Raw genomic sequence first — 56,481 nt, forward strand, 5'->3', positions numbered from 1 at the left:
GTCCCGCACGACGGCCCTCTTCGCCTCGGGCAGCTCGGCCAGCGCGTAGCGGCCGTTCTCGGGGAGGTCGGCGGTGAACTGCCCCAGGTCGTCCCGGTAGACGGCGGCGTAGACCGCGGCCAGGCGCTGCTCACCCTCGTCGAGCGTGAGCCGCCCCTCGCCCATCGCGGTCCCCAGGATGTGCGCCACCTGCTCCCGCTCACCATCCGAGGCGCGGATCCGCTGCCCGTCGGACCCGGGTGTGTGCTGCGGTGCCATGCTCCCAGCATGACACCGAGCCGCCGGTCGCCGAACGGTCAGCCGACCTGGCTTCGTAGCGAATGGTCATACCGAGCCTATGTCCGCGGTATCAGATATTTTCTGATCGGTTTCCTGCTCGCCGTGACCTTCGGGTTGCTGGGTAGGTCAGGCGCCGTCGCGCACTGGATTCCGGTGTCGGGCGTCCTTCTAGGATTCGCGCTGGCTTTCGGGTCGGTGATAGCCGGGGCGGTCGGATGGCTGCTGGTTCCCGACAAGAACCGGGCGACCCTGCACCAGTTCGCCTTCCTCCGGATGGTCGCTCACGACATCTTTCGAGGGCTGCCCGCCGGCCGCGCCCAGCCCAACTCGCCCGGCCGGATCTGAGCGGCCGTTTGTTCGGTGGCGCCATGGGAGAGGATCCGGCTGGCATATGGACTGCGGTTTCGACCATCCGACCTGGCCGGTGCCGGCGGTCAAACTGTTCGCGTTCGCCGGTGAGGCCGGCCCGCGCGGGGGCGGAACGATGGTGCTGGCGGGCACGCACCGCCTGGTCGACCGCTACCGCGAGGCCTTGCCGGAGCCGGTCGGCGCCGGCAAGGAGAACTGGCGCGGCGTACGGCCTGAGCGGGCCGGTCAGGTGGCCAGCTGGCGGCTCTCGCGGGCCACCTCGGCGTGGGCCTCCTGCACCAGCTCGTTGAAGTGGCGCAGCTCGTCCTCGGTCGGCCGGCGCTGGAACTCCACGTCGATCGTGAAGCCGTTGCCGGCCATGCGCGCGTCGAAGCGGGACAGCAGGCCGGCGGGCATGCGGGACACCACGTGGTACGTGTACGCCTGCTCGAGCGTCGAGCGGAGGGTGGTGCAGCCGCATTCCTGGCCGTCGAGCAGTGCGGTCAGGTGGGCGCGGGCGGCGAGCGCGGCGTCGGCTCGCGGGTCCATGACGGACAGGCCCTCGTCGAGCGCCTCGCGGGCCTCCTCCGAGCGGCCCAGATGCTGCAGGCAGATTCCGTACGCGGCCGCGGTGTGCCCGAGCAGTTCGGGATCGTCGCCGCGGCGGGCGGCGGCCACCGCCTCGCCCAGGCGCGCCGCGGCGGGGGACGGCCGACCGGCCTCCTGCAGGGCGATTCCCCAGTCGAAGAGCACCTGGCCGACCCGGTCGGCGCGGCCGATCCGCCTGGCCCGCGCGGCGGCGTCCTCGTACGTGAGCAGGCATTTTTCGGTGTCCCCGCCGTCTCTCAGCGCTTCGGCGAGATCGAGCACGGTCGACAGTGCGTCCTCCGCGCGATCCTGGCGGTCGTACGCGGCCAGCACCCGCCGCAGCGCCGCGCTCCGTGCGACCTGGTCACCGCGGTCGCGGGCCTGGTCGGCCAGGGCGCTGAACGCGGCGACCGTGGCCGGATGGTCCGGGCCGAGGCGGTCGCGCAGCGCGTTGGCCAGGTGGGCCACGAACAGGTGCGCGGCGGACGGATCGACGCCCTGCCGCACCCGGACCGTGGCGATCGTGGCGACCCGCTCGACGATGTGGTCGGGCAGATCGGCCAGCCCCGGGAAGAGCGGCCCGGTGTGCCCGCCGGCCTGCAGGATCAGGCCGCGCAGGGCGACCGCGCTCGCGACCCGCTCGTGCCCGGCCCGCTGGAGGATCGGCAGCGCCTCCTCGATCGCCTCGAGCGCGCCGGCCAGGTCGCCGAGGCGCAGCTGCACGTCGGCGAGCGGTTCCAGCCCGTACGCGTAGCCGAGGTGCTCGCGGCCGTAGAAGGCGAGCCGCCCGGCGCGCGACTCCCGCAGCGCCTCCGCGCCCTCGTCGAGCCGGTCGCTGAGCGCCAGCGCGATGCCCAGGTTGAGCTGGTAGCCGAGCAGGCGCTGCGGGTCCTCGCCCGGCGGCACGGGCACCGCGGCCGCCGCCCGGAAGCACTCGGCCGCCCAGGCCGGCTGCGCGGCGCGCAGGAGCACATTGCCCATGTCGGACTGTGCGGAGGCCCAGGCGGCACTGTCCTCGCCGTGTTCCTCGGCGACCTCGCCGACCGTGCGCTTCATCAGCTGCTCGGCGTCCATCACCCGGCCGTCCCTCAGCAGCGTCAATGCCTCGTCGAGCGGGCCGGTTGATGTTGATGAAGCGCTCATGGCGGCGGAGTGTAGCTGCATTCACGGACGTGGAAGAAGAGTTCGGCGGGGACCGAACCGGTTCCGGAATAACGTCGAGATCATGACCGATGACCGCATCGCGCGGCGCTGGGCGCTGGTCGCCACGAGCCTCGGGTTCGGGGTCGTTCAGCTCGACGTCAGCGTGGTCAACGTAGCCGTCCAGCCGATCCGCGCCGACCTGCACGCCTCCGTGAGTGGAGCGCAGTGGGTCGTCAGCGCGTACACCATGACGTTCGCGGCGTTCATCCTCAGCGCCGGGGCGCTCGGCGATCGGATCGGCGCCAAACGAGTGTTCGTGGCCGGTTTCGCGCTGTTCAGCCTGGCCTCGATCGGATGTGGCCTGGCCCCCGGGATCGGATCGCTGATCGGGTTCCGGGCCGTCCAGGGCATCGGGGCGGCGGTGCTGGTGCCCTGCTCGCTGAGCCTGCTCAGCCACGCGTTCCCCGATCCGGGCGAGCGGGCCCGGGCCGTTGGCCTGTGGGCGGCCGGCGCCAGCGTCGGCCTCTCCGGCGGGCCCCTGGTCGGTGGCGTCCTGACGGACGCCTTCGGCTGGCGATGGATCTTTCTGATCAACGTGCCGCTCGGCCTGGCCGGGATCGCCCTCACCATCCGGTACGCGTCGGAGACGTCCCGATCGAGGGACCGGGCCGTCGACCTGCCGGGTCAGATCCTGGCCGTGCTCGCGCTGGGCCTGCTCGCCGCGGCCGGCATCGAGGGCGGGCGGCTCGGCTTCGGCGATCCGTTCGTGCTGGGCGGACTGGTGGCCGCCTCGGCGGCGCTGGCCGGGTTCGTGGCGGTCGAGCGGCGCCGGACCGCCCCAATGCTGCCGCTGGACATGTTCCGGCAGCCGACGTTCGCCGCCGCGTCGGCGATCGGGCTCGTCGTGAACATCGCCTTCTACGGGCTCATCTTCGTGCTCAGCCTGTACTTCCAGACCGTCCGGCACTACTCGGTGCTGGCGACGGGACTGGCCTTCGCCCCCGCCACCGCCGTCGTCCTGCTGGCCAACCTCTCGTCGGGCGCGCTCGCCGCCCGGTTCGGCACGCGCCGGGTCATCGCGGGGTCGGGCCTGGTGATGGCGGCCTCGCTCGCGGCACTGCTGCCGGCGGGGCGCGAAACCCCGTACGCCGGCCTGGTTGTGCAGTTGATGGTGCTCTGCCTGGCGTTGGGGGTCCTGGTGCCCGCGATGACCTCGGCGTTGCTGGGCAGCGCCGATCGGAGCAGGTCCGGTGTCGCGGCGGGCACGCTCAACACCGCCCGGCAGACCGGCAGCGTGCTCGGGGTGGCGGTGTTCGGCTCGCTCGCCGCCGCGAACGTGGTCGGTGGCCTGCGCCGGTCGCTGGTCATCTCGATCGCGCTCGCTCTGATCGCGACGGTTCTGAGCAGACCCATGCGCGAGCGGGCCGCCGATCGCGAGATGGCGGCGGCCCGCTGACCTCGCGTCAGGCTTCCACCAGGCCGTGCTCGACGATGCCGGCGGCGATCAGGGCGTCGATCTCCTCGCCGGGCAGGCCGAGCACGCGGCGCAGGATCGCGCGGGAGTGCTCGCCGGGCAGCGGCGCCGGCTCGAGCGGAGGCTCCGCGACGTGCTGGAACACGGCGGGCGCGCTCTCCGCCGGCATCGGCTCGGCGATCCGCGGGTGGTGCATGGTGCGGAAGAAGCCGCGATCGGCCAGGTGCGGGTCGTCCAGCAGCTCGGGCACCCGCTGCATCATCGCGGCGGGCACGCCGGCCGCCTGCAACTCGGCCATCGCCCGCCGCGGCGAGCGCGCCGACGTCCACGCCGACACCAGGGCATCGATCTGGTCACGCCGAGCGATCCGGTCGCGCGCCGTGGGCAGATCCAACCCCGTTTGCAGTACGCCGTCGAGCCGTCGCCAATCCTCGTCGTCGCGCACGGTGACCACGCACCACTCGTCGTCGCCCGCGCACGGATAGACGCCGCGCGGCGCGTCGCCCGGCTGAGCGTTCCCGATCGGGACCAGCGAACCGGGGCGAATCGACTCCAGCGCCAGCTGATGGGGCAACTGACCGAGAATGACCTCGGCCTGGGCCACGCTCACCGTGCCGCCGCGGCCGGTGCGACGGCGGGCGATCAGCTTGGCCAGGATCGCGACCGCCTCGATCCGGGCGGCGACGTGATCGGGGTAGATCGTGGACGCGTCGCTGTGCCCGGCCTCGTCGTCGAGGTAGCGCCAGAGACCGCTGAGCCCGGTGGTGGCCCGCACCAGCGGCCCGTAACCCATCCGCCGGCTCCACGGCCCGCTCGGGCCGAACGCGCTCGAGTCGGCGACGACGATCCCCGGGTTGATCGCGGCCAGCTCGTCGTGGCCGAGCCCGAGCGACTCCATCGTGCCCGGCTTGAAGTTGGAGACGACCACGTCGGACTCGGCGACCAGCCGCTTGAAGATCTCGATGCCCTCCGGCGCGCGGAGGTTCAGGCCGAGCCCGAGCTTGTTGCGATGCCCGTACGCGAAGGACGGGCTGATCGCGGACCCGTCGAAGGTCTGCCGGCTGCCGTCCGGGAACGCCTTGTTCTCGACCTTGATGACCTCGGCGCCCATGTCCGCGAACAGCCGGCCCAACTCGGCGCCGACCACGATGACGCCGAGGTCGAGCACGCGCAGGCCGGTCAGCGGAAGCGACCGCCCGGCCCGGGGCGCCGCCGGCGGGACGGCGGGCGGTAGCGAGGCGAGCACCTCGGCGGTGTCCCGGCCGGGCGCGGGCGCCGGGGTCCGCACGCCGGCCCGCCGGCCGTCGATCTCCACGACGCCGTTCGGCATGAGCGCGCCCGGCACACCGTCGACCGCGGTGAACGCCGAGCGGGCCGTGAACTGCTCGGCGTGCAGGACCTCGGTCGGGGAGAGCAGGGCCGCCGTGGGAACGCCGTGCCGCTGGCCCTCGGCGACGATCTGCTCGCGGGTGCGGGTGGCGAACAGCCGGCCGATCGCGGGGTAGATCTTCCCGGCCGCGGCGAACCGCTTGCCCAGGTTGGCCAGGGCCGGATCGGCGAACTCCGCCGGCTCGCCGAGCCAGGTGAACATGCCCTGCCACTGGCGCGGGGCGAGGACGCAGATGCGCACCCAGCCGTCGGCGCAGCGGAAGATCGGGTAGAGGTGCCGGGCGTCGGGGCGGCCGCGCGGGCCGTTGGCGGCGGGCACGCCACCGGTGGCACTGCCGCCGATGCCGAAGCCGGGGTCGAGCACGCGGGCGGTGGCCTCGTACACCGAGACGTCCACCAGGTCGCCGGTCCCGGCGTAGTGGGCGAGCAGCGCCGCCCAGGCCGCCTGCGCGGCGGCCGACTCGTACGCCATCGATCCGGGCGGCAGCAGCGGCTCCCGGCCGGGCAGACCCGAGCGGGAGAGCACGCCGCCGAGCGCGAGGTGCGTCCACTCGGTCGCCTGCCAGTCCCGGTACGGCCCGGTGAGCCCGTAGTCGGTGACCGCCACGACGACCAGCCCGGGCCGGCGCTCCCGCAGCGCGCCGAGGTCGGCCGCGGCGTTGGTGACCAGGATGTCGGCGGTGTCGATCAGGCGCAGGAAGTCGTCCCCGTCCACGACGACCGCGCGCTTGTTGGCGTTGTGCGTGGCGTAGTAGAGGCTCACGCCGTCGACCAGTGGCTCCCGCTGTCGCGACGCGGCGCCCGCGGCCGGTTCCACCCGGATCACGTCGGCGCCCAGGTCGGCCAGCAGGCGGGAGGTCGTCTCCCCGAGACCGTCGGTGCGGTCCAGGACGCGGACTCCGGTCAGGGGCAGGTTCTCGTCCACAGCGGCCTCCTCGGGGCGTGCGGTGCGGTAGGTCACACCATCGCCGCCGGGATGGGCTCTCGTAAATCTCTGTTTCGCGCACGTTACGTGCCGCGCGCCGCAACGTGAGCCGCACATCCTTTGCCGGTGATCGTTCAGCAACGTCAGACTGGGTGCCATGGACATCCAGCAGCTGCGCTGCTTCCTCGCGGTCGCCGAGGAGCTGCATTTCGGCCGGGCGGCCGAGCGGCTGCACATGACCGCCTCCCCGGTGAGCCGTACGGTGCGCGACCTGGAGCGCGAGCTCGGCGCCGACCTGTTCGTCCGCGGCTACCACCAGATCGAGCTGACCCCGGCCGGGCGCGAGCTGGCGGTCCGCGTGCCGCCGCTGCTCGTCGCGTTCGACCGGTTGCGCAGCGAGATCCAGCTGGTCGCGGCGGGGGAGGAGCGGGTGGTCCGGCTGGGCGGCTCGCACCTGTCGCCGCCGGGCGTGCTCGACGCCGTCGTGGAGTGCGCCGAGAAGGGCAACCCCGGCCGCCGGGTGGACGTGACCCTCGCACCCTCCGCCGAGCTGCTGCCGCCGCTCGGCCGGGGCGAGCTGGACGCGGCCGTGGTGCACCTGCCGGTCGCCGAGCCCGGGATGATGTCGGTCGGCCTCGCCGAGTACCACTTCATGGTCGCGATGCGCCGCGACGACCCGCTGGCCGGCCGCTCCGAGCTGGCCATCGCCGACCTGGCCGACCGGACCGTCGTGACCTATCCGCTGGCGCTCCAGCCGCTGGCCATGCAGGGCCTGCGCGACGACCTGGTGAGCCGCGGCCTGCGCCACTTCCACCTGCTGGCCGGCGCGGACGCGGCGATGCTGGCCGGGCACGTGCGCCGCACCGGCGACCTGACCTTCACGCTGGCCCCGCACACCGGCGGCTCGGCCCGCATCTTCGACGACCCCGCGTTCGCGCTGGTGCCGGTGATCGACGGGCCGCCGTTCCGGCTGGGCCTGGTCTGGCTGGCCGACCGGGCCACCGACCGGGTCGTCGCGGGCCTGGTCGACGCGGTGCGCGAGCGCTGGTCGCGCGGCGAGTGGGAGATCTGACCCCGGAGCTCAGCGCCGCCAGCGCACGGGAGTGCCGTCGTCCGGGCGTACGGTATCGGTCTCGGCCAGATGATGCAGGTGGGCGAGGGTCTCGCTGAGCGCCATCCGGCGCGGCATGCCGCGTAGTGCGTCCCAGCCACGTGACCAGGTCAGCCCGGCCGCGATCGCCCATGCTGTGGGCGCACCCAGTGCGTCGATCACCCCCAGGATCTCGTGGCCGCGCTCGTCGTGGTGGCGGATCAGCGCGGCCGCCCGGTCGTCGATGCCGCGGAAGCGGTACTCGTGCGCCGGCAGCGCCTCGTCCGCGCCGAACTTGGCGGTCAGCTCCAGCGAGTCCAGGTAGTCGCCGAGCGGGTCGCCGTCGATTCCCTCGTGGACGCCGATGTTCGGACTGATCCGGGGGAGCAGGTGGTCGCCGGTCAGCAGGATGCCGGCCGCCGCGTCGTGCAGGCACAGGTGGCCGGGCGTGTGCCCGGGAGTCCATATCGCCCGTACGCCGTGCCGGGTCAGCGGCAGCAGGTCGCCGTCCTCGATCGGGCGGTCCGGCTCGGCCATGCCGAGGATGTCGTCCATCCGGGACGGGTCGATCGTCATCCCGGGCGCCTCGTCCTCGGGGACGCCGTGCCGCAGCAGCCAGGCCCGGTCGGCCTCGACGTTGTGGTCGCGCCACAGCCGGCCGGGCAGCGAGCGCGCCTCGGCCGGGTGCATGCCGATCCAAGCCCCGCTGTGCTCGCGCAGCCAGCCGCTGAGGCCGTGATGGTCCGGGTGCACGTGGGTGACCACGACGCCGGTAACGTCGCCGGGCCGCGCGCCGGCCGCGCCCAGGCCGGCGGTCACCGCCTCACGGCCGGCCGGGGTGTCCCAGCCCGGGTCGACCAGAAGCACGTCGGCGTCGTCCAGGAACGCGTAGCTCAGCGTGTACCGCAGCGGGTTGTGCGGGATCGGGACCGGGATCGACCACACGCCGGGCCGGACCTGCTCGACGGGCGGGAGGACGCGCTGCTGCCAGGCCTCGTGCTGGCCGGTGCCGGTGACGATCACGCGTCCACCGCCGTGACGGCGCTCAGCAGGAAGTCGACCAGGAGCCGGGCGTGCGCCGCCGTGTCGCCGGCCAGGGCGGCCCGCCGGTCGGCCGGCGTGGTCAGCGCGTGCATCATCGCGCCGCCGATCAGCGTGTCGAGCAGCAGCGTGACCGAGATCGTGCCGGGCAGCTCGGCCCGGTCGATGCCGCGCCGCACGATCGCCCGCGCGGCCACCACCTGGGCCTTGCGCATCGACAGGTAGTGCTCGGCGACGCCGGGGATCGCTTCGGCCTCGAGGTTGAGGCGGATCGCCGCGCGGCTGGACGAGCCCACGTAGAGGTCGAGCATCTGGGTGGCGAGCTCGACCAGGTCGCCGTGCAGGGTGCCGGTGTCGACGTCGCTCACCCGGGGCAGGCCGGCCGTGATGGCGTGCGTGAGCAACGCCTCCTTGCTGTTCCAGCGCAGGTAGAGGGAGGCCTTGCCGACGCACGCGCGGCGGGCCACCGCCTCCATCGCGAAGCCGGCCCAGCCGGCGTCGCCGAACACGTCCAGGGCGGCCTGGGCGATCCGCCGGTCCACCTCCGGATCCCGGGGGCGGCCCGGTGCTGCTGCGGGCGAAGCGCTCATCGCCATCTCCATATTGCTGAACGGTTATCGTCAGGATACAGTCGCCGATAAGTGAACGGAAGGCGTTCAGTATTGGAGGCGCTCATGACCCCCGACGAGCTCGACCCGCGTACCCCGATCGTGGTGGGCGTCGGGCAGGCTTCGGAACGCCTCGACGAGCCGGGCTATCGGCGCCGGTCGCCGGTCGACCTGGCCGCCGACGCCGCGCGCGAGGCCCTTGCCGACACCGGCGCCGACGCGGCCGCGGTGGCCGCCGCCATCGACACGGTCGCGGGCACGAGGCAGTTCGAGAACTCGACTCCGATGGCGCGGGCGCCGCTCGGCCGCTCCGACAACTTCCCGCGCTCGGTCGCGTCGCGCGTCGGTGCCGCGCCGCGCCGGGCGGTCCTCGATGTCGCCGGTGGGCAGAGCCCGCAGCACCTGGTCAACGAGTTCGCGGCCACCATCGCCGCCGGCGGGGCTTCGGTGGTGCTGATCTTCGGCTCGGAGGCGATCTCCACAATCGAGAAATATGCGGCCGACTCCGAGAAGCCGGACTTCTCCGAGCACGTGGATGGTGATCTGGAGGATCGCGGGTACGGGCTCCGCGGGCTGGTGAGCATGCACCAGGCCGCGCACGGGCTCACCGACGCGCCGAGCCAGTACGCGCTGTTCGACAACGCGCGGCGGGCGCGGCTCAAGCTGTCCCGCCAGGAGTACGCGGCGGCGATCGGCGCGCTGTTCGCCCCGTTCACGCGGGTCGCGGCGGCCAACCCGCACGCGGCCGCGCCGGTCGAGCGCGACGCGGGCGAGCTGGTCACGCCGACCGCGGCCAACCGGCCGATCGCCGACCCCTACACCCGGTACGTCGTCGCCCGGGAGAAGGTCAACCAGGGCGCGGCGGTGCTGCTGACCTCGGTCGGGGCCGCGCGCCGCCTGGGCATCCCGGCCGGGAAGTGGGTGTTCCTGCCGGGGCACGCCGACCTGCGCGAGCGCGACCTGATGGAGCGGGCCGACCTGTCCGCCGGCCCGGCCTCGGCCATGGCGGCGCGGCACGCGCTGGAGGTGGCCGGGATCGGGGTCGACGACCTCGCGACGATCGACCTGTACAGCTGCTTCCCGGCGCCGGTCTTCACCATCGCGGACGCGTTCGGGCTCGCGGCCGACGATCCGCGCGGGCTGACGCTCACCGGCGGGCTGCCGTTCTTCGGCGGGGCCGGCAACAACTACTCGATGCACGCCATCGCCGAGACCGTCCAGCGTGCCCGGTCGGCACCCGGCAGCTACGGGTTCGTCGGCGCCAACGGCGGGGCGATGAGCAAGTACTCCGTGGGCGTCTACACGACCACTCCGTCGGCGTGGCGGCCCGACCGCAGCGGCGCGTTGCAGGCCGAGATCGACGGGTGGGCGGCGCCCGGGGAGGCGCGTCAGGCCGACGGCTGGGCGACTGTCGAGACGTACACGGTCAAGCACGAGCGCGACGGAAAGCGGACCGGAATCGTGATCGGCCGGCTGGAGGACGACGGCCTTCGTTTTGTCGCGCGAGGCGACGACCGTGATTCCTCGCTGCTGGAGCTGCTCGGAAGCGACGAGCCGATCGGCAAGCGGGTCTATGTGCGCTCGTTCGGCTTCGGCAACCGGGCCACCGCCTCTCCGGAAGCGATGGACTCACTCTTTCCCGTTTCGCCCGCGGTGCTGCGTGACAATTACGAGCACATTCTCGTACGCCGGGAGGGGCACCTCCTCGAAGTCACGATCAACCGGCCTTCGGCGCGCAACAGCCTGCATCCGATGGCGAACGACGAGCTGGATCATGCTTTCTCCGCGTTCTTCGCCGACGACGACCTCTGGGTGGCGATCCTCACCGGGGCCGGGGACAAAGCGTTCAGCGCCGGGAACGACCTCATCTACTCGGCCAGCGGCAAACCGATGTGGGTGCCGAAGAACGGCTTCGCGGGCCTGACCAGCCGCCGGAGCATGCCCAAGCCGGTGATCGCCGCGGTCAACGGCTTCGCGATGGGCGGCGGCTGCGAGATCGCGCTGGCCTGTCATCTGGTGGTGGCCGACGAGACGGCGAAGTTCGCGCTGAGCGAGGTCAAGGTGGGCCTGATCGCCGGCGCCGGGGGATTGGTGCGGCTGCCGCGCACGGTTCCGGTCAAGCTGGCCCACGAGATGATCCTGACCGGCCGCCGCCTGACCGCCGCCGAGGGGCTCGCGTACGGCCTGGTCAACCGGGTCGCGCCGGCCGGTGAGGCGCTGTCGGTGGCCCGTGAGCTGGCGGCCGGGATCCTCGACTCGTCGCCGACCTCGGTGCGGATCTCGCTGCAGGTGATGGAGGAGACCCGCGGCATGCCGGACGTCGTCGACGCGGTCAACCACCACAGCCCCGCCCTCGACGAGCTGATGGTCAGCGAGGACGCCCGGGAGGGGCTGACCGCGTTCGCCCAGAAGCGCAAGCCGCGGTGGCGCAACCGTTAGCGGGTCTGTTTGGCGATCAGATCGCCCGGGACCGGCAGGCCGGCCGCACCGAAGACCTCTTCCTCCTCGACCTCGGCGGTGCTCAGGTGGGCGGGGCGGCTGCGCGGCAGGGCCATGGCGACGAGGACGCCCGCGGCCAGCGCGACCGCGGCGCCGACGATGAAGATCCAGACGTACTGGGCCTCGCGGGGCAGGGGCGCGCCCGGGATCAGGTTGCGGGTGACCATGGTGACCACGAACGCGGTGCCCAGCGACATGCCGACCGAGCGGGAGATCGAGTTGACGCTGTTCGCGATGCCGGTCTCGGCCGGCGCGACGTTGGCGATGAGCAGGGCGGGCAGGGCCGCGTAGCCGAACATGACCGCCGTGTTGACCAGGGCGGCGCCGGCGATGATCTCCCAGGTGTCGGCGTGCAGGACGGCCAGCATCGCGAAGCCGCCGGCGGCCAGCAGCGCGGCGATGACCAGCGTGGCTTTGGCGCCGAACCGGGAGACCAGGCGGCCGCCGAGCGGCGCGGTGACCACGCCGCCGAGGGTGCCCGGCAGCAAATAGACGACGCTGGCTGCGAGCACGGTCGAGCCGAAGCCGTAGCCCGTCAGCCCCGGCGGCGTCTGGACCAGGGCGGAGACGGCGAGGAACACCGCGAACATGGAGAACCCGAGGAACAGCCCGGCCGCGTTGGCGATCACGATCGGCCGGTGCGTGAGCATGCGGGTGGTGACCAGCGGCTGGCTCATCCGGCGCTCGATCAGCACGAAGACGGTCAGCACCACGGCCGCCGCGACCAGCGAGCCGATCACGCGCGTGGACCCCCACCCCCATTCGTTGCCCTCCTCGAGCGGCAAGATCAAAAGCACCAGACCCAGCCCGAGTACGGCGGCACCGACCCCGTCCAGCCGTCCGGTGGCAACGGCCTCCCGGCGCGGGAGAAGCCAGACGCCGATGACGCCGACGACGCTGAGCGCGGTGGCCAGCCAGAACAGCCGGTGGTAGTCCCCGTCGTGGCGCATGAGCAGCCCCGTGACGGTCAGCCCGAGCCCCGCGCCGACCGCCAGCATGCCGCTGACCAGGGCCATCGCGCCGGTCAGCTTGGCCGGCGGGAGCTCCTCGCGCAGCACCCCGATCGACAGCGGGAAGAGCCCGAAGCTGGTGGCCTGCGCGACCCGGGCGAGCAGCAGAAGCGGCAGGCTGGAGGTGGTGGCCGCGAGGATCGACCCGGCCAGCACGACCAGCAGCACCCCGAGCATGACCGGCCGCCGCCCGTGCAGGTCGCCGAGGCGGCCCAGCATCGGCGTGAACACGGCCGCCGCGAGCAGGTTGGCCGTGACCACCCAGCTGGCGGACGTGGCCGACACCCCGAGGTCGGCCTGGATATTGGCGACCACCGGCACGACCAGAGTCTGGAGCGCGGCGACCAGCAGCACGGCGTAGCAGGCAACCGGCAGAGCCAAACGGGTACGCATTTGCCGACCGTAGATCCGTTGCCGAGGATTCTCAACACAGTGTCGAAAACCCGCGATGTGACGTCGATTGCACCCTGTAAACTCGCCCCCGTGCCCGCCACCCGCAGCCGCCGCGCCCCCACGAAGGGCGACCAGCGTGAACTGGCCCTGCTCGACGCCGCCCGCGTCGTCTTCCGCGACAAGCCGATCAGCGCCGTCACCATCGACGAGCTGGCCGGTGCGGCCGGCATAGCCCGCTCCGGCTTCTACTTCTACTTCGAGTCCAAGCAGGCCCTGCTGGCCGCCCTGGTCGACCAGGTGGTCGGCGAGGTCGACTCGGAGATGGCCGAGTGGCTGGCCTCCGACGGCCTCGATCGCGGCGCGTTGCGGCGGGGCCTGCAGCGCTCCCTGGCCCGCTGGATGGTCGACGGGCGCTGGCTGCGCGAGGCGTTCATCGCCCCCGACCCCGGCCCCGACATGCTGCAGGTGCGCGAACGGCTCTTCACCACCGGTTGCACTCTTTTCCGGGCGCGCATCGAGCGCGACCTGCGCGCCGGCCTTCCGGTGGGTGGTCCGCCCGAGCTGGTGGCCACGATGGTCCTGCACCTGCGAAACATGACCTTCGCCGACGCCTTCGCCAAGCCCGGCCTCCACACGGAGGACGAGCTGCTCGACACCCTCACCGACGCCATCCTCCGCCTCGTCTACGGCGTGACGCCGTAGGACGGCCTGCCCTCAGATATTGAGGCGCCAAAACGAGGTGTGCGGGCGAATCACGAACGCGGAATGAGCGTCATGCCGAAGTTTTCGCGCCTTGCCGTCCTGCCAGGCCGACCAGGCGGAGTTGTCCTCGGGCACCAACCAGATCAAGCGCGGCGGCGGCTCCAGGGCGACGGCGTGAGCGGAAATCCCTTCGGGGCTGTGGCGTGCTGCCTCATAGAGCTTCCGAGTGGTTTTGTGATAGGTCCCCTCGGTCGTTGCTCCGCGAAAGGCCATCAGTGGGGTGGCCAGGCCGCTCGCGGCGGCCCACCAGTACTCGCCGGCCAAACAGGACATCACGGTAATCAGCAGAAAGGCGACCGCCAGCGCGTTGTGCATCGTGAACTCGGCCCGGATCTTCGCCGAAAGGGCTCCCGCTTGGGAAGCGTTCTTCCGAAGCCAGTCGTATCCTTCCCCCGCAGCCTCGTCGCTCAGGACCCACCAGTATTTCGGGCGCCACGTCCGCAGGCCGCTTTCGTACACGGAACGGCTTGGTCGCCCGGGCAACCACCAACCGCGTTCGTTGCCACGCTGCACGGCCTTGGTCAGCGGCGCGATCACGTACCCGACCACGAACGGCACGAACAGCAGAGCCAGCGTGGCGACCGGAAGCGCATTGCCGCTGTCGAGCTTGCCCCCGACAACTGTGCTCAGCAGACTCTGCCAATCATCCTGACCGAGCAAAAGTATCCAGGAACCGAAAAGGACAAGCCCCGGGATGTATCTCGCGAACATGTCGAAGAAGACCTGCGGGATGAGTTCGGCCAGGGCCTTCATCGGGCTCCTCCTCGCGGGCACTTGGGGTGCCGATGCCGAGAGTTGGAATCGTCGCACGGCGAGGCTCAACCACGCACTCGCCGGCGGCCGGCTAGATCCAGGTCGTTGCGAGCCAGGCGGTCGCGGCGGCCAGCAGCAGGGCGCCTATGTTGAGGCCGATCAGGCGGGCCTCGCCGCGGGACAGGTGCAGGGCGGTGGCGCCGATCTGGAGCAGGACGAAGCCGAGCGCGGCGGCCAGGGCGAGGCCGGGGGCGATGCCGGTGAGCGGCGGCAGGATGAGCCCGAGAGCGCCGAGAATCTCGATCGCGCCGATCGCCCGGACCGCGGGCATCGGGATCGTGTCGACCCAGCCCATCATCGGTCGCAACTGATCCTGGGTGCGCGCCACCTTGAGCCCGCCCGAGTACAGGTAGAAAACGGCCAGCAAGCCGCCGGCGATCCAGTACGCGATCTCCATGATGTGCCCCTTCACCAGGATGGTTACCGTTCGGAAGTAGCCCCATCATGGGGCAGTATCGGGACGCGTACAAAAGGCACATTCGTGTGCGTGAGGCACAAGGGGTTGTCATGTCCGACTACGAGCACACCTGCATGATCCGGGGTGACGGCGGAAAGACGATTCGCGCCATCCTCGATCAGATCTGCAACAAGTGGACGCTTCTGATCGTGGCGACGCTCGATCGGAGCCGGGTTCGCTTCACCGACCTCCACCAGCAGGTTCCCGGCATCTCGCAGCGGATGCTGACGCTCACCCTGCGCAATCTCGAGCGGGACGGACTGGTTCTGCGCACCGTGCACGCCGAGGTGCCACCCCGGGTCGAGTATGAGCTGACCGCGATCGGCCGGAGCCTGCTGCCGCCGGCGCTGGCGCTGGCCGGCTGGGCGATGGAGCACGTGCCGCAGATCGAGGCGAGCCGCGCGGCCTACGAGCAGCGATCAAGCCCGGGCCGCTGAATCGATGGGAGTTAGCGGCCTGGGCGAGACGTGCCGCTTCGGAGGAACGTCGGGTCTGTCCGTAATCGGACCGGCCGGGACACTTGTCCGCGGGCCGATGTACTGATCAGATCACCTGACCCCTATGGACGGAGCCCTGTGTGTCCGAAGTGATCGAGGCCGGGCCGAGCCCTTCATCACCGGCGGAAAACATCATCTCGGCAAAGGTGATCATCGCCGGCGGAATGGATTCGTCGAAGGCCGACTTCGTGAACGCCATCTCCGAGCTCGGGTCGCTCACCGCCGAGACGGAGCCGAAGGACGGCGACCTCAGCAGTAACCGGCCGGTCCTCATGGACTTCGGGCGGATCAGCGTCGCCGACGACCTGATTCTCTACCTCTTCGGCACGCCGGGTCAGACGCGACTGTGGTTCATGTGGGACGAGCTGTTCCGGGGAGCGATCGGCACCGTCGTTCTCGTCGACACCCAGCGGCTCGCGGAGTCTCTCGACGCGGTGCGATTTCTCGAGCACCGTGGGCTCGCCTACGTCATCGCGGCCGAGGCACCCGACTTCACCGTCCGCGTCGATCCGCAGGCGGTGCGCGACGCGCTGGCCATCGCCCCGGACGTGCCGGTGCTCAGCGTCAATCCGCGCCGCCGCGAGTCGGTGAAGGCCGCCATCGTCGCCCTCGTCGACTACGCCACGCATCGGCTGCGGCGCGGGGAGCGCCCGGCCTAACCGAGCAGCGCCGCCAGCGGATCGTCCTCGGCCGGCGGGTCGAAATCGATCCCGCCCGCCATCGCGACGACCATCGCCCGGTACTGCGGCCCGTGCTCCGCGAACGGCGTCGACAACTCGATGGCGATCAGTCGCGAGCCATCGGACGAGGGCACGAACGCCTCCAACTGCCACACCGGCACCTCCGCCCCCGCCGCGAGCGTGTGCTGCCCCGGAATCGCCGGGTTCGGCAACAGCAGCGTGTGCTCGAAGAACGCCACCGGCCCGTCCGGCAGGTCGACGATGTCCGCCTGGCCCGCCTCGTGCGCCCGCGCCTTGCCGACCAGCACGTCCCGCAGCACCAGCCGCGGGTTCCGCGAGCCGGGGAAGTCCATCAGCGTCACCACCAGGGACGACGTGATGAGCTGGCCGTTGAGCGCGGACAGGTGCCGCCCGATCCCGCAGTAGAGCGCGTTCCGCTCGGCCAGCGCCGACAGGAACACGTACAGCGAGCTGAACACGAACTCCCCGGCCTGCCGTTGCGCGGGCGTGCCCAGCTCGTCCACCAGCCGCCTCGTCACGTCGACGGTCGACGCGATGTCGTCCAGCGGCAGCTCGGCGTACCCGGACGGGATCGACAGCCGGACCGGGATCTCAGTTGTCTCCGCCACCGGTCACTCCGTCCCAGGCCGTGGTGGCCGTCTTCTTGGTCGCGCCGATGGTCTTGTTGACGAAGTTGAGCATGTCGGCGGTGGCGCCCGGAATCGACGCCGCGCCGGGCTCGAGCAGTCGCACGCCCTCCAGCGCGTTCCCGATCTTGGGGATCTTCGCCACCTGGTTCATGACGATGCCGGGGTCGTGCGCCACGGTGCTCGCGATGTCGACGATCGTCGGGAAACCGCGAGTGCCCTCCGCAAAAAGCGAAGTGCCCGCCTTGATCGATTTGGTGGCCACGCCGACGCCGGGGACCAGCCCGATCACGTCGCCGCCGAGCTGCACCAGCGAGCCCCAGTTGCCAGAGAAGTTCCCGTGCAGGATCTCGCCCAGATCGCCGCGCACCTTCGGGTCGGCGAGCGTCGTCGCCAGCGCCCCCGCCCCGGCCACCAGCGAGACACCGAGCGCGATCGCGTCGATGGGCGGGGGCGTGCAGAGCGCGATCAGCCCGGAGATCGCCGAGACCGTGCTCAGCACCGCGTGGATGTCGTCGAGATGGTCCTTCACCCAGTCGCCGACCGCCGAGACCGCGTGCGCGATGCCGTGCCCGAGCCGGCTGAGCAGCCCGGGCTTGTGCGGCGCGAAATCGGCCGCGTCTCGCAGCTCGCCCGCCGCCCGGTTCGCCACGTCGTCCCACTCGTCCCGCAGGTCACGGGCTTTCCGGCGTACGGAATCAAGCTTGTCTTCCGCGGCACCGAGGTCCGTGTTCGCGTTGCGGAGGGCGAGCGCCGCGTTGTCCAGCCGCCGCTGGGCGTTCTCCAGCGCCGCATCGGTGTCGAAGGTCTGCCCGGCCAGCCCCAGGTCGGGGTTGCCGGCCGCCTGCTGCTGCCGCGAGCGCGCCGCGGAAAGCTCCTGGTCGGCCTGGGCCGCCTGCTGCTCCAGGGCGGCCGCGCGTTCCCGGAAGCCGCCGAGCGACGTGCCCCAGCCCCGCAGCGTGGTCACCGCCTGGTTGAGCGACCGGTTCGCCTTGCCGAGGTCGTCGATCAGCGTCGAGCTCAGGTGCTGCCGGAACTGGTCGCCGGCCGCGCCCTGCCACACCGCCGAGTTGTCGTTGCGCAGCCGGTTCATCAGGTCGTTGGCCTGGCCCATCGAGGACGCGGCCGAGCTGATCCGCTGCTGCAGCGACGACACGCTCTCGACCGACCCCGGACAAGGATCAAAACCCAGATGGGGGTACGCGGTTGGCACCGTCACCTCTCAGAGATCATCGTGACTTGCCGAAGCGCGGCGGTCCGCCCGGCCGGTAGAGCCGGGCCTCGCTCGCCCACGGCGCCTTACCGGCCGGCTTGTCCGGCGAGTCGGCGAACCACACGCGGTACTTGTCGAGCAGATCCCAGTCGACGAACTGGTAGGGCGGCGGCAGCTGACCCGCGCTGCCGTCGCGCAGCGCCGCGATCCCGTCCCGCAGCACCTCGTTGTTCAGGTACGGGTTCCAGCTGAGCCGGATCGTGTCCGCCCCACCGCCCGGCGGCCGGTAGACCCCGATCGTCGCCGGTTCGCCGGCGAACTCGAGCGTCCCGCCCGGCGCCACGATCGCCTCCGGGCGCTCGTACGGCGTGCCGTTGAGCTTGCGCAGCTTGGCCTGCGAGTAGAGCTCGCCCAGCCGCGCGCCGCCGTGCGGGTCGAGCACCTGGAACGAGTCCTCGTTGCGCTGCCACCGGTACGACTCCCAGGCGTCGAACGTGAGCGCCGCCTTCCAGACGTTCGCCTCCGATGCCCAGTGCCCGATCCGGTAGTTCAGCCGCCGCCACGGCAGGGCCGCCAGCAGCGAGTACGTGTCCCGCGCGTTCTCATAGGCTCGCTTCTCCGCCTTGCCGCCGGTCGCGGCGGCCGCCTCCAGCGCGGGCAGCCCGGCGCCGAGCGCGCTCGCCAGCTGGGGCTCCCCGGCAAGCGCCGAGCCCGGCCGGATGGTGTCGGGGGGTGCCATGCTCCTGCTCCCAAAAAGGCGTCAGAAGGCCTGGTCGATCAGGCCGAGAGGCTGTTGAAGCGTGGTCACCGCGTCGGACACGGCCTGGTCGGTGCCGGTGTACGCCTGCTGCACGTCGCGTACCGCGCCGGTGGTCTCGGTGACCAGCTCGCCGAGCTGTTTCGCGCCGTACTCCCAGCTGTGCTGGAAATCCTCGGCGGCGTCGTTGAGCTTGTCGTTGCCGATCCGCGTGTCGTTGCCGGAGAGCAGCTTCGGCAGGTCGGCGAGCTGCTGCTGCGCCTGCTGAAGAGTGGTCACGTACTGGGCGAGCGTGTCCAGCTCGACCTGGAAGAACTCGGCCATTTCTCCCACCGGGGCGCCGTCGCGACAAGTAGGGGAGGACAGTACCAAAACTCGACCTCTCAAGCGGGCGCGGCCGCTGCCGATCAAGGCGGTCACATCGAACGTCAGGAGAGGCTGCGGAATGAAGGTGGATCTGGCCACGGTGCGGGTCACGGCCAAGCGGGGAGCTCTGGCCGGCCGGTTTGCGGACTTCCGGGTGGGCACCAAGATCTATGTATCGGTGTTCGTCGTGGCGGTCGCCGCGCTGGCCATCGGCGTGCTCGGGATCGACCGGATGAACAGCCTCAACGAGAACGTCAAGCTGATGAAGGCCCGCCATGTCGACGGGCTGGTGCAGTTGAGCACGTTGCGCGGCGCGTCCGGTGACGGCTTCCAGTTCCTGTTCGGCTGGAAGATGACGCCGACCGCCGCGGGCAAGGCGAAGTACCGCCAGCAGATCGAGGCCGCCGACGTCGCGTTCCTGGCCGCGACCGACAAGTACCAGGCGATCGCCGCCGGCTCGCCGCAGCTCAGCACGGCCGCCCAGCTCGTCGAGACGAAGTACAACTACTACCAGACCCTGCGCGACGTCGTGCTGTTCGGCGCGACCCCGCCGGCCGGCTTCGAGGTGCCCGGCTCCGACAAGATCGGCGCGGTCTGGAGCCAGACCCAGACCGACCTGAAGACGGCGATCGGCCAGCTCCAGGCGGCCGAGGACAGCGAGTCGGGCGCCGAGGCCGCCGCCGCGCAGACCTCGTACCGCGATGCCCGCACCCAGCTGATCGCCGTCATGGCGGTGGGTCTGCTGGTGGCGCTGGTCCTCGCCATGTTCGTCTGCCGCCTGATCATGCGCCAGCTCGGCAGCGTCGCCGACTCGCTGGCCGCGGTCGCCCAGGGCGACCTGTCGGTGCCGGCCGAGGTCCGGGCCCGCGACGAGCTCGGCGCCATGGCGATGGCCGTCAACGAGGCCCGCGACGGCCTGCGCGAGGTCGTCGGCAAGCTCACCGCCAGCTCCACCGCGCTCGGCCACAGCACCGACCAGCTGGCCGGCAGCACCCTGCGGATCGGCGCGTCGGCCGAGGAGGCCGCCCGCCGGGCCGACGAGGTCGCCGAGGCGGCCGGCGCGGTCTCCTCGAACGTGCAGACCGTCGCGGCCGGCAGCGAGGAGATGGGCGCGTCGATCCGCGAGATCGCGCAGAGCGCCAACGAGGCGGCCCGGGTCGCCTCCGAGGCCGTCGGCGTCGCCGAGAACACCAACGCCACCGTGTCCAAGCTGGGCGTCTCCAGCGCCGAGATCGGCAACGTGGTCAAGGCGATCACCGCGATCGCCGAGCAGACCAACCTGCTCGCCCTCAACGCCACCATCGAGGCCGCCCGCGCCGGCGAGTCCGGCAAGGGCTTCGCCGTGGTCGCCTCCGAGGTCAAGGACCTCGCCCAGGAGACCGCCAAGGCCACCGAGGACATCTCCCGCCGGGTCGAGGCGATCCAGCAGGACACCGAGAGCGCGGTCGTGGCGATCGGCGAGATCTCGCACATCATCGCCCGCATCAACGACTACCAGCTGACGATCGCCTCGGCGGTCGAGGAGCAGACCGCGACCACCGGCGAGATGAGCCGCAGCGTCGCCGACGCCGCCCACGGCAGCGCCGACATCGCCGGCACGATCTCCGGCGTCGCCGACGCGACCCAGACCACCACCGCCACGCTGGTCGAGACCACCGGCGCGGTGAACGAGCTGGCCGGCATCACCGCCGAGCTCCAGCAGGTGATCGGCCGCTTCCGTCTCTGACGCTGTTCTGCCAAAAAGAGCCGGCCCTCGGGCCGGCTCTTTTTGTGCGCCGAAAAACGGGTACGCACGCTTCCGGAGACACGAAAGGAGCACAGCATGACGACCGCACGAGAGATCATGACCGCCGACTGCACGTGTGTCGGGGAGAAGGAGACGCTGGCCGACGCCGCGCACAAGATGGCCGACCTGGGTGTCGGCTCGCTGCCGATCTGCGGCGAGGACAACCGGCTCAAGGGCATGCTCACCGACCGGGACATCGTGATCAAGACGGTCGCGGCGGACCGGAACCCGGCCGAGGTCACGGCCGGGGAACTGGCGCAGGGCAAGCCGGTGACCATCGGGGCCGACGACGACACCGCCGAGATCCTGCGCACGATGGGCCGGTACAAGGTCCGCCGGCTGCCGGTCATCGACGGCCACCAGCTGGTCGGCATGGTCGCGCTGGCCGACGTCGCCCGGGCCTTGCCCGACCGCCCGGTGGGTGACCTGATGGACGCCATCTCGACTCCGTGATCCCGGCATCCGCGACATATGCGGAAACCGGCCCGGTTCAACGGCGGCGCAGGGGGTACGCGTGCGCAGGTGAGCGCTACGCGGACCCCCACGCCGATCCCGATTCGCCCCTGGCCGCTGCGCCCGCAGGTGCGTGGCTCGGCGCTGGCCCGAATCCTGCGGACCACGGACGCGAAGCAGATCGGGATCATGTACCTGGTCACGGCGTTCGGGTTCTTCCTGGCCGGCGGCTTCATGGCGCTGCTCATGAGGGCCGAGCTCGCCCGGCCCGGCATGCAGATCCTCTCGCCCGAGCAGTACAACCAGCTGGTCACCATGCACGGCACGATCATGCTGCTGCTGTTCGCGACGCCGATCCTGTTCGCGTTCGCCAACTTCGTCGTGCCGATCCAGATCGGCGCGCCCGACGTCTCGTTCCCGCGGCTCAACGCCCTCGCCTACTGGCTGTACCTGCTGGGCGGCACCATGACCGTGGCGGGCTTCCTCACGCCCGGCGGCGCCGCGGACTTCGGCTGGACGGCCTACGCGCCGCTCAGCGACTCGGCGAACTCACCGGGCGTCGGCGGCAACATGTGGGCGTTCGGCCTGGTGCTCTCCGGCGTCGGCACGATCCTGGGCGCCGTCAACATGATCACCACGATCCTGACCCTGCGCGCGCCCGGCATGACCATGTTCCGGATGCCGATCTTCACCTGGAACATCCTGCTCACCGCGCTCATGGTGATCCTGGTCTTCCCGTTCCTGGCGGCGGCGCTGATGGCACTGTCCGCCGACCGGATCCTCGGCGCCCACGTCTTCGACGCGGACACCGGCGGCCCCATGCTCTGGCAGCATCTGTTCTGGTTCTTCGGGCACCCCGAGGTGTACATCGTGGCGTTGCCGTTCTTCGGCATCATCACCGAGATCGTGCCGGTCTTCAGCCGCAAGCCGGTCTTCGGCTACAAGGGCCTGGTGTCGGCCACGCTGCTGATCGCGATGCTGTCGATGAGCGTGTGGGCGCACCACATGTTCGCCACCGGCCAGGTGCTGCTGCCGTTCTTCAGCTTCCTGTCGTTCCTGATCGCCGTGCCCACCGGCATGAAGTTCTTCGTCTGGATCGGCACGATGTGGCGCGGCCAGATCAGCTTCGAGACACCGATGATGTTCGCGATCGGCTTCCTCGTCACCTTCCTGCTGGGCGGCCTGTCCGGCGTGCTGCTGGCGTCGCCGCCGATCGACTTCCACGTCACCGACTCGTACTTCGTCGTGGCGCATTTCCACTATGTGCTGTTCGGCACGATCGTGTTCGCGGTCTTCGGCGGCATCTACTTCTGGTTCCCGAAGATGTTCGGCCGGATGCTCGACGACCGGCTCGGCAAGGTCCACTTCTGGCTCACCCTGATCGGCTTCCACACGACGTTCCTCGTGCAGCACTGGCTGGGCGCCGAGGGCATGCCCCGCCGGTACGCCGACTACCTGCCCGGCGACGGCTTCACCACGCTCAACACGGTCTCGACGATCGGCGCGTTCATCCTCGGTGCGTCGCTGCTGCCGTTCCTCTACAACTGCTGGAAGGCGTACCGGGTGGGCCCGGTGGTGACCGTCGACGACCCGTGGGGCCACGGAAACTCGCTGGAGTGGGTGACGTCCTGCCCGCCGCCGCTGCGCAACTTCGAACGCATGCCCCGGATCCGCTCCGAGCGACCCGCCTACGACGCGCGACGGGCGGCCGCGCGCCGGCTCGAGCAGCGGGCCCGCTCCTGATCCGCGGCGGCCACGGTTCGGCCGCCGCGACGAGAATTCACGGTAGCCATACCGGGCGAAGGCCGATTAGGACGCGCGGTACGGGGTACGCGGCGAGCCATGACCGAGAAACAGACCCCCGACGTGATCGACGTACTGACCGCCGATCACCGTGATGTCACCGCCCTGATCGGCGAGATCTGGACGATCCGCGACCCGATGATTCGCCGCGACCTGGCCGACACCGCGATCAGCGAGCTGGTCAGGCACGCCGTCGCCGAGGAGATGTATGTCTATCCGGCGATGCGCAAGCACCTGCCGGACGGCGACCATGCCGTGGAGCACGACGTCGAGGAGCATCAGGAGCTGGAGCAGGCGATGAAGGACCTCGAGGGGCTCGAGGTCTCCGGCCCGGAGTTCGACAAGACGCTGCGCCGCCTCGAGACGATGCTGGCCGACCACATCCAGGACGAGGAGTCCGAGCAGTTCCCGGAGCTGCGCCGCCGGATCCCGCACGACGAGCTGGTGGAGCTGGCCCACAAGGTGGAGCGGGCGAAGAAGCTGGCACCGACGCGGCCGCATCCGGGCGCCCCCAACAACGAGCTCTTCCACAAGATCGCTGGACCGGGCGTCGGCCTGGTCGACCGGCTGAAGGACATGATCAGCCAGCGCGCCACCAGTTGACCCGCCGGACCGGTCACTGCCCCAGGACGCGCAGCGCCGATTCGACCTCGGGCGGCAGTCGGCGCCGGCGCCGCAGAGCCCACGGCAGATCACGCAGCACGCCGCACACGGCCAGCGGATCGGCCCGTAGCTCCGCGGCGACGACGCCGGCCACCCGGCGCACCGGGCGCCGCAGAAGCGCGGTGAGCACCCGGTTGCGGGCCTCGCGGCGGAGCCGGGCCCGCGGGTCGCGCCCGGCCGGGTCCGGGAAGTGGTGCACCACCAGCTCCGGGACGTAGCACAACCGCCAGCCGGCCGCGGCCAGATCCATCGCGTGCAGGGCCTCCTCGCCGTACACGAAGAGACGGCGCTGAAAACCGCCGGCCGCGAGAAACGCGTCGCGCCGGACCACGACGGCGCAGGAGAGAAAACCTAGGATCGACGGCCCGGCGCCGCCCGGCGGCGTGCCGAGCGGCGCGGCGGCCATGCCGGCCGAGACCGGATCGAGGCGGCCCGCGGTACCCACCCGGACCTGGGCCGCGAGCAGTGCCGTCCGCGGATGTGCCCGCAGCAGCGCGGCGGCGCGGGCGAGCGAGCCGGGCGCCCAGTACGAGTCGTCGTCGGCGAACGCCACGAACGGCGTGGTGGCCTGCCGGACGCCGATGTTGCGGGCGGCCGCCCCGAGGTTGGTATCCAGCCGGATCAGCCGCGCCCCGTCGACGGGCGGTGGCACCCGCGACCCGTTGTCCACCACGATCACCGGGGCCCGGTGGTGCGGGATGGTGTCCCGCACCCGGTCCGGCCGGTCGCGGGTGACCACCACCACGGTGACCTCGCCGGTCTCGACCGTCGGCAGCGGGCCGGCGAGCGTCATGCGAGGGACGCGGGGAAGCGCTGCCACACCCGGTGCGACGCGAGCAGTGGCCGCACCGCCTCGAAGGCGCCCGGGCCGGAGCCCGCTGTCACCACGCCGGCCGTTTCCGCGATACCGGCCTGCCGCAGCACCTGCTCGCCGTCGCCCCACGCGCCGATCGCCTTCGCGTGCCGCCACGCCTCGGCGGCCAGCATGAGCACCCGCGGGTCGATCCCGGACTGAGCGGCGGCGCCGGCCTTCGCGTCGCGCGCCGGAAGCGCGTCCGGCGCCGGCCCGGGAGCCGCGGCGAACAGCAGCGTGTCGAACTCGACCGAGCGGGCGGTCGCGAACGTCCGCTGGACGGTCAGGTCGCCCACCTTGCCGCCGTGCGCGGCGATGACCAGCGGCACCATCCCGGCGGCGAACACCGCCTCGACGACCTCGGCCACGTCGGCGGCCTCGCCGGTCACGATGCCGACGACCCGGCCGTCGGCCGGCCACTCGACGCCGACCTGGGACAGGGCCGGGCTGGGGGTGACCTCCACGACCGGGCGGTCCGGGGCGGGCGCGGGCAGCCCCAGCGACGCGGCGACCTGCTCGCACAGCACCGGGTCGATGGTCGCGAGACACCGCAGCTGACGCTCCTTGATCGCCTGCTCGTAGCACTTGCCCAGCTCGAACGCGTACGCGCTGACGATGTGCTCCTTCTCGACCGGGGACATGCTGCGCCAGAAGAGGCGGGCCTGGCTGAAGTGGTCGTCGAACGAGACGGGGTTCTCCCGGATCTTCGGGGCCTCGGCGACCCGGACGGGCACGTCCACGAAGCCGCGGTCGCCGGCCGTGAACGGGTTGCCGCCGTCCAGCGAATTCGGCCGGTACGGCGCCACGCCACCGTGTACGGCGTCCTGGTGGAAGCCGTCCCGGAGCATGTCGTTGACGGGCGCGTGCGGCCGGTTGACCGGGATCTGCGAGAAGTTCGGGCCGCCGAGCCGGGTGAGCTGCGTGTCCACGTACGAGAAAAGGCGGCCCTGCAGCAGCGGGTCGTTGGTCACGTCGATGCCCGGCGGCAGCTGCCCGAGGTGGAACGCCACCTGCTCGACCTCGGCGAAGAAGTTCGTCGGCACCCGGTTGAGCACGAGCTTGCCGACCGGCTGCACCTCGGCCAGCTCCTCCGGCACGAGCTTGGTGGGGTCGAGCAGGTCGATACCGGCGAATGTCTCCTCCGGGGTGTCCGGGAAGACCTGCAGGCCCAGCTCCCACTCCGGGTACGCGCCGGCCTCGATCGCGTCGTACAGGTCGCGGCGGTGGAAATCCGGGTCCACGCCGCCGATCAGCTGGGCCTCCTCCCAGGTCAGCGAGTGCACGCCGAGCTTCGGCTTCCAGTGGAACTTGACCAGCACCGTCTCCCCGGCCTCGTTGACCAGGCGGAACGTGTGCACGCCGAAGCCCTCCATCATCCGGTACGAGCGGGGGATGCCGCGATCGGACATGTTCCACATCGTGTGGTGCTGCGCCTCGGTGTGCAGCGAGACGAAGTCCCAGAACGTGTCGTGCGCGCTCTGCGCCTGCGGGATCTCCCGGTCCGGATGCCATTTCGCGGCGTGGATGATGTCCGGGAACTTGATCGCGTCCTGGATGAAGAACACCGGCATGTTGTTGCCGACCAGGTCGAACGTGCCCTCACCGGTGTAGAACTTCGTCGCGAAGCCGCGGGTGTCGCGCACGGTGTCGGCCGATCCCCGCGACCCGAGCACGGTGGAGAAGCGTACGAAAACTGGAGTCTGCCGGCCTTTCTTCAGGAACGCGGCCCGGGTGATCGGCTCTGCGGTCCCATAGGCGGTGAACAGGCCGTGCGCGCCGGCGCCGCGGGCGTGCACCACCCGCTCCGGGATGCGCTCGTGATCGAAGTGGGTGATCTTCTCGCGGAAGTGGTGGTCCTGCAGCAGGATCGGGCCGCGGGGGCCCGCCTTGAGCGAGTGGTCGGTGTCCCGCAGCGGGGTGCCCTGCGACGTGGTCAGGAGGGCGCCCTGCTGGGCGTTGCCGGTGCTCGCGGCGCCGCTCTCGGCCCCGGTGGGGAAGCGGGTGTCCGGGGTGCCCTGCTCTTTCCTCGGCGGCAGCGGATCGTGCGGCGCGGTCGGCTCGTCGACGGACGGAGTGCCGCTGCCCGGCGAGCCGGGAACGACCGGCTCCGCCGTGGCGGCCTCCAGAACCTCCTTGATGGCGTCCACCGGCTTGCGCGGGTCCATGCTGCGGCTCCTTCACGGTTGCTGAGCGAGTCCGCGGCCACATACCCCCACGAAAGGCGGCCTAACGTCCGCCCGGGCCGGGACCAGTGTTCGCCGGAGGCGGCGGCGGGTACTTCCGGGGACATCGAGCCGATGAGGGAGGAAACAACATGTCCGTACCACGAGTCGTGGTGGTCACCGGCGCCAGCGGCGGTGTCGGCCGGGCGGTTGCCCGGCGTTTCGGGGCACGCGGGGATCGGGTCGCCCTTCTGGCGCGGGGCGAGAAGGGACTCGAGGCCGCCGCCCGGGAGATCATCGAGGCGGGAGGCCGGGCGCTGCCGCTGCCCGTGGACGTCGCCGATTTCGACGCGGTGGACGCGGCCGCGGCGAAGGCGGAGAGCGAGCTCGGCCCGATCGACGTCTGGGTCAACACCGCGTTCTCCTCGGTGTTCGCGCCGTTCGACCAGATCGAGCCGGCCGAGTTCCGCCGGGTCACCGAGGTCAGCTATCTCGGCTACGTGTACGGGACCCGGGCCGCGCTCAGCCGCATGCGGCCCCGCGATCGCGGGACGATCGTGCAGGTCGGCTCGGCGCTCGCCTACCGTGGCATCCCGCTGCAGACCGCGTACTGCGGCGCGAAGCACGCGATCCAGGGCTTCAACGAGGCGCTCCGCTGCGAGCTGCTGCACGCCCGGAGCGGTGTGCGGACCACCATGGTGCAGCTGCCGGCGGTGAACACGCCGCAGTTCACCTGGCTGCGTTCGCGGCTGCGCCGGCACGCCCAGCCGGTCCCGCCGATCTACCAGCCCGAGGTGGCGGCCGGGGCGATCGTGTACGCGGCGGACCATCCGCGCCGCAGGGAGTACTGGGTGGGCGGCTCCACCGCGGGCACGCTGCTGGCCAACGCCGTGGCGCCCGGCATCCTGGACCGCTACCTGGCCCGTACCGGCGTCAAGTCCCAGCAGACCGATCAGCCGCACGACCCGTCGGACCCGGGCAACCTGTGGCGGCCGGCCGACGACGAGGACGGTCGCGACTTCGGAGCCCACGGCGAGTTCGACCAGAAGGCCACGACGCGCAGCCTCCAGGTGTGGGCCTCGCAGCACCACGGCCTGGTGGGCGCGGCGGCCGGCGCCGCGGCGGCCCTCACGCTCGGCGCGATCGGCCTCGGGCGGAGGTGATGACCGGGTGGGCGGCGCAACGCGGCCGAGAGCGCCGGGGACCGTTTGCCGCGGGACGGATCGGGCATTCCCGTGAGGTCGGCGTTGACAGACCGTCGGTCGGAGGGCTGAGGTGAAGACGTGACCAGTCGCGACATCGTCGTGGTCGGTGCCTCGGCCGGTGGGGTGGAGGCGCTCCGGGCGATGGTCGGCGGTCTGCCCGCCGGTCTGCGGGCCGCCGTCCTGGTGGTGTTGCACGTGCCGCGGGACGCGCCGAGCGCCTTGCCACGCATCCTGAGCCGGTCGGGTCCGCTGCCCGCGCGCACCGCCTTCGAGGGCGAGCCGCTGACCGCCGGCCGTATCTACGTGGCGCCCCCGGGCCTGCACATGCTCATGCTCGACCACCGGATCAGGCTGAGCCACGGTCCGGCCGAGAACGGGCACCGCCCGGCCATCGACCCGCTGTTCCGGTCCGCGGCCCGGACCGCCGGGCCGCGGGTGATCGCCGTCGTGCTCTCCGGCAGCCGCGACGACGGCGCCGTGGGCGCCGAGACGGTGGCCGCCAGCGGCGGCATCGTGGTTGTCCAGCGGCCCGAGGACGCGCTCAACCAGTCGATGCCGCGCGCCGTGATGGCCCGCGTCGAGCCCGACTACCAGTCCGACGCCGCCGACCTCGGCCCGCTGCTCGCCGCCCTGACCGAGACGAAGATTCCGGACCCACCGGAACTCCCGGCCGACCCGCTGACCGACGCCGAGGTCGCGATCGGCGGGCTCGCGGCCATCACGACCGATCAGATCACCGACAACCCGCCGGTGTACGGCTGCCCGACCTGCGGCGGCGGCCTGTTCGAGCTGGAGAACTGGCCCGAGCCGCGGTACCGGTGCCGGGTCGGCCACGCCTGGTCGCCGGAGAGTCTGATCGACGAGCAGGCGGTCGCGACGGAGGGCGCCCTCTGGACGGCGCTGCGCGCGCTGGAGGAGAAATCGGCCCTCAACCGCCGGCTGGCCGAGCAGCATCGCCTCGACCGGGGGCGGTTCATCCGGATGGCCGAGGACGCGGAGGGCGCCGGTGAGCTGATCCGCGGCCTTCTCACCCGGATCGCCGCCGTCAGCACCATCCCGGCGGAGTGAGCCTGCGGTACCGTGACGCGAAGTAATCAGGAGGCGTGCGGTGGACGAGGTCGACAGGCCCTTCGAGGCGCTGTTGCTGCACATGAAGGAGCTGCGCGGCTTCGATTTCACCGGGTACAAGAGATCCAGTCTGGTGCGCCGGGTCGACCGGCGGCTGGTCCAGCTGCGGGTGGCGAGCTACGCGGACTATCAGGACTACCTCGAGCTGCACCCGGACGAGTTCACGGCGCTGTTCAACACCATCCTGATCAACGTCACCGCCTTCTTCCGCGACCCCGAGGCCTGGGAATACCTGGCCACCGAGGTACTGACGCCGCTGGTCGCGGCCAAGGCTCCGGGCACGCCGATCCGGGTGTGGAGCGCCGGCTGCGCCTCCGGCGAGGAGGCGTACACGCTGGCGATGGTGCTGTGCGAGATCCTCGGGCCGGACGAGTTCCGCGAGCGGGTGAAGATCTACGCCACCGATGTCGACGAGGAGCAGCTCAGCGAGGCACGGCACGGCAGCTACGGACAGCGGTCGGTCGGCGCGGTCCCGCCCGACCTGCTGGAACGCTATTTCGAGCAGGTCGGCAACCGCTACGTGTTCCGCAAGGACCTCCGCCGCTCTGTGATCTTCGGGCGCAACGATCTCGTGCAGGACGCCCCGATCTCCCGGGTCGACGTCTTGGCTTGCCGGAACACGCTGATGTACTTCAACGCCGAGACGCAGGCACGGATACTGGGCCGGTTTCATTTCGCCCTGCTCGACGGCGGTGCCCTCTTCCTCGGCAAGGCTGAGATGCTGCTCAGCCACACCCACCTGTTCCAGCCCGACGAGCTCAAGCGGCGCATTTTCCGCAAGGTGGCCCGGGCGGGCGGCATTCCGGCCGGTCCGTCCGTCCTCGAGCCGCCCACCGCCGCCCGGGCCCAGTCCAACGGCCATGACCGGCTGCGCAACGCCGCGCTGCTCACCAACCCGGTGGCACAGATCGTGCTCAGCGCGGACGGGCTGGTCGTGCATGCCAACCGGAAGGCGAGCGAGCTCTTCGGCCTGGCCAGTCGCGACCTGGGCCGCCGCTTCCACGACCTGGAGGTGTCGTACCGGCCGATCGAGCTGCGCAAGCACATCGAGCAGGCGCAGAGCGAGCGCACCGCGCTGCGGGTCTCCGACGTGGAGTTCAACCGCGGCCCCGGCGACACCGTTCACCTCGACGTGCAGGTGAACCCGCTGATCGACGCGGACGTCGGCCTGCTCGGCGTGGCGCTGATCTTCCACGACGTGACGGCGGCCCGGCAGCTGCGCGCCGAGCTCGAGCACGCCAATCGCGAGCTGGAGGCCGCGTACGAGGAGCTCCAGTCGACAAACGAGGAGCTGGAGACCACGAACGAGGAGCTGCAATCCACGGTCGAGGAGCTGGAGACGACAAACGAGGAGCTCCAGTCGACCAACGAGGAGCTCGAGACGATCAACGAGGAACTCCAGTCCACCAACGACGAGCTGCAGACCATCAACGAGCAACTGCACCGCAGCAGTACCGAGCTGGACGAGGTGAACGCGTTCCTCGACGCCGTGCTGTCCGGCCTGCGGGCCGGCATCGCCGTGGTCGACCCGGACCTGCGGGTGCGGGTGTGGAACCGGGAGGCTGAGAACCTGTGGGGCCTGCGATCGTCCGAGGCGGTCGGTCAGCACCTGCTGAACCTCGATATCGGCCTGCCGGTCGATCGCCTGCGCCCGCTGGTCCGCCAGGCGCTCCGCGGTGACGCCGAGACCGAGGACATGCTGCTCGAGGCGGTCAACCGGCGGGGACGGAAGGTGACCGTGCGTGTGGGATGCACCCCGTTGCTCAGCGGCGGCGAGCGGGCCGGCGCGATCATCGCCATGGAGGTGGGGGAGTTTGCCCCGGCTCTGGCGGGGCACCCTTCGGAGGAGACGGAGGTGTGACGCGATGGCGGCGCCGCTGGGCTGGACGGTCGACGAGAGCGATGGCCTCGCCGTCGTCGCCGTCCGCGGACGCCTCGACCTTCGCGGCGCGGCCGGGCTCAGGACAGTCCTGCTGAAGTGCCTGGCCGAGCAGCCTGGCGCCCTGCTCGTCGACCTGTCCGCCATGGATCTTCGGGACGACACGGCGCTGGCGGTGTTCGCGGCCGTCGCCCGGCAAGCCGCCCGGTGGCCCGGCACACCCGTCGTGATCTGCGGCCCTCCGCCGGGGATCGCCGTCCTGCTGGCGCGTCGCTACCACGGCCGGCTGGTCGTCCACGACGGAGTCGAGGCCGGCCGCCGCGCGGTCGCCGAGGGCCAGGTCGTCGTGCCGGCAGTGTCCGAACAGTTGCTGCCTCTTCCCGGCGCGGCGCGGCACGCCCGCAATCTGGTGACCGAGGCGTGCGCGACGTGGGGTCTGTCCGGCCTGGTGGGGCCCGCCTGCATGGTGGCGAGCGAGCTGGTGTCGAACGCGGTGGAGCACGGCGGCACCAGGATGACCTTCCAGCTGTCCCGCCGCCCGCGGCATCTGCACCTGGCGGTACGGGACGACTCCCCTGGTGAACCGGTGGTCGGGCGGCCGGACGGTGCCTCCGAGCGGGGCCGCGGTCTGCTCCTGGTAGAGAGCACCGCCACCCATTGGGGCTGGCTGCCCTCGCGGGACGGCAAGGTGGTCTGGGCCACGTTCCGCACCTGACGGCCGGTTCATCGCCCGATCAGGCCGGCCAGCCCGGAGGCAGCCGCGATCCGCGCGACGTACGGCTGAAGGCCCGTCGCCCGCACCTGAACGTCCCGGACCCGGGCGGCCTCGTGCACCGCGACAAGCACGCTGACGCCGGCCGCATCCAGGAGCGGCACGCCGGCCAGATCGATCGTCAGCTGTCGCATCCGGCCGGTCTCGCGCAGCACCGACATCAGCTCGTCGCGCAGGTGACCCGCGTTGTCCCGGTCGATCTCCCCGGTCACCCGCAACTCGACATCGTCGCCGCGACAGGTGATGCTCAGCGCCACCCGATGATCCGTTTCGTCCGTGCCCGTCCACGGGGGTACGACGTCGCTGAGCATCGCCTGCCGCAGCCAGGTCAGGGCCCGGCTGAGCAGCCGCGACACGTGCATCTGCGAAACGTCCAGCTCCCGGGCGATCTCCACCTGGCTCAGGTTGCCGTAGAAACGCAGCCCCAGGATCCGGCGCTCGCGCTCGGGCAGGCGGCAGAGCAGCCGCTCCACGCTCGCGCGGTCCTCCACCAGGCCGAGGTCGGGATCCTCGGCGCCGATCAGGTCGCCCACCTCGGGGCCGTCATAGCCGTCGGCGCGCGCGTTGAGCGAACCCGGCGCGTAGGCGGCGCCGGAGACCCGCGCCTCGCGGACCTCGCACACCTCGACGCCGAGCCGCTCGGCGATCTCCTCCTCGGTGGGCCGGCGGGCGAGCTCGGCGGTGAGTGCGGTGCGGGTCTGGCTGACCTCGATGCTGAGATCCTGCAGGCGCCGGGGCACGTGCACGCCCCAGCCGTGGTTGCGGAAATGCCGTTTGAGCTCTCCGGTGATGGTGACGATCGCGTACGCGGTGAATGAACCGAGTTCCGGATTGTATCGGTTGACCGATTTGACCAGTCCCAGCCGCGCCACCTGCTCCAGGTCTTCCGGCGACTCGCCCCGGCCGTGGTAGCGCCGGGCGAGCCGGCGGGCGAACGGCAGTGCCCGGGCGACGAACTCGGCCCGCAGCCGCTGCCGCTCCGGACCGTCGGCGGCGGCCCAGGCGCGGGTAAAAGCGGCCGCGGCCTCGTCGAGGTCCTCGAGCGGGTTCACCTCATGCGTAAGCGTCATCGGGCGACCCCTTCGCACAAAACTCCTTGCTGAGTGTCAAACAAAATTCGTTTCCCCGCACGCCGGAACGCAAACATTCCGCACGATGCGAGGGTTGCGTTTCGGTAGTGCGCGTGTTCCAGGCCGAAGGCATCCCGGCCGACTTCCCGAACTGGCAAATGGCGCCGAACGACGGCGCCTTCGCCTGGTTGGGGGTACCTCGCTGTGCTGCTCGCGCCGCTCCGGGAACGCAACTACCGGCTGTGGGCCGGCGCCGATCTGGTGTCCACCGCCGGCACCTGGATGCAGGTGCTCGGCCTGAACTGGGTCGTCCTCGCCGCCACCGGGTCGGCGGCGATGATGGGCGCCGTCGTGATGCTGCAGTCGCTGCCGGTGCTGGTGCTGGGCGGCTGGGGCGGCGCGCTGGCCGACCGGCTCCCGGCCCGGCCCGCTCTGATCCTCTGCCAGGCCCTGCGCGCGGCGCTCGCGTTCGCGCTGGCGGCCGGCACCGGCCACGTCCTGATCTTCGCGGTTGCTCTGGCCTCCGGCGTGATCAGCGCGTTCGAGGGCCCGATGCTGGGCCGGTTCGGCTCGGCGCTGGTGCCCCGGGAGGCGCTGGGCTCGGCGCTGGCGCTCGGCTCGGTGCTCGGCTCGGCCGGCCGGATCGGCGGCATGGCCCTGGGCGGCGTGCTGGTCGGGGTCACCGGCCCGGCCGCTCTATTCATGATCAACGGGATCTCGTACCTCGCCGCGCTCGCCGCGCTCGCCGCGATGCGCGCCGGCGATCTCCGTTCCCTGCCGCTCGCCCCGCCCGGCGAGGGCGGCGTCCGGGCCGGCCTGCGATACCTGGTGAGCAGCCCGGTCGTGCTGATCGTGCTCGCACTCTCGTTCGTGCTCGGCTCGCTGGGCCGCAATTATCAGGTGAGCATGGCGGCGATGGCGGCGGGACCGCTGCACGGCGGCTCAGGCGCCTACGGACTGCTCTCCACGGTCTTCGCGGCCGGCGCGGTGGCTGGGGGATTGCTGCTGGCCGGCAGCGGCCGCTCGACCCTGCCGGTCCTGGTGGCCAGCGGCGTCTCGATCAGCGTTCTGCAGCTGCTCTCCGGGCTGGCGCCGAATCTGCTGGGTTTCGCCGCCGCGCTGCTGCCGATCGCGGCCGGCGCGGTCGTCTTCGACACCGTGGTGTCGACCCGCGTCCAGCTCGACACCCGGGCGGACATGCGCGGCCGGGTACTCGCGACGACGGGCATCGTCTCGTCGCTGTCCGGCCTGGTCGGCGCGCCGGCGGTGGGCTGGCTGGCCGACACGCTCGGCGCCCGCGGCGGCCTGATCCTGTGCGGGCTCGTCACCACGGCCGCCGCGGCCGGCGGCGCGCTCGCCCTGGCCCGGGTGACCGGCGGGGCGATCCCGGGCCTGCGCCGGGTGGCCGAACAGCCCGCCTGAACGAACCCGGACATCCTGGTACCCGCGCGGCGAGAGACCGGGCGTCACCAACCGGTGGGTGGCGCCTCCAGGTGCACGACCTTGGTCACCGTCATCTCATCGAGCAGCTCCGGCCCGTACCCGAAGCCCTGACCGCTGCCGCGTCGCGGATGCGCGGCGCCACCCGGTGCCCCGCCGAAGACCGCGTTGACCTTGACCGTTCCCACCGGCAGTTCCCGCCAGGCCCGCTGTGCGTGGCTCATCGATGGGGTCAGCACCGTCGCGGCCAGGCCGTAGGGCGAGTCGGCGGCCCGGGCGAGGGCCTCGTCGAAGGAGCCGACCGTCGCCACCGGGGCGACCGGTCCGAAGGTCTCCGCCCGCATCACGGCCATGTCGTCGGTGCACCCGGCCAGCACGGTCGGCGGATACCAGGCGCCCGGCCCGGCGGGGACCGACCCGCCCCGCAGCGCCTCGGCGCCGGCCTTGACCGCCTGCTGGACCTGCTGGTCGACGGCGTCCCGCAGGCGCCGGTCGACCAGCGGCCCGAGCCGCGGCCGCCAGTCGTCCGCCTCGGCCGCGAGGGCCGCCAGGAAGGCCTCGGCCTCCGCGCGGTGCACATAGATCCGCTCGACCGAGACGCAGATCTGCCCGGCGTTCGCGAACGCGCCCAGCGCGGCCTGCGACGCCGCCCACCGTGGATCGACACCGGCGTCGACGATCAGTGGATCGCTCCCGCCGTTCTCCAGCAGCGCCTTCGCGCCGGTGCGGGCGCACGCGGCCGCGATCGCCCGGCCGGTGACCGTCGAGCCCACGTGCGCGACCACGTCCACCGGGGCGGCGGCCAGCGCCGCGCCGGTCGCGCCGTCGCCGTTGACCAGATTGAGCACCCCCGGCGGCAGGTGCGGGGCGAGCAGCCGGACGAGCCGCCAGCCGGTCGCCGGGGTGCGCTCGCTCGGCTTGTGCACGACGGTGTTGCCGGTGACCAGGGCCGCGCCGAGCAGGCCGCAGGCCACCGCGACAGGGTCGTTCCACGGCGTGATCACGGCGACCACCCCGCGCGGCTGGTACGCCATCAGGTCGACCGCCTCGGCGTCGCCGGCCAGGGCGCGGCCGCGGTGGACCGGGCCGAGCTCGGCGTACTGCCGCAGCGTGCCGGCCCCGGCCGCGATCGCGTCACGGACCTCGGCGGCGGGCTTGCCCATCTCGGCCGACACGATCTCGGCGAGCCCGTCGGCGGCGGCCTCCACGGCGGCGGCCGCGGCGGCCAGAGCGGCACCGCGCGCGGCCGCGGGAACGGCCGCCCACCCGGGTGCCGCCGCGCGGGCGGCAGCGACCGCCGCCGCCACATCGTCCGGAGAGGAGCAGGCCATCCGGGCGACCGGCCGATCATCCGTGGGATTCACGATGACCAGTTCATTTCCGGCACTTCCGGGCGTCCACCGGCCGTGGACGAGCTGTTCGACGTCGAGCATGGTCGCGGTGTGCCCCGCGTCGGCCGAACCAAACCGGCGAAAGGTCGATGCGGGTGGGTGACGCGCGCGGCGAATGTGGAGAAGTTGATGATCAAGCGAGTAAGTCGGTGATCGAGGGGTACCCGGCGCGCCATGCGTGTTCTGGGTATCAATGCGATCTTCCACGATCCGGCGGCGGCGCTGGTCGTCGACGGGCAGGTGGTGGCGGCCGCCGAGGAGGAGCGGTTCAGCCGCCGCAAGCACGGCAAACGGCCGGTGCCGTTCGCGGCGTGGGAGCTGCCCGAGCTGGCGGCGGCCTGGTGCCTGCGCGAGGCCGGACTCGCGCCCGGCGACCTCGACGCCGTCGCCTACTCCTTCGATCCCGGGATGGCCCGAGCGCCGGCCGAGCTCGGGCTGGCCGACCCGTCCGACGGCATGCGCGTCGACTACGCCCGCCGGGCTCCGCAGTTCCTCGCCACCGCGCTGCCCGGCCTCGACCCCGGCCGGGTCACGTTCGTTCCCCACCACGTCGCGCATGCCGCCTCGGCCGGGCTCTCGGTGGCCGACGACAACGCGGTGCTCGTGCTCGACGGACGGGGCGAGGTCGCCAGCCACCTCGCCGGCGTCTACCGGGACGGCGAGCTGACCACGCTGCGTACACAGGAACTGCCGCACTCGCTCGGTCTGCTCTATGAGGACCTGACCCGGCACCTCGGCTTCCTGCACTCCAGCGACGAGTACAAGGTGATGGCGTTGGCCTCCTACGGCTCGCCGCGCTTCCTCGACCTGTTCCGCGACCTCGTGTACGCCACCGGGGACGGCGGCTTCCGGGTCGAGCGGATCGACTGGACCGCGCTCACCAAGCCCCGGCCGGCGGACGGCGAGATCACCGAGGCGCACGCCGACCTTGCGGCGAGCGTACAGACCCGCCTCGAAGAGGTGCTGCTCGATCTGGTCCGCTGGACCTACCACGCGGCCGGCGGGCCGCCCGTCCTCACGATGGCCGGCGGCACCGCCCTCAACTGCGTCGCCAACGCCCGCATCGCGGCCGAGGGTCCGTTCCGGCGGGTGTGGGTCCAGCCCGCCGCCGGCGACTCCGGTACGGCGCTCGGCGCCGCGCTCGCCGTCGCGGGCACCCGCAGCGTGTTCACCACGGCCGCGCTGGGGCGCGGCTGGAGCGACGACGAGCTCGAGGCCGAACTTCGCCGGGCGGCGCTGCCCTATCAGCGACCCGCGTCGATCGCCGCCGAGGCGGCGAAGGTGCTCGCCGGCAACGGCATCGTCGCCTGGTATCAGGGCCGGTCCGAGTACGGCCCGCGGGCCCTGGGCCACCGCTCCCTGCTCGCCCATCCCGGCGACAGGGACACCCAGCGCAGGATGAACGACGTCAAGGGCCGCGAGCAGTTCCGGCCGATCGCGCCGATGGTCCGCGCCGAGCGCTTCGACGAGATCTTCGAGGGCGTCTGCCCGAGCCCGTACATGCTGTTCGTGCACCGGGTACGGCCCGAGTGGCGCGACCGGATCCCCGCCGTCACGCACGTGGACGGCACCGCCCGGGTGCAGACCGTCCACGCCGGCACCGAGCCGCTGGTCGCCGAGATGCTCGCCGAGTTCGACCGGCTCACCGGCCTGCCTGTGGTGGTCAACACGTCGCTCAACACGGCCGGCCGGCCGATGGTGGACACGCCGCGCGAGGCGATGGAGCTGTTCGGCTCGGCCCCGGTCGACCTGCTGGCGATGGGTCCCTTCGCCGTTCGCCGTGAGCGGGTGTTCCGGGCATGAGCTTCACTGTCGTGATTCCCACGGTGGGGCGCACCAGCCTGCCCGGGCTGCTGGCCACTCTCGGCGGCGCTCCGGAGGTGCTGGTCGTCGACGACCGCCGGGATCGGCGCACCCCGCTGCCGGTGCCCGGCGGGATCACCGTGCTGCCCGGTCCGGCTCGCGGTCCCGCGGCCGCCCGCAACGTGGGCTGGCGGGCCGCCCGGCACGAGTGGGTCGCCTTCCTCGACGACGACGTGCTGCCCGAGGCGGGCTGGCTCGACCGGCTCGCCGAGGATCTGGCCACCGCGCCCGAGCAGGTCGGCGGGGTGCAGGGCACGGTGCGGGTGCCACTGCCGCCCGGCCGGCGGCCGACGGACTGGGAGCGGGTCACCGCCGGCCTGGCCTCCGGCAAGTGGATCACCGCGGACATCGCCTATCGCCGCGTCGCGCTGGCCCGCGCCGGCGGCTTCGACGAGCGTCTGCCCCGGGCCTTCCGGGAGGACGCCGAGCTGGCCTTCCGGGTACGCCGGGCCGGCTGGTCCCTGCGCCGCGGCAGTCGCCGGGTCACCCATCCGGTACGTCCGGAGGGGCCCTGGGTGAGCCTGCGCAGCCAGCGCGGCAACGCCGACGACGCTCTGCTGCGCCGCCTCTACGGTCCTCATTGGAGATTGCTGCTCGACGTGCCGGCCGGTCGCCGCCGCCGGCACGCGGCGATCGTCGTGGCCGGGGCCGGCGCCCTGGCGTGCGGCTCGGCCGCCGTGGCGACGGGCCGCCGCGGCTGGGCCGGCGCCGCCGTGCTCGCCGCGGCGGCCTGGACGTCCGGCACCGCCGAGTTCGCGGTGGCCCGCATCAGCCCCGGACCGCGCGACCGGCGCGAGATCGCCCTCATGGTCGCCACCAGCGCCGCGATCCCGCCCCTGGCCGTGGGCCACTGGCTGCGCGGCTGGTGGCGCGGGCGCGGCGCGCGGCCCATCTCGGTCGCCGAGCGGGAGGTGGCGCCGGCCCCGGCGCGCGCGGGGGCGGCCCGATGAGCCGGCTCTTCGACGCGGTGCTCCTCGACCGGGACGGCACGCTCGTCGTCGACGTGCCCTACAACGGCGACCCGGCCCGGGTCGTCCCGATGCCGGGTGCCCGCGAGGCCCTCGACCGGCTGCGCGCGGCCGGTCTGCGACTCGGCGTCGTCACCAACCAATCGGGCCTGGCCCGCGGCCGGTTCACCGCCGGTCAGCTGGCCGCGGTCAACCGCCGGGTCGAACAGCTGCTCGGACCCTTCGACACCTGGCAGATCTGCCCGCACGACGACACCGCCGGCTGTGGGTGCCGCAAACCCTCGCCCGGCCTGGTCACCGCGGCCGCCGCGGCGCTGGGCACCACCCCGGCCCGCTGTGCCGTGGTGGGCGACATCGGCCGGGACATGAGCGCCGCGGCCGCGGCCGGCGCCACCGGCGTCCTCGTGCCGACGTCGGTGACCCGGCCCGATGAGGTCGCCGCCGCCCCGCACGTCGCCGGCAGCCTCGGCGCGGCGGCCGGCATGATCCTGCGGCGGCAGGAACTGCTGACCGCGCCGCCACGACCCGGGCCGGCCGGGACGGTGCTGGTGGTCCGCTCCGACTCGGCGGGCGACGTCCTGGTGACCGGCCCGGCGATCCGGGCGGTGGCGGCCGGCGCCGAGCGGGTCGTGCTGCTCTGCGGGCCTCGTGGGCGCGCCGCGGCCGAACTGCTGCCGGGCGTCGACGAGATCGTCGAGTGGCCGCTGCCGTGGATCGACCCCGAGCCCGGGCCGGTCGATCCGGACGACGTCGAGGCGCTCACGGCGCGGCTGCGGGACACCGGCGCGGGAGAAGCGGTCGTGTTCACCTCGTTCCACCAGTCCGCGCTGCCGCTCGCCCTGCTGCTGCGGCTGGCCGGCATCGGCCGCATCACCGCGATCAGCGAGGACTACCCCGGCTCGCTGGTGGACGTGCGGCACCGCGTACCGGATGACCTCCCGGAACCCGAGCGGGCCCGCAGTGTCGCCGCGGCCGCGGGATTCCCGCTGCCGGAGCGGGACGACGGGCGACTGCGGATCGCGGCCGGGCCGCGGTGGACCGGAGCCGGAGGCTACCTGCTGGTGCATCCGGGCGCCGCCGCGCCGGCACGATCCTGTCCGCCCGAGACACTCCGCCGGATCGTCGAGACGCTGGTGGACGCCGGCCACGAGGTGCTGGTGACCGCCGGGCCTGGGGAGGAACTGCTCGCCGCGCGCGTCGCGGGCACGGCGGCCGCCTGGATCGCCCCGCCCTCGCTGCCGGCCCTGGCCGAGCTGCTGGCCGGCGCCGTCTGCCTGGTCGCGGGCAACACCGGGCCGGCACACCTGGCGGCGGCCGTGGGCACGCCCGTCGTCAGCCTGTTCGCGCCGACCGTCCCGTTCGGCCGATGGGGGCCGTACCGGGTGCCGGTCGTGCGGCTGGGCACCCCCGGCGCGCCCTGCCGGGACACCCGCGCCACGACCTGCCCGGTCCCGCGCCATCCCTGCCTGTCCACGATCGACCCGGCCGAGGTGCTGGCCGCCGTCCGCGTTCTCGGCGCCCGGCCCGCGTACCTCAGCGAGGAGGCAGCCGCGTGAACATCCTGCTCTGGCACGTGCACGGCTCCTGGACGAACGCGTTCGTCCGGGGCAAGCACCGCTATCTGATCCCGGTCAACGCGGCGCGCGACGCGTGGGGCCGTGGCCGGGCCCGCACCTTCGACTGGCCGCCCACGGTCGAGGAGAAGCCGCTGGGAGCGATCCGGGACGCCGACATCGCGATCGTGCAGCGGCCGGAGGAGCTTGCCCTCGTCCCGCCCGGCATCCCGGTCGTCTACGTGGAGCACAACACCCCGAAGGGCGACGTGCCGAACACCCGGCACCCGCTGGCCGACCGCGACGGCGTGCTCGTGGTGCACGTGACCCACTTCAACGAGCTGTTCTGGGACTGCGGCGGCACCCGGACCGCGGTCGTCGAGCACGGCATCGTGGAGCCCACCGCCCGGTGGACCGGCGAACTGCGGCGGCTCGCCGTGGTCACCAACGAGCCGGTCCGCCGGGGCCGGGTCACCGGCACCGATCTCTACGACCGATTCACCCCCGTCGCCCCGCTCGACGTCTTCGGCATCGGCACGGCCGGGCTGAACGGCGACCGGATCACCGCGTACGACGATCCGCCGCAGCACGTCATGCACGCCGATGTCGCGCGGCGCGGCGCCTACCTGCACCTGTGCCGCTGGACCTCGCTGGGGCTGAGCCTCATCGAAGCGATGCGGATGGGCATGCCGGTGATCGGTCTGGCCACCACCGAGGCGATCGAGGCGGTCCCGCCCGACGCCGGCGTCCTGTCCACCCAGGTCAGCGTGCTCGTCGAGGCGGCGCGGTGGCTGCTCGACGAACCGGCGGCGGCCAAGCGGCTCGGCGACCGGGCGCGCCAGGTCGCGCTGACCCGATATGGCCTGGACCGGTTCCTCGCGGACTGGGACCGGCTGCTGGAGGAGGAGACATGCGGATCGCGATGATCTCGGAGCACGCCAGCCCGCTGGCCACGCTCGGCGGCGTGGACGCGGGCGGGCAGAACACCCACGTCGCCGAGCTTTCGGCCGCGCTCGCCGCGGAGGGGCACGAGCTACGGGTCTACACCCGGCGGGACCGCGCCGACCTGCCCACCGTGCTGCCGCTCGGGGAGAGCGTCGAGGTGGTGCACGTGCCGGCCGGACCGGCCGGGCCGCTGCCCAAGGACGAGCTTCTGCCGCACATGGGCGCGTTCGCCGACTGGCTGGCCGCCGACTGGCGGGACACCTGGCGGCCGGACGTGGCACACGCGCACTTCTGGATGAGCGGCCTCGCCACGGTCACGGCGGCGCGCGACCTCGGCCTGCCGGTGCTGCAGACCTACCATGCGCTCGGCGTGGTGAAGCGCCGTCACCAGGGCGCCGCGGACACCAGCCCGGCGCAGCGCATCGGGTACGAGCGGGCGCTCGGCCGCGCGGTCGACCGGATCGTCGTGCAATGCCGGGACGAGACCGCCGAGCTGATCCGGATGGGCGTTCCGCGCGCCCGGATGGTGCTGGTCCCCTCGGGGGTCAACACGGAACGTTTTCATCCCGGCGGGCCGGCCGTTCCGCGCCGGACCGGGTACCGGCGGATCCTCACGGTGGCGCGGCTGGTCGAGCGTAAGGGCATCGAGGACCTGGTCCGGGCCCTCCCGCGGATACCGAGGGCCGAGCTGGTCGTCGTGGGCGGGCCGCCGGGCGGCGGGATCGGTGCCGATCCGTACGCGCGGGAGCTGGACGCCCTCGCCAGCCGTTGCCGCGTCGCCGACCGGGTCCGGCTGGTCGGCGCCGTCCCGGCGGACGAGATGCCGACCTGGTACCGGTCGGCCGACGTGCTCGCCGCCACCCCCTGGTACGAGCCGTTCGGCCTCACCGCGCTCGAGGCGATGGCCTGTGGGGTGCCGGTGGTCGCCTCGGCGGTCGGCGGTCTCGCCGACACGGTCGTCGACGGTGTCACCGGCGAGCTGGTCGCGCCCCGTGATCCGGCCGGGCTGGCCCGCGCGCTGCGCCGCCTGCTGGCCGACGAGACCCGCCGCGTGTCGTACGGCGCCGCCGCGCTCGACCGGGCCGTCCAGTCGTACGCCTGGCCGCGGGTCGCCCGCCGGCTCGCGAGCGTGTACGCGTCGATCGCCGGCGTCCCTTCGGCGGTCGCCTGATGGACCCTCTGGAGCAGCACCTCACCGAGCTGTCCACCGCGATCGGCCCGTTCCGCACGGTCGGCGGTCGCCTGGCCGGCTGGGGCGCCGAGCTCGCCCGGCTGCTGGCGGGCGGAGGCCGCCTGCTGGTCGCCGGCAACGGGGGCAGCGCCGCCGAGGCCCAGCACCTCGCCGCGGAACTGGTCGGCAAGCTGCGCGAGGACCGTGTCCCGCTCTCGGCGATCGCGCTCACGCCGGACTCGTCGGCGGTGACGGCGATCAGCAACGACTACGGCTACGACGAGGTCTTCGCCCGCCAGGTACGCGCCCACGGCCGGCCCGGCGATGTGCTGCTGGTGCTGTCGACCAGCGGTCGCAGCCCGAACCTGGTCGCCGCCGCGCGCGCCGCCCGCGAGTGCGGCCTGCGCACCTGGGCGATGACCGGGCCGGACCCCAGCCCGGTCGGCGACGCCTGCGACGAGACGCTGCGCTGTCCCTCGGACAGCGGCCAGGTCGTGCAGGAACTGCACCTGGTCGCCGTGCACGTCATGTGCGAGCACGTCGATCTTGCCCTGAACGCCGGACAGATCGAGGAGAGGACGATGGAAAGGCTGGTCATTGTCGGGGACACCCTGCTGGACCGGGACGTCGACGGCGCCGTACGCCGCATCGCGCCGGACGCCCCCGCGCCGGTGCTCGACGAGCAGACGGTCCACGAGCGGCCCGGCGGCGCCGGCCTGGCCGCACTGCTCGCCACCGCGGACGGCCACCGGGTGGCGCTGGTCACCGCACTGGCCGGCGACGCGGCCGGCGCGCGGCTGAGCGAGCTGCTCATCGCGGCCGGCGTCGAGCTGTACGCGCTGCCGTTGCCCGGCAGCACCCCCGAGAAGATCCGGCTGCGCTCCGGTGGCCAGGTCCTGCTGCGCCTCGACCGTGGTGGCCCGCCCGAGCCGCCCGGCGACGCGCCGCCGGCCGCGCTGGACGCGCTGCGGGCGGCGTCCGCGATCCTGGTCAGCGACTACGGCCGGGGTGTGGCCCGGAACCCGGGACTGCGCGCGGCGATCGAGGCCTCGCCCGCGCCGGTGGTCTGGGACCCGCACCCCGCCGGGCCCACCCCCGTCCGCGATGCTCGGCTGGTCACCCCCAACCTGGCCGAGGTTCGCCGGCTGTCCGGCGACGCCGGGGACGGCTCCGCGCTCACCACCGCGCAGCGCGCCGGTCATCAGCTGCGGCAGCGTTGGCGGGCCGCGGCGGTCGCGGTCACCTGCGGGCCGGGCGGCGCGGTGCTCTGTCACTCCGGCCCCACCCCGCTGGTCGTGCCGGCCCCGGCCGAGGCGGCCGGGGACACCTGCGGCGCGGGGGACCGGTTCGCCGTCGCGGCCGCGGCCGCCCTCGCCGGCGGCGCGCTCGTCTCCGAGGCCGTACAACAAGCGGTCGACGCGGCCACCGCCTACGTCGTCGCCGGCGGCGCGACGGCCGCGCTCGCCCGGCCGCCGGACCGGGCCGCCACGGCGCCGGAACGGATCGGCGCGGCTGAGGCCGGCCGCTTTGTCGCCGGGACCCGGGCCCGCAACGGCGTGGTGGTCGCCACCGGCGGCTGCTTCGATCTGCTGCACACCGGCCACCTGGCCACCCTGCGTGCCGCCCGGCAGCTCGGCGACTGCCTGGTGGTCTGTCTCAACAGCGACGCCTCGGTGCGCGGACTCAAGGGCGCGGGCCGGCCGCTGAACAACCAGCACGACCGGGCCCGGCTGCTGGCCGCGCTGGACTGCGTCGATGCCGTGGTCGTCTTCGACGAGCCGACGCCCGAGGCGGTGCTGTCCTGGCTGCGGCCGGACGTCTGGGTGAAGGGGGGCGACTATGCCGACGGCGGCCCCGAGCTGCCCGAGGCCGAGCTCGTGAAGCACTGGGGCGGCCAGACCGTGATCGTGCCCTATCTGGACGGCCGCTCCACGACCCGAACCATTGCCGCGGCCCGTAGTGGGAGGTAGATCGAAGATGGACACAGTGCTGATCACCGGCGGATCGAGCGGCCTGGGCGCCGCCGTCGCGGTCGCGGTCGCCAAGCAGGGCGGCCGGCCCCTGGTCATCGATCGGCAGCGGCCCGCCGACGGCCTCGAGTGGATCGAGTGCGACCTGGCCGACACCCGCGCCGCCGAGGAGGCGACCCGCCGGGCGATCGAGCGAGCCGACAGCCCGATCGGCGGCGTGGTCACGGCGGCCGGGCTGGACGTGCCGGGCGCTCTCACCGATCTCCCCGGCGAGGTGTGGGAGCGGATCGTCACCGTCGATCTGTTCGCCACCGCGGCCGTGATCCGGGCGGCGCTGCCGGCGCTGAAGCGGTCGCACGGCGGCGTCGTGACGGTCGCGTCCACACTCGGCGTCAAGGCGGTCAGCCACGCGACCGCGTACTGCGCCGCGAAGTTCGGAGTGGTCGGCTTCACCCGCTCGCTCGCCGCCGAGCTCGCCGGCCAGGTGAACGTCACGCTGCTGATCCCCGGCGGCATGCGCACCCGGTTCTTCGACGACCGCGACGAGGAGTACAAACCCGGCCCGGACGCCGTGCTCAACGATCCGGCCGACGTCGCCGCCGCGGCGATCTTCGCGCTCGCCCAGCCGCCCGGTTGCTCCGTGCGCGAGCTCGTGGTCGCCGCCGAGACGGAGGCGTCGTACCCGTGATCCTCGCCCTTCGCGCGCTCGGTGTCGGCGACCTGATCACGGCGGTGCCGGCTCTGCGCGGCCTGACCGCCGCCCTCCCCGGCGAGCGGCTGTCCCTGGCGGCCCCGGTGTGGCTGACGCCGCTGATCGATCTGATCGGCGGCGTCGGCCAGGTCGTGCCGACCGAGAGTCTCGCCCTGCGCCGGTGGGACGTTCCTCCGCCCCGGGTCGCGGTCAACCTGCACGGCCGCGGTCCCGAGTCGCATCGGCTGTTGCGTGCCGCGGCCCCGGGTGAGCTGTGGGCGTTCACCAACCCCGACGCCGATCACGCCGAGGGTCCCCCGTGGCGGGACGAGGAGCACGAGGTTCGCCGCTGGTGCCGGCTGCTGCGGCACTACGGCATCGCGACCGACGAGACCGACCTCGCGCTGGCGGTGCCCGGCCTTCCGGTGCCGCGCGGCGTGACGATCGTCCACCCGGGTGCGAAGGCGCCGTCGCGTCGCTGGCCTCCCGACCGCTTCGCGGCGGTAGCGCGGCATCTCCGCGAGGCGGGACACCAGGTCGTGATCACCGGTTCCGCTTCCGAGCGGGACCTTCGCGTACGCGTGGCGGAGCGCGCCGGGCTGAGCGGATCGAGCCTGCCCGCGACCGGCCTCGCCGAGCTCGCCGCGCTGGTCGCCCACGCACGCCTGGTGATCAGCGGGGACACCGGCGTCGCGCACCTGGCGACCGCGTACCGGACACCGTCGGTCACCCTGTTCGGCCCGATGGCTCCGGCCCGGTGGGGACCGCCCGATCGCCCGTACCATCGCGCGATCTGGCACGGCACCCGGAGCGAGCCGGGCGATCGGCCCGATCCCGGCGTGCATCCCGCTCTGCTCGCCATCAGCGAGTCCGAGGTCCTCGCGGCGGCGGCGGAGGTGACCGCCGCGGCGCCTCAGATCAGCGACGATCCGATCAGGACGGCGAGGGTGGCGACTCCGGCGAACAGCCAGGCCACATAGTCACCGATGTGGCCCAGGTGCAGCCGGCGCAGAGGGCCCGGCTCGCTGACGCCCGCCTCGCCGGCCCGGAGCTGGAGGGCGGCGACCGCCAGCGCGCCCGCCGTGGCGAGCAGGCCCAGCAGCACACCGGAGGTGGTCCAGCCCACCTCGGGGACTGTCGCCGGTGGGTGGCCGGCGGCCCCGGTCAAGGCCTGCCGGAGGTAGTCGCCGCGATCCAGGAACATCGCGGCGCCCCGGCCGGCCCATTCCGCGAGCCGGGGGGTCACGCCGGCCGCGGCACTGCCGGCGAGCAGCAGGGCCAGCGCGGCGAGCATCGACTTGGGGGTACGGGGCAGGGGCTCCTCGGTCTCCGGGCTCTCGTCCCCGCCGTACGTCTGATCGGGTCTCGGCGGCGGCAGCCGGCGCCCCCACCCGAGGAAGACCCGCAGGCCCGCCCGCAGCACCGCCCCGCCGGTGATCGACGAGACCAGCAGCGACACCGCCGGAAGCCACCACGCGCCCTCCTCGGCGACCACCTTGCCCAGCCCCGGCCCGAACGGCGGCAGCCCGGTCAGCAGCAGCCCGGCCGCCAGGAACAGCCAGCACGACGGTTCCCGCCATCCGCCGCCGCGGCCGTGCAGCTCGCCTTCGTCGACGCTGTGATGCCGGTCGAGCAGCAGTCCGCAGACGCCGAACAGCGCGCCCTTCGCCCCGGCGTGCCCGGCGACGCCCAGCGCCACGCCGGCGATCGGGCCCGCCGCCCCCAGCCCGGCCGCGGCCAGGAACAGGCCGCCGTGCGCGATCGTCGAGTAGGCCAGCAGGCGTTTGAGGTGGCGCTGCCCGGCACACATGAGGCTGCCGACCAGCGCGGTCAGCAGGCCGAGCACCACCCACGCCCGGGTGACCACCGCCTGCGGGATCGTGCCGGCGAACACCACCTGATAGACGCGGAGCACGCCGTAGAGGCCGAGCTCCACCATCACGCCGGACAACAGCATGCACACCGGCGCGGGCGCGACCGCGTGTGCGTCGGCCAGCCAGAAATGCATCGGCGCCACGGCCGCCTTGACCAGCAGGCCCGCCGCGACGAAGACGAACGCGGCCACGACCGTCGCGTCCGCTCGGTGACCGGCGAGCGCGACGCCGGCCTGCGGCATGCCGAGCTCGCCGGTGCGGGCATAGAGCAGGGCGATGCCGGCCAGGGTGAGATAGGCGCCCAGCGAATTGATCACGGCGAAGTTGAAGGCGCCCTGCACCGATCCCGGTTCCTCGATGCGCATGCCGGTGAGCGCGTACGCGACCGCGCCCATCAGCTCGAAGAACACGAACATGTTGAACAGGTCGCCGGTCAGTGCGAAACCGGTCATGCCGCCCAGGAACAGCAGCATCAGCACGTGGAAGTGGGTGCCGGCGTCCTCCAGGTAGCGCCGGCTGTAGAGCATCGCGCAGCAGGTCAGCAGCGCCGCCAGGCAGGCCAGGCCGGCGCCGAGCGGGTCGGCGACCAGCACGATCCCGACCGGCCGCCAGGTGCCGGCCCAGGTCACCAGCCGGCCGCCGGTGGCCTCGATCGCGACCAGCCCGGTCAGCACGGCCACCGCGGCCGCGATCAACAGCGCCGCCGAGTCGGCCAGCAGACGCGGCAGGTGCCGGCCGACCGCCAGCAGCAGCGCGCCGGCCAGCAACGGCAGGGCGATCGCGGCGGGCAGCACGTCAGCCCTTCAGGCTCTGCAACTCGTCGGGGTCGAGGGTGCGGTGCGTCTTGTGTATCTGGATGGCCAGAGCGAGCAGCAGGGCGGTCACGGTCGCCGACACGACGATGTCGGTGAACGCCAGCGACTGCACGACCGAGTCCACCACGGGCAGCTTTATCGGGGATCCGGGGCTGAAGACCGGCGCCGGCGCGCCCCACTGGTACCCGATCGCCAGGAGCAGGACGTACGTGCCGGACTGTGCCACCGACAGGCAGACCGTCACATGCACCAGGTTGCGGCTGCGGACCATGCCGTACGCGCCGGCCAGGATCAGCCAGCCCGCCACGCCGTACGCAAGGATCCGCATGTCAGCCTTCTCCCTCGAGGGTGATCGCCTGGGTCAGGAACTGGGCGAGCAGCACGACCGCGCCGGCGCCGACGGCGAAGCCGACCAGGATGTTGAGGATCGGCACGGTTCCGGCCGAGAACAGCTGCTGGACGCGCCCGTGCGGCAGGAAGTTGACCAGGTTCGCCGTGCCCGCCAGCGCGAACGCGGCGGTGGTCAGGCCCTCGACCCACTCGTACCAGGCGAGCGGGCGCAGCCGGCGCAGCGCGTCGTAGCCCCCGGAGAGGTAGAGCAGGTGCAGGCCGGTGGCGAGGACGACGCCGCCCTGGAAGCCGCCACCCGGGGTCAGGTGGCCGTGCACCAGCAGATCGAAGCCGAGCAGCAGGGTGAGTGGCAGGAAGACGTACGAGATCAGCGCCACCGCGTCCTGCTGGGGCCGGCTCGTCTTGTCGTCCGCGTGCGGCTTCTCGTCCGGGCGGGGCCGCAGCAGCGCGACCGCGCCGACTACCGAGCCCAGCAGGATCATCTCCTCGCCCAGCGTGTCGAGGCCACGCAGGTCGAAGGTGAGCGACGCGACGACGTTCGCGGTGGCCTGGTGCAGGGCGGCGGCCACCGCCCGGTCCCGGTACGGATGCTGGTCGCCACCGAAGGGTGGCAGGCCCGCCGCGGCCAGGGCGAACAGGACCGCCAGCACGGCGGCGCCGGTGCCGAACACGGCCTGTCGCGCGCGGCGGCTCATTTGCCGGTCTTCCGGACGGCCAGGAGCACCATCAGCGGTACCAGGGCGGTGCCGACGGCGATCTGGGAGAGGGCCACGTCGGGGGCCTGAAGCACGAAGAACAACAGCGCCAGCGCGACGCCGAGGGCCGAGAGGGAGACCGCCTGGCGGCCCGGGTCGTTCGTGGCCACCACCGCCGTGCCGGCCGCCGCGACCAGCAGCAGGGAGACGGCGATCAGGGCGGCGTTCACCGGCGCGCGACCCGGCCGGTTGCGGACGCCAGCACCGGGCCGGCGGGCAGCATTACCGCGGCGCACAGCAGGAGCAGCGCCGTCGCCAGGTGCCAGCCGGCGTGGACGGCCAGGCCGATGGCGATCATTGGGGTGCCGACGGACGTGACCCGGGTGAGGAAATGCAGCCGATGCAGGACGTCGGGGGCGCGGATCGCGCCCAGCGCGGAGAGCAGGCAGACGAGGACACCGGCGGTCACCAGGACGATCATGAGCGGCTGTCCAGGAGGCGCAGGAACACCAGAACGCCGGCGAACGAGAGCACGGCGAGGACGAGGGGCACGATCAGGTACGAGGACTGGCCGTAGCCGTAGGTCAGCAGCAGCAGCACGGGCACCAGCACGGCGCCGGCCATTTGGAGGCCGACGAGCCGCTCCAGCGCGCTGCCGCGCACACCCAACCAGACGGCCGGCGCGAGCGCCCCGAGGATCAGCACCAGTCCGGCGCCCAGCAAGAGCGTCACGGGGTGCGGCGTACCCGCCGCCGGGACGCGGCAAACGCGGTGACCCGCCGCTCCAGCCGGGGCGGGCCGGCGCCGAGCTCGTGGACGGTCAGCGGGCCGTCCGGTGGCCAGTCGAGCACCACGCTGCCGGGCGAGGAGGAGAGCACGACCGTGCCCCAGGCCCGGCGGAACGCCGCCCGCGGCGGGGGCTCACCGGTGGGCGCGGGGATCTGCCGGATCCTTCCGCCACGAGGGCGGCGACGACCCAGCAGCCGTACGGTGTCCGCGCCCACCGCCCCGACCAGCGGGACCAGCCAGGCCGCCCAGCGCGGATCCGCCGACCACCGGGCGCCGGCCGCGCGCCGGGCCACCACCGCGAGCGCCGCGCAGACCAGGCCGACGCCCGCGGCGACCAGCACCTCGGACGGTGTGGCGACCCCGAGCGTGGCGATGTAGAAGCCGGTCAGCACCGGCCACCAGACGACGATCTCGGCCGCGCGGCGCATGGGGTCACCCGGCCACGCGGAACGGCTCGGCGTCGGCCGCCTTGAACGTCAGGCCGTGGCCGGGGGCGGCGAGGTCGGGTGTCAGCGTGCCGCCGGGACCGAGCGGGGTGACGCCGTCGAAGAAGCGGGACTCGATGCGGACGTGATCGTGGAAATACTCCAGGTGCCGCAGATTCGGGGTGGCCGCGGCGGCGTCCAGGTGCAGGGCCGGGGCGCAGTGGCCGGAGACCTCCAGCTGGCGGGTGGCCGCGAGCGCGCAGACCCGCAGCCAGTCGGTGATGCCGCCGCAGCGGGAGACGTCGGCCTGCAGGCAGTCCACGACGCCGGCGAGGCGGTCGAAACAGGGCAGGTCGTAGCCGTACTCGCCGGCGGTGACGTCGGCGGACACGGCGTCGCGGACCCGGCGCAGGCCGTCCAGGTCGTCCGAGGAGACGGGCTCCTCGAACCAGCGCACGCCGGGGAACTCGGCGGCCAGCCGGATGGCCTGAGCCGCGGAGTAGCCACCGTTCGCGTCCACGTAGAGCTCGCGGCCGCCGAGAACGCGCCGGGCGAGGGCGATACGGTCGAGGTCGCGGCGCTCCCGCGTACCCCAGGACTCGCCGATCTTGATCTTGGCACGGCCGATGTCGAGGCTCTCCGTGAGCCAGCGTGTGAGGCGGTCGTCGTCCCAGGTGGTGAACCCGCCACTGGCGTAGACGGGCACGGAATCGCGGGCCACGCCGAGCAGACGTGCCAGGCGTACGCCCAGAATGCGGGCCTTGAGGTCCCAGAGCGCCACATCGACGGCGGATATCGCCGTCGCCGCGACGCCGGCGCGGCCCGCGTTGCGCACCGCCCGCACCATCGCCTCGTTCGCGGCCGGCACGTCGAGGGCCGGCCGGCCCCGGATCGCCGGCGCCAGCATTTCGCCGATCAGGTGACCGGCGGCGGCCGGCGCGTAGGTCCAGCCCAGCCCCGTCGCACCGGCGGCGTGCACGTGGACCACCACGATCGTGGTGGCGTCCCACGCCAGGGTGCCGTCGCCCTCCGGGCCGTCGGTGGGCACCTTGTAGGCGGACCACTCGACGGCCCCGATCTCAGCCGACGGGGGCACGGGAACCCCGCACCGCCGCGTGGAGCACCTCGGCCAGGTGCCGCGGCTTCCTACCGGTGTGCGCGTCGTCGATCTGGGTGCGGCAGCTGAAGCCGTCGGCCAGCACGAGCGTGCCCGGCGCGGCGTCGCGCACGGCCGGCAGCAGCGACCGTTCGGCGCAGGCCAGCGACACGTCCCGATGCTCCCGCGTCATGCCGAAGTTGCCGGCCAGGCCGCAGCAGCCCGACGCCGGCTCCGTCACGTCCACACCGGTCTGCCGCAAGACCTGGCGATCCGCGTCGAAGCCGAGGATCGCGTGGTGGTGACAGTGTTTCTGGACGATCGCCCGCACCGGATCACCGGGCAGCCGCGGGCGGAAGTCCGGCGCGCGGTCGACCAGAAGCTCGGCGAGGGTGCGCGTCTGGCGGGCGAGCCGGTCGGCATCCTGATCGCGACCGAACATCTCGCTCAGATCCGAGCGGAAAACGGCGGTACAGGACGGCTCCAGGCCGACGACGGGCAGACCGGCGCGGACGTACGGCGCCAGCGTGCCGACCGTCCGCCGGAGCACCCGTTCCGCGATGCCGAGCTGGCCGGTGGAGATCCAGGTGAGCCCGCAGCAGACCGCCTTCGGCGGCACCACGACCTCGAAACCGGCCGTCTCGAGCACACCCACCGCCGCCGCGACGATGCTGGGCGAGAAGGCCGTGGTGAACGAGTCGGTGAACAGCAGCACCTGCCCGCGCGTTCCCGGCGGCGACTTGCGTTTGCGCAGCCAACGGTCGATGCGGGCGCGGGCGAACCGGGGAGCGGACCGTTGCGGGTCGATCCCGGCCAGGCGCTTGGCGAGCGGGATCCGGGCGACCGCGTTGGCCGTGCCGGGCGCGAGGGCGGCCACCTGCGCGACCGCCGGCAGCCAGCCCAGCGAGTAGTGGTCGCGCGGCCGGATCCGCCCGGCGTAGTGGTGGGAGAGGAACTCGGCCTTGTACGTGGCCATGTCCACCTGCACCGGGCAGTCGCTGCGGCAGCCCTTGCACGCCAGGCAGAGGTCGAGCGAGTCGCGCACCGCGGCGCTGCGCCAGCCGTCGTCGATGACCCCGCCGTTGACCATCTCGAACAGCAGCCGGGCACGGCCGCGGGTGGAGTGCTCCTCGTCGCGGGTGACCTGATAGCTCGGGCACATCACGCCGCCGTCCGGGGCGGACCGGCGGCACTCGCCGACACCGGCGCAGCGCAGCGCGGCCCGGGCGAAGCTGCCGTCGTCCTCGTGGTAGCCGAAGTGGGTGGCGGGCTGGGCGGGCGCGTAGTCGGAGCCGAGCCGCAGGTCGACGTCGAGCGGGCGGGCGTGCACGACCTTGCCAGGGTTCATCCGGTTGCGCGGGTCGAAAACGGCCTTGAACTCCTCGAACGCTCGGATCAGCTCATCACCGAACATGATGCTCAGCAGTTCGCCGCGGGCCTGGCCGTCGCCGTGCTCGCCGGAGAGCGAACCGCCGTGTTCGACGCACAACCGCGCGGCCCGGGTCACAAACGATCGGTAGGCGGCGATGCCGTCCTTGCTGGTCAGATCGAACGGGATGCTGCAGTGCACACAGCCGTGCCCGAAGTGGCCGTAGAGACTGGTCGCACCGTAGCCGTACTCGTCCAGCAGGTCCCGCAGCGCCCGCAGGTAGTCGCCGAGCCGGGCCGGGTCGACCGCCGAGTCCTCCCAGCCGGGCCAGGCGTCCGGCCCGTTCGGGGTGCGCGCGGTGGTCGCGAGGGCCGCCTCCCGCACCTTGCTCAGCCGCTCCTGCTGCTCGCCCTCGAGGATGACCCCCCGCTCGCCGGCCAGCTCACGGGCCTTCGCCTCGACCTCAGCGGTGGTGTCGGCGCCGAGTTCGGCCACCAGCCAGGCGCGGCCTTCCGGGAGGAACTTCAGGACCTCGGTGGGCCGGTGCTCCTCCCGCTCGTACCGGAAGAGTTTCTCGTCGACGCCCTCCAACTGGATCGGGTTGTGGGACGCCACGTCCGGCACGGCGTCGGCGGCCGCGGCGATGTCGGAGTAGCCGAGGACGACGGTGGCCTTCTCCTTCGGGGGCCGCATCAGGTTCATCTCGACGCGCAGCACGGTGACGCACGTCGACTCCGTGCCGACCAGCGCCCGCGCCAGGTTCATATCGGACAGATACGGCAAGTTGTAGCCGGAGATGCGCCGGGGGATGTCGGGGAAACGGGTCGCGATCTGCTCGGCGTAGCGGTCGCGCAGGTCCCGCAGCGCGCGGTAGATCTCCGCCTTCCGCCCGCCTTCCGCGAGTATTCTCCCGAGCTCTTCCGGCGACGCCGCGCCGACCCACATGCGCAGGCCGTCGTAGGTGAGAATCTCGAGGCGGGATACGTTCTGTGCCGTCGTTCCGCTCCATTGCGCCGTCGCGCCGCACGAGTTGTTCCCGGCCATCCCGCCGATCGTGCAGTGCGAGTGCGTGGCCGGCTTCGGACCGATGATCAGATCATGCTCGGCGAGGACCGCGTTCACGTCGTCGAGCGGCGTGCCCGGCAGGATGATCGCTGTGCGCGCGTCCGGGTCGACCGACTCGACCCCGTGCACGTGCTTGGTCCAGTCGAGCACCACCGCGACATTGCAGCATTCCCCGCCGAGGCTCGTGCCGCCACCGCGGTTGAGCAGCGGCACGTCGTGCTCGTGGCAGACCCGCACCGCCGCGACCGCGTCGTCCACGTCGAGCGGGCAGACCACCGCGATCGGCACCTGCCGGTAGTTCGAGGCATCGGTGGAGTAGGCCGCCCGGGCCCCCTCGTCGAACCGCACATCGCCCCGCACCGACTTCCGCAGCGCCCTCTCGAGCGCCGCGTAGTCGGTGGCGGGGGCGGAGCGGCGGGCGGTCGGAGTCGGAAGCGAGATGACCGCCATGTGCGTCAGCCCTTCAACTGCTGAATCTTGTCCTTGAACAGGGTGGAGGCGATCGACGCCTTCCGCGGCTGGCCGTGCAGCCAGGCCTCGGCGAACTTCTTCGCCTGGTCGTAACTGACCTTCCCGGGCAGCGGCGGCTCGTCCGGGTTCACCGCCACATCGACCAGCGCGGGCCCGGGATGGGCGAAGGCTTCCCGCAGCGCGCCCGGCAGATCACCGGGCTTCGCGACATGGACGCCGAAGCCGCCGCACCCGCGTGCCCAGGCGGCGAAGTCGGGCTTCGGCTCGCCGAACCGGATCCCGTGCTCGGGGTAGCCCAGGACCATCTGCTCCCACAGGATCTGCCCGAGCGAGTTGTTGTTGTTGATCACGACCCTGATCGGCAGGCCGTAGCGGGCCGCCGTGTGGAACTCGGCCATCAACATCGCGAAGCCGCCGTCGCCGACGTAGGCGATGACCTGCCGCCCCGGGTGGGCGTGCTGGATGCCGATCGCGTACGGGAGGCCCGGCGCCATCGTGGCGAGCGTGCCGGACAGGTAGAACTCGCGGTTGCCGCGGATGTGCCAGTGCCGGGCCGCCCAGGTCGCGATCGTGCCGGAGTCACAGGTCAGCACGGCGTCGTCGGTGGCCAGCTCGTCCAGCAGCCGGGCCACGTACTGCGGGGCGATCGGATCCCGATCCGGCGACTCGAGCGCGGTCATCGAGCCCCGCCAGTCCGCCATCTTCGCCTGGTACTTGGTCAGGAAGGTCTTGTCCTTGGCGTCGAGCAGCGGCAGCAGCGCCTCCAGCGTCGCGCCCACGTCGCCGACCAGCGGAACGTCGGTGGGGATGCGGGTGCCGGCCCGGGCCGGGTCGATCTCGATCTGCACGACCTTCGCGCTGCCGGGCTCGGGCAGGAACTTCGTGTACGGGAAATTCGTGCCGAGCATGAGCAGCCGGTCGGCCTCCTCCATCAGCTCCTCGCTGGGCTTGGTGCCGAGCAGACCCAGACCGCCGGTCACGTACGGGGAGTCGTCGGCGACCACCATCTTGCCCAGCAGCGACTTCACGACCGGGGCGCCGAGCTTGTCGGCGACCTGCTCGACCAGCGCGCCGGCGCCGCGCGCGCCGATACCCGCGAGGATCGCCACCCGCTGCCCGCCGTTGAGCAGGTCGGCCGCCCGGCGCAGGTCCTCGTCGCGCGGGCGCACCGCGGGCGCCAAGTAGACCGGGGCCGTCGACGGCGGCCGAACCGGCGCCACCGTCGAGTACGGGTCCTTGCCGGCCGGCGCGATCTGCACGTCGTTCGGGAAGGTCAGGTGGGCGACGCCGCGGCGCGCGTACGCGGTGCGGATCGCCACGTCGACCAGCGCCGGCATCTGCGCCGGGTTCATCACGACCTGGTTGTACTCGGTGACGTCCTCGAACAGGCGGTCGAGCGCCACCTCCTGCTGGTAGCCGGTGCCGAGCACGGCGGACTCCTGCAGACCGGTGATGGCCAGCACCGGCGCGTGGTCCAGCTTCGCGTCGTACAGGCCGTTGGCCAGGTGGATGCCGCCGGGTCCGGAGGTCGCCAGGCAGACACCGATCCTCCCGGTGGCCTTGGCGTACGCGGTGGCCATGAACGCCGCCGCCTCCTCGTGGTGCACGAGGACGAACTTGACCCGGTCGGCGTGCCGGCGCAGGCCTTCCATGATCCCGTTGATGCCGTCGCCGGGCAGGCCAAAGACGGTGTCGACCCCCCACTCGGCCAGCCTCGTGATCAACAGCTCAGAAGTAATCTCTGCCACGTCACGCGGCTACCCGAATCACGGCACTCCAATCCCGCCGGCACCAGGTTGTGACAAGTTTGCCCGTCTCGTTGCCGGGGCATCCCGCTGGCCCGGACGTTGTGGGAGGGGTCTGTGGTGCGGCTGCGGCGTAGCAAACTGACCGGGCCCGGCCTGTCGCGGCGGCGGTCCGGAAAAGGCTTCACCTATCTGGACGCCGAGGGCACCCGGATCACCGACGCCGAGACGATCGAGCGCATCAAGGGCCTGGTCATCCCGCCGGCGTGGGAGCAGGTGTGGATCTCGCCGGAGCCGCGCGGCCACATCCAGGCCACCGGTACCGACGCGGCCGGGCGCAAGCAGTACCTTTACCACCCCGACTGGCGCACCGCCCGGGATGCGGAGAAATTCGACCGTGTGCTGGAGGTGGCCGGGCGTCTGCCCGCAGTCCGCCGCAGGCTGCGCGACGATCTCACCACCGGGCGGGGGCTGAGCCGCGAGCGGGTGCTCGCCGCGATCGCCGGCCTCCTCGACCTGGGGATGTTCCGGATCGGCGGCGACGAGTACGCCGCCCGGGAGGAGGATCCCTCGTTCGGGTTGTCCACGCTGCGTCCCTCGCATCTGCGCACGCGCGGCGGCTGCGTACTTCTCAGTTTTCCCGGAAAATCGGGCGTCGAGCACTCCGGCACGGTCGACGACGGGGAGATCTGCGCCGTGCTGACCGACCTCAAACGGCGCCGGCGCGGGGCGGACCGGTTGTTCGCGTACTGGGACGGGCACGCCCGGCGCTGGCGGGAGGTCGACGCCGGAGCGGTCAACGACTACCTGAAGGAGGTGAGCGGCGGGGGGATGACCGCCAAGGACTTCCGTACGTGGCACGGCACCGTCAAGGCCGCCACCGAGCTCGCCGAGGCCGGCCCGCAGCCCACCGCCACCGGGCGCAGGAAGGTCGTTTCGCATGCGATGCGGGAGGTCGCGGACCTGCTCGGCAACACACGGGCGGTGGCCCGCGCTTCGTATGTGGATCCCCGGGTGATCGAGCGCTATGAAGATGGTGAA

51 protein-coding genes and 1 pseudogene (2 of these 52 only partly in view) are annotated in these 56,481 nt (G+C 72.6%); 26 read left to right on the top strand and 26 right to left on the bottom strand.

All coding sequences use genetic code 11. From position 1 onward, the window contains the following. Positions 1 to 258: the 5' portion of a DUF1707 SHOCT-like domain-containing protein gene (locus A3CQ_RS0110150; RefSeq protein WP_020510823.1), read on the bottom strand. 159 nt of this gene lie to the left of the window's left edge; 258 of the gene's 417 nt are visible here — the first part of the coding sequence; the start codon lies at positions 256 to 258; the stop codon falls past the left edge of the window. A 123-nt stretch (positions 259 to 381) separates the two neighbouring features. Here A3CQ_RS0110150 and A3CQ_RS0110155 point away from each other — a divergent pair, with 123 nt between their 5' ends. After that, complete coding sequence (locus tag A3CQ_RS0110155; RefSeq protein ID WP_157295630.1) at positions 382 to 624, top strand: hypothetical protein; 243 nt, start codon at positions 382 to 384, stop codon at positions 622 to 624. Between the two features lie 249 nt (positions 625 to 873). Here A3CQ_RS0110155 and A3CQ_RS0110160 read toward each other — a convergent pair whose 3' ends face one another. Continuing rightward, positions 874 to 2,358 (bottom strand): tetratricopeptide repeat protein, encoded by a 1,485-nt coding sequence (locus tag A3CQ_RS0110160; RefSeq protein WP_157295632.1) that lies wholly within the window; start codon positions 2,356 to 2,358, stop codon positions 874 to 876. Between the two features lie 82 nt (positions 2,359 to 2,440). Here A3CQ_RS0110160 and A3CQ_RS0110165 point away from each other — a divergent pair, with 82 nt between their 5' ends. Further along, positions 2,441 to 3,814: an MFS transporter gene (locus A3CQ_RS0110165; protein WP_020510826.1), complete on the top strand. Its 1,374-nt coding sequence runs from the start codon at positions 2,441 to 2,443 to the stop codon at positions 3,812 to 3,814. Positions 3,815 to 3,821: 7 nt separating this feature from the next. On the opposite strand, the gene A3CQ_RS0110170 is transcribed toward A3CQ_RS0110165, so the two are convergent. Beyond that, a complete protein-coding gene (locus A3CQ_RS0110170; protein ID WP_040432129.1) occupies positions 3,822 to 6,146 on the bottom strand; it encodes a CaiB/BaiF CoA-transferase family protein in 2,325 nt (774 codons plus the stop codon). Between the two features lie 157 nt (positions 6,147 to 6,303). Here A3CQ_RS0110170 and A3CQ_RS57225 point away from each other — a divergent pair, with 157 nt between their 5' ends. Further along, entirely contained in the window at positions 6,304 to 7,218 is a 915-nt protein-coding gene (locus A3CQ_RS57225) for a LysR family transcriptional regulator (RefSeq protein WP_020510828.1), read from the top strand. Positions 7,219 to 7,227: 9 nt separating this feature from the next. Here the strand turns inward: A3CQ_RS57225 and A3CQ_RS52235 are convergent, their stop codons facing one another. Together A3CQ_RS52235 and A3CQ_RS0110185 are read right to left on the bottom strand one after the other, a co-directional pair. Continuing rightward, positions 7,228 to 8,259, bottom strand: a complete 1,032-nt coding sequence (locus A3CQ_RS52235) for an MBL fold metallo-hydrolase (protein ID WP_020510829.1) — start codon at positions 8,257 to 8,259, stop codon at positions 7,228 to 7,230. Then, entirely contained in the window at positions 8,256 to 8,867 is a 612-nt protein-coding gene (locus A3CQ_RS0110185) for a TetR/AcrR family transcriptional regulator (RefSeq protein ID WP_026205517.1), read from the bottom strand. Before A3CQ_RS0110185 ends, A3CQ_RS52235 begins: the two co-directional genes overlap by 4 nt. A gap of 84 nt (positions 8,868 to 8,951) precedes the next feature. Here A3CQ_RS0110185 and A3CQ_RS0110190 point away from each other — a divergent pair, with 84 nt between their 5' ends. Next, positions 8,952 to 11,324: an acetyl-CoA acetyltransferase gene (locus A3CQ_RS0110190; RefSeq protein ID WP_026205518.1), complete on the top strand. Its 2,373-nt coding sequence runs from the start codon at positions 8,952 to 8,954 to the stop codon at positions 11,322 to 11,324. Here A3CQ_RS0110190 and A3CQ_RS0110195 read toward each other — a convergent pair. Continuing rightward, positions 11,321 to 12,787, bottom strand: coding sequence for an MFS transporter (locus A3CQ_RS0110195; RefSeq protein ID WP_020510832.1), 1,467 nt, complete (start codon positions 12,785 to 12,787; stop codon positions 11,321 to 11,323). The genes A3CQ_RS0110190 and A3CQ_RS0110195 overlap by 4 nt on opposite strands. A gap of 90 nt (positions 12,788 to 12,877) precedes the next feature. On the opposite strand from A3CQ_RS0110195, the gene A3CQ_RS52240 reads away from it, so the two are divergent. Further along, positions 12,878 to 13,489, top strand: a complete 612-nt coding sequence (locus A3CQ_RS52240) for a TetR/AcrR family transcriptional regulator (protein WP_020510833.1) — start codon at positions 12,878 to 12,880, stop codon at positions 13,487 to 13,489. 12 nt (positions 13,490 to 13,501) lie between these two features. Here A3CQ_RS52240 and A3CQ_RS0110205 read toward each other — a convergent pair whose 3' ends face one another. Beyond that, complete coding sequence (locus A3CQ_RS0110205; RefSeq protein ID WP_020510834.1) at positions 13,502 to 14,302, bottom strand: hypothetical protein; 801 nt, start codon at positions 14,300 to 14,302, stop codon at positions 13,502 to 13,504. 91 nt (positions 14,303 to 14,393) lie between these two features. Beyond that, entirely contained in the window at positions 14,394 to 14,759 is a 366-nt protein-coding gene (locus A3CQ_RS0110210) for a DoxX family protein (RefSeq protein WP_020510835.1), read from the bottom strand. A gap of 110 nt (positions 14,760 to 14,869) precedes the next feature. Between A3CQ_RS0110210 and A3CQ_RS0110215 the strand changes: the two genes are divergently transcribed. After that, positions 14,870 to 15,256 carry a winged helix-turn-helix transcriptional regulator gene (locus A3CQ_RS0110215; protein WP_020510836.1) on the top strand — a complete coding sequence of 129 codons (387 nt, stop codon included), beginning with the start codon at positions 14,870 to 14,872 and terminating at the stop codon, positions 15,254 to 15,256. A gap of 224 nt (positions 15,257 to 15,480) precedes the next feature. After that, entirely contained in the window at positions 15,481 to 15,975 is a 495-nt protein-coding gene (locus tag A3CQ_RS0110220; protein ID WP_084699005.1) for a GTP-binding protein, read from the top strand. On the opposite strand, the gene A3CQ_RS0110225 is transcribed toward A3CQ_RS0110220, so the two are convergent. Genes A3CQ_RS0110225 through A3CQ_RS0110240 form a run of 4 tightly spaced genes read right to left on the bottom strand, consistent with a single transcriptional unit; the run spans position 15,972 to position 18,937 of the window. Further along, the gene (locus A3CQ_RS0110225; protein WP_020510838.1) at positions 15,972 to 16,625 is read right to left on the bottom strand and encodes a hypothetical protein; all 654 of its coding nucleotides are present in this window, start codon (positions 16,623 to 16,625) and stop codon (positions 15,972 to 15,974) included. The genes A3CQ_RS0110220 and A3CQ_RS0110225 overlap by 4 nt on opposite strands. Further along, entirely contained in the window at positions 16,609 to 17,862 is a 1,254-nt protein-coding gene (locus A3CQ_RS0110230) for a hypothetical protein (RefSeq protein WP_157295637.1), read from the bottom strand. Before A3CQ_RS0110230 ends, A3CQ_RS0110225 begins: the two co-directional genes overlap by 17 nt. Positions 17,863 to 17,872: 10 nt before the next feature. Further along, on the bottom strand, positions 17,873 to 18,595 hold the full coding sequence (locus tag A3CQ_RS0110235) for a hypothetical protein (RefSeq protein ID WP_020510840.1): 723 nt from the start codon (positions 18,593 to 18,595) through the stop codon (positions 17,873 to 17,875). A gap of 21 nt (positions 18,596 to 18,616) precedes the next feature. Further along, a complete protein-coding gene (locus tag A3CQ_RS0110240) occupies positions 18,617 to 18,937 on the bottom strand; it encodes a DUF6317 family protein (protein WP_020510841.1) in 321 nt (106 codons plus the stop codon). Positions 18,938 to 19,058: 121 nt separating this feature from the next. Here A3CQ_RS0110240 and A3CQ_RS0110245 point away from each other — a divergent pair, with 121 nt between their 5' ends. The 4 genes from A3CQ_RS0110245 (at position 19,059) to A3CQ_RS0110260 (ending at position 23,624) form a co-directional block, all read left to right on the top strand. Then, complete coding sequence (locus A3CQ_RS0110245) at positions 19,059 to 20,705, top strand: methyl-accepting chemotaxis protein (RefSeq protein ID WP_020510842.1); 1,647 nt, start codon at positions 19,059 to 19,061, stop codon at positions 20,703 to 20,705. A 96-nt stretch (positions 20,706 to 20,801) separates the two neighbouring features. Then, positions 20,802 to 21,218, top strand: a complete 417-nt coding sequence (locus tag A3CQ_RS0110250; RefSeq protein ID WP_020510843.1) for a CBS domain-containing protein — start codon at positions 20,802 to 20,804, stop codon at positions 21,216 to 21,218. Positions 21,219 to 21,236: 18 nt separating this feature from the next. Further along, positions 21,237 to 22,961 (top strand): aa3-type cytochrome oxidase subunit I, encoded by a 1,725-nt coding sequence (ctaD, locus tag A3CQ_RS52245; RefSeq protein WP_020510844.1) that lies wholly within the window; start codon positions 21,237 to 21,239, stop codon positions 22,959 to 22,961. Positions 22,962 to 23,060: 99 nt separating this feature from the next. Beyond that, on the top strand, positions 23,061 to 23,624 hold the full coding sequence (locus tag A3CQ_RS0110260; RefSeq protein WP_020510845.1) for a hemerythrin domain-containing protein: 564 nt from the start codon (positions 23,061 to 23,063) through the stop codon (positions 23,622 to 23,624). A 13-nt stretch (positions 23,625 to 23,637) separates the two neighbouring features. On the opposite strand, the gene A3CQ_RS0110265 is transcribed toward A3CQ_RS0110260, so the two are convergent. After that, entirely contained in the window at positions 23,638 to 24,477 is an 840-nt protein-coding gene (locus A3CQ_RS0110265) for a glycosyltransferase family 2 protein (protein WP_020510846.1), read from the bottom strand. Beyond that, positions 24,474 to 26,702, bottom strand: a complete 2,229-nt coding sequence (locus tag A3CQ_RS0110270; RefSeq protein ID WP_020510847.1) for a catalase — start codon at positions 26,700 to 26,702, stop codon at positions 24,474 to 24,476. Before A3CQ_RS0110270 ends, A3CQ_RS0110265 begins: the two co-directional genes overlap by 4 nt. Before the next feature lie 149 nt (positions 26,703 to 26,851). On the opposite strand from A3CQ_RS0110270, the gene A3CQ_RS0110275 reads away from it, so the two are divergent. The 4 genes from A3CQ_RS0110275 to A3CQ_RS0110290 all read left to right on the top strand — a co-directional run bounded on the left by A3CQ_RS0110275 (position 26,852) and on the right by A3CQ_RS0110290 (position 31,626). Further along, a complete protein-coding gene (locus A3CQ_RS0110275) occupies positions 26,852 to 27,862 on the top strand; it encodes an SDR family oxidoreductase (RefSeq protein WP_026205523.1) in 1,011 nt (336 codons plus the stop codon). Between the two features lie 120 nt (positions 27,863 to 27,982). Then, positions 27,983 to 28,972 (top strand): chemotaxis protein CheB, encoded by a 990-nt coding sequence (locus A3CQ_RS0110280; protein ID WP_020510849.1) that lies wholly within the window; start codon positions 27,983 to 27,985, stop codon positions 28,970 to 28,972. Positions 28,973 to 29,012: 40 nt separating this feature from the next. Next, positions 29,013 to 30,893, top strand: a complete 1,881-nt coding sequence (locus A3CQ_RS0110285; RefSeq protein ID WP_020510850.1) for a CheR family methyltransferase — start codon at positions 29,013 to 29,015, stop codon at positions 30,891 to 30,893. A gap of 4 nt (positions 30,894 to 30,897) precedes the next feature. After that, entirely contained in the window at positions 30,898 to 31,626 is a 729-nt protein-coding gene (locus tag A3CQ_RS0110290) for an ATP-binding protein (RefSeq protein WP_020510851.1), read from the top strand. A gap of 8 nt (positions 31,627 to 31,634) precedes the next feature. Here the strand turns inward: A3CQ_RS0110290 and A3CQ_RS0110295 are convergent, their stop codons facing one another. Beyond that, positions 31,635 to 32,753, bottom strand: coding sequence for a sigma-70 family RNA polymerase sigma factor (locus A3CQ_RS0110295; protein ID WP_026205524.1), 1,119 nt, complete (start codon positions 32,751 to 32,753; stop codon positions 31,635 to 31,637). 204 nt (positions 32,754 to 32,957) lie between these two features. Between A3CQ_RS0110295 and A3CQ_RS52250 the strand changes: the two genes are divergently transcribed. Next, positions 32,958 to 34,175 carry an MFS transporter gene (locus A3CQ_RS52250; RefSeq protein ID WP_020510853.1) on the top strand — a complete coding sequence of 406 codons (1,218 nt, stop codon included), beginning with the start codon at positions 32,958 to 32,960 and terminating at the stop codon, positions 34,173 to 34,175. A 44-nt stretch (positions 34,176 to 34,219) separates the two neighbouring features. Here the strand turns inward: A3CQ_RS52250 and A3CQ_RS0110305 are convergent, their stop codons facing one another. Then, a complete protein-coding gene (locus A3CQ_RS0110305; RefSeq protein ID WP_020510854.1) occupies positions 34,220 to 35,626 on the bottom strand; it encodes an aldehyde dehydrogenase family protein in 1,407 nt (468 codons plus the stop codon). A 132-nt stretch (positions 35,627 to 35,758) separates the two neighbouring features. On the opposite strand from A3CQ_RS0110305, the gene A3CQ_RS0110310 reads away from it, so the two are divergent. The 9 genes and pseudogenes from A3CQ_RS0110310 (at position 35,759) to A3CQ_RS0110345 (ending at position 45,725) form a co-directional block, all read left to right on the top strand. Further along, on the top strand, positions 35,759 to 37,387 hold the full coding sequence (locus A3CQ_RS0110310) for a carbamoyltransferase family protein (protein ID WP_020510855.1): 1,629 nt from the start codon (positions 35,759 to 35,761) through the stop codon (positions 37,385 to 37,387). After that, positions 37,384 to 38,397, top strand: coding sequence for a glycosyltransferase family 2 protein (locus A3CQ_RS0110315; protein ID WP_020510856.1), 1,014 nt, complete (start codon positions 37,384 to 37,386; stop codon positions 38,395 to 38,397). Before A3CQ_RS0110310 ends, A3CQ_RS0110315 begins: the two co-directional genes overlap by 4 nt. Next, a complete protein-coding gene (locus A3CQ_RS0110320; protein WP_084699006.1) occupies positions 38,394 to 39,971 on the top strand; it encodes an HAD-IIIA family hydrolase in 1,578 nt (525 codons plus the stop codon). The genes A3CQ_RS0110315 and A3CQ_RS0110320 overlap by 4 nt, the downstream gene beginning before the upstream one ends. Continuing rightward, positions 39,968 to 40,894: a glycosyltransferase gene (locus A3CQ_RS0110325; protein WP_020510858.1), complete on the top strand. Its 927-nt coding sequence runs from the start codon at positions 39,968 to 39,970 to the stop codon at positions 40,892 to 40,894. The genes A3CQ_RS0110320 and A3CQ_RS0110325 overlap by 4 nt, the downstream gene beginning before the upstream one ends. Continuing rightward, positions 40,879 to 42,084, top strand: a complete 1,206-nt coding sequence (locus tag A3CQ_RS0110330; RefSeq protein WP_020510859.1) for a glycosyltransferase — start codon at positions 40,879 to 40,881, stop codon at positions 42,082 to 42,084. The genes A3CQ_RS0110325 and A3CQ_RS0110330 overlap by 16 nt, the downstream gene beginning before the upstream one ends. Further along, positions 42,084 to 42,638, top strand: a pseudogene (locus A3CQ_RS62650) (D-sedoheptulose-7-phosphate isomerase); the annotation flags it as partial. The gene A3CQ_RS0110330 and the pseudogene A3CQ_RS62650, both read left to right, overlap by 1 nt. 27 nt (positions 42,639 to 42,665) lie before the next feature. Then, positions 42,666 to 44,054, top strand: coding sequence for a PfkB family carbohydrate kinase (locus A3CQ_RS52255; protein WP_040432139.1), 1,389 nt, complete (start codon positions 42,666 to 42,668; stop codon positions 44,052 to 44,054). Between the two features lie 7 nt (positions 44,055 to 44,061). Beyond that, a complete protein-coding gene (locus A3CQ_RS0110340) occupies positions 44,062 to 44,742 on the top strand; it encodes an SDR family NAD(P)-dependent oxidoreductase (RefSeq protein ID WP_026205525.1) in 681 nt (226 codons plus the stop codon). Then, on the top strand, positions 44,739 to 45,725 hold the full coding sequence (locus A3CQ_RS0110345) for a glycosyltransferase family 9 protein (protein WP_020510862.1): 987 nt from the start codon (positions 44,739 to 44,741) through the stop codon (positions 45,723 to 45,725). The genes A3CQ_RS0110340 and A3CQ_RS0110345 overlap by 4 nt, the downstream gene beginning before the upstream one ends. Here the strand turns inward: A3CQ_RS0110345 and A3CQ_RS0110350 are convergent. From A3CQ_RS0110350 to A3CQ_RS0110395, 10 genes are read right to left on the bottom strand one after another with little or no spacing between them, the layout of a single operon-like run. Beyond that, positions 45,659 to 47,413, bottom strand: coding sequence for a complex I subunit 5 family protein (locus A3CQ_RS0110350; protein ID WP_020510863.1), 1,755 nt, complete (start codon positions 47,411 to 47,413; stop codon positions 45,659 to 45,661). The two genes, A3CQ_RS0110345 and A3CQ_RS0110350, sit on opposite strands and share 67 nt — an antisense overlap. A gap of 1 nt (position 47,414) precedes the next feature. Further along, a complete protein-coding gene (locus A3CQ_RS0110355; protein WP_020510864.1) occupies positions 47,415 to 47,762 on the bottom strand; it encodes a cation:proton antiporter subunit C in 348 nt (115 codons plus the stop codon). Position 47,763: 1 nt separating this feature from the next. Next, positions 47,764 to 48,480 (bottom strand): MnhB domain-containing protein, encoded by a 717-nt coding sequence (locus A3CQ_RS0110360; RefSeq protein ID WP_020510865.1) that lies wholly within the window; start codon positions 48,478 to 48,480, stop codon positions 47,764 to 47,766. After that, positions 48,477 to 48,710, bottom strand: coding sequence for a Na(+)/H(+) antiporter subunit B (locus A3CQ_RS0110365; RefSeq protein WP_020510866.1), 234 nt, complete (start codon positions 48,708 to 48,710; stop codon positions 48,477 to 48,479). The genes A3CQ_RS0110360 and A3CQ_RS0110365 overlap by 4 nt, the downstream gene beginning before the upstream one ends. Continuing rightward, positions 48,707 to 48,949 (bottom strand): monovalent cation/H(+) antiporter subunit G, encoded by a 243-nt coding sequence (locus tag A3CQ_RS0110370; RefSeq protein ID WP_211216520.1) that lies wholly within the window; start codon positions 48,947 to 48,949, stop codon positions 48,707 to 48,709. Before A3CQ_RS0110370 ends, A3CQ_RS0110365 begins: the two co-directional genes overlap by 4 nt. A gap of 8 nt (positions 48,950 to 48,957) precedes the next feature. Beyond that, positions 48,958 to 49,212 carry a monovalent cation/H+ antiporter complex subunit F gene (locus A3CQ_RS0110375; RefSeq protein ID WP_020510868.1) on the bottom strand — a complete coding sequence of 85 codons (255 nt, stop codon included), beginning with the start codon at positions 49,210 to 49,212 and terminating at the stop codon, positions 48,958 to 48,960. Beyond that, positions 49,209 to 49,697, bottom strand: a complete 489-nt coding sequence (locus A3CQ_RS52260) for a hypothetical protein (protein ID WP_020510869.1) — start codon at positions 49,695 to 49,697, stop codon at positions 49,209 to 49,211. Before A3CQ_RS52260 ends, A3CQ_RS0110375 begins: the two co-directional genes overlap by 4 nt. A gap of 4 nt (positions 49,698 to 49,701) precedes the next feature. Then, the gene (locus A3CQ_RS0110385) at positions 49,702 to 50,790 is read right to left on the bottom strand and encodes an enolase C-terminal domain-like protein (RefSeq protein ID WP_020510870.1); all 1,089 of its coding nucleotides are present in this window, start codon (positions 50,788 to 50,790) and stop codon (positions 49,702 to 49,704) included. Next, a complete protein-coding gene (locus A3CQ_RS0110390; RefSeq protein ID WP_020510871.1) occupies positions 50,774 to 53,674 on the bottom strand; it encodes an FAD-binding and (Fe-S)-binding domain-containing protein in 2,901 nt (966 codons plus the stop codon). The genes A3CQ_RS0110385 and A3CQ_RS0110390 overlap by 17 nt, the downstream gene beginning before the upstream one ends. A 5-nt stretch (positions 53,675 to 53,679) precedes the next feature. After that, positions 53,680 to 55,443, bottom strand: coding sequence for a thiamine pyrophosphate-dependent enzyme (locus A3CQ_RS0110395; protein ID WP_026205527.1), 1,764 nt, complete (start codon positions 55,441 to 55,443; stop codon positions 53,680 to 53,682). A gap of 117 nt (positions 55,444 to 55,560) precedes the next feature. Between A3CQ_RS0110395 and A3CQ_RS0110400 the strand changes: the two genes are divergently transcribed. Beyond that, positions 55,561 to 56,481, top strand: the 5' portion of a protein-coding gene (locus A3CQ_RS0110400) for a DNA topoisomerase IB (RefSeq protein WP_020510873.1). It continues 60 nt past the right edge of the window; the window shows 921 of its 981 coding nt (coding positions 1–921); the start codon lies at positions 55,561 to 55,563; its stop codon lies off the right edge, out of view.

Origin of the sequence: Paractinoplanes globisporus DSM 43857 (genome assembly GCF_000379645.1) — a bacterium.
Taxonomy (GTDB): domain Bacteria; phylum Actinomycetota; class Actinomycetes; order Mycobacteriales; family Micromonosporaceae; genus Actinoplanes; species Actinoplanes globisporus.

Excerpts from the sequence above, each read along its gene's own strand:
- A3CQ_RS0110160 (WP_157295632.1), bottom strand. The coding sequence starts at position 2,358 with ATGAGCGCTTCATCAACATCAACCGGCCCGCTCGACGAGGCATTGACG.
- A3CQ_RS0110165 (WP_020510826.1), top strand. The coding sequence starts at position 2,441 with ATGACCGATGACCGCATCGCGCGGCGCTGGGCGCTGGTCGCCACGAGC.
- A3CQ_RS57225 (WP_020510828.1), top strand. The coding sequence starts at position 6,304 with ATGGACATCCAGCAGCTGCGCTGCTTCCTCGCGGTCGCCGAGGAGCTG.
- A3CQ_RS0110185 (WP_026205517.1), bottom strand. The coding sequence starts at position 8,867 with ATGAGCGCTTCGCCCGCAGCAGCACCGGGCCGCCCCCGGGATCCGGAG.
- A3CQ_RS0110190 (WP_026205518.1), top strand. The coding sequence starts at position 8,952 with ATGACCCCCGACGAGCTCGACCCGCGTACCCCGATCGTGGTGGGCGTC.
- A3CQ_RS0110195 (WP_020510832.1), bottom strand. The coding sequence starts at position 12,787 with ATGCGTACCCGTTTGGCTCTGCCGGTTGCCTGCTACGCCGTGCTGCTG.
- A3CQ_RS0110205 (WP_020510834.1), bottom strand. The coding sequence starts at position 14,302 with ATGAAGGCCCTGGCCGAACTCATCCCGCAGGTCTTCTTCGACATGTTC.
- A3CQ_RS0110210 (WP_020510835.1), bottom strand. The coding sequence starts at position 14,759 with ATGGAGATCGCGTACTGGATCGCCGGCGGCTTGCTGGCCGTTTTCTAC.
- A3CQ_RS0110215 (WP_020510836.1), top strand. The coding sequence starts at position 14,870 with ATGTCCGACTACGAGCACACCTGCATGATCCGGGGTGACGGCGGAAAG.
- A3CQ_RS0110220 (WP_084699005.1), top strand. The coding sequence starts at position 15,481 with ATGGATTCGTCGAAGGCCGACTTCGTGAACGCCATCTCCGAGCTCGGG.
- A3CQ_RS0110235 (WP_020510840.1), bottom strand. The coding sequence starts at position 18,595 with ATGGCACCCCCCGACACCATCCGGCCGGGCTCGGCGCTTGCCGGGGAG.
- A3CQ_RS0110240 (WP_020510841.1), bottom strand. The coding sequence starts at position 18,937 with ATGGCCGAGTTCTTCCAGGTCGAGCTGGACACGCTCGCCCAGTACGTG.
- A3CQ_RS0110245 (WP_020510842.1), top strand. The coding sequence starts at position 19,059 with ATGAAGGTGGATCTGGCCACGGTGCGGGTCACGGCCAAGCGGGGAGCT.
- A3CQ_RS0110250 (WP_020510843.1), top strand. The coding sequence starts at position 20,802 with ATGACGACCGCACGAGAGATCATGACCGCCGACTGCACGTGTGTCGGG.
- ctaD (WP_020510844.1), top strand. The coding sequence starts at position 21,237 with ATGCGGAAACCGGCCCGGTTCAACGGCGGCGCAGGGGGTACGCGTGCG.
- A3CQ_RS0110260 (WP_020510845.1), top strand. The coding sequence starts at position 23,061 with ATGACCGAGAAACAGACCCCCGACGTGATCGACGTACTGACCGCCGAT.
- A3CQ_RS0110265 (WP_020510846.1), bottom strand. The coding sequence starts at position 24,477 with ATGACGCTCGCCGGCCCGCTGCCGACGGTCGAGACCGGCGAGGTCACC.
- A3CQ_RS0110270 (WP_020510847.1), bottom strand. The coding sequence starts at position 26,702 with ATGGACCCGCGCAAGCCGGTGGACGCCATCAAGGAGGTTCTGGAGGCC.
- A3CQ_RS0110275 (WP_026205523.1), top strand. The coding sequence starts at position 26,852 with ATGTCCGTACCACGAGTCGTGGTGGTCACCGGCGCCAGCGGCGGTGTC.
- A3CQ_RS0110290 (WP_020510851.1), top strand. The coding sequence starts at position 30,898 with ATGGCGGCGCCGCTGGGCTGGACGGTCGACGAGAGCGATGGCCTCGCC.
- A3CQ_RS0110295 (WP_026205524.1), bottom strand. The coding sequence starts at position 32,753 with ATGACGCTTACGCATGAGGTGAACCCGCTCGAGGACCTCGACGAGGCC.
- A3CQ_RS0110305 (WP_020510854.1), bottom strand. The coding sequence starts at position 35,626 with ATGCTCGACGTCGAACAGCTCGTCCACGGCCGGTGGACGCCCGGAAGT.
- A3CQ_RS0110310 (WP_020510855.1), top strand. The coding sequence starts at position 35,759 with ATGCGTGTTCTGGGTATCAATGCGATCTTCCACGATCCGGCGGCGGCG.
- A3CQ_RS0110315 (WP_020510856.1), top strand. The coding sequence starts at position 37,384 with ATGAGCTTCACTGTCGTGATTCCCACGGTGGGGCGCACCAGCCTGCCC.
- A3CQ_RS0110320 (WP_084699006.1), top strand. The coding sequence starts at position 38,394 with ATGAGCCGGCTCTTCGACGCGGTGCTCCTCGACCGGGACGGCACGCTC.
- A3CQ_RS0110330 (WP_020510859.1), top strand. The coding sequence starts at position 40,879 with ATGCGGATCGCGATGATCTCGGAGCACGCCAGCCCGCTGGCCACGCTC.
- A3CQ_RS52255 (WP_040432139.1), top strand. The coding sequence starts at position 42,666 with ATGGAAAGGCTGGTCATTGTCGGGGACACCCTGCTGGACCGGGACGTC.
- A3CQ_RS0110340 (WP_026205525.1), top strand. The coding sequence starts at position 44,062 with ATGGACACAGTGCTGATCACCGGCGGATCGAGCGGCCTGGGCGCCGCC.
- A3CQ_RS0110355 (WP_020510864.1), bottom strand. The coding sequence starts at position 47,762 with ATGCGGATCCTTGCGTACGGCGTGGCGGGCTGGCTGATCCTGGCCGGC.
- A3CQ_RS0110360 (WP_020510865.1), bottom strand. The coding sequence starts at position 48,480 with ATGAGCCGCCGCGCGCGACAGGCCGTGTTCGGCACCGGCGCCGCCGTG.
- A3CQ_RS52260 (WP_020510869.1), bottom strand. The coding sequence starts at position 49,697 with ATGCGCCGCGCGGCCGAGATCGTCGTCTGGTGGCCGGTGCTGACCGGC.
- A3CQ_RS0110390 (WP_020510871.1), bottom strand. The coding sequence starts at position 53,674 with ATGGCGGTCATCTCGCTTCCGACTCCGACCGCCCGCCGCTCCGCCCCC.